At 45.5% G+C, this 57,671-nt stretch carries 52 protein-coding genes (1 of these 52 running past the window's edge); 22 read left to right on the forward strand and 30 right to left on the reverse strand.

Features of this window, described 5'->3' with window-relative positions; translation table 11 throughout:
- Positions 1–62 precede the first annotated feature (62 nt).
- The 3 genes from QUA27_RS18870 to QUA27_RS18880 form a co-directional block, all read right to left on the reverse strand.
- Complete coding sequence (locus QUA27_RS18870) at positions 63–353, reverse strand: helix-turn-helix domain-containing protein (protein WP_510175266.1); 291 nt, start codon at positions 351–353, stop codon at positions 63–65.
- A gap of 315 nt (positions 354–668) precedes the next feature.
- Complete coding sequence (locus tag QUA27_RS18875; RefSeq protein WP_333069766.1) at positions 669–1,145, reverse strand: transposase; 477 nt, start codon at positions 1,143–1,145, stop codon at positions 669–671.
- Positions 1,146–1,351: 206 nt separating this feature from the next.
- The gene (locus tag QUA27_RS18880; RefSeq protein ID WP_333069688.1) at positions 1,352–1,612 is read right to left on the reverse strand and encodes a helix-turn-helix domain-containing protein; all 261 of its coding nucleotides are present in this window, start codon (positions 1,610–1,612) and stop codon (positions 1,352–1,354) included.
- A 54-nt stretch (positions 1,613–1,666) separates the two neighbouring features.
- On the opposite strand from QUA27_RS18880, the gene QUA27_RS18885 reads away from it, so the two are divergent.
- Positions 1,667–2,008: a hypothetical protein gene (locus tag QUA27_RS18885; RefSeq protein ID WP_333069690.1), complete on the forward strand. Its 342-nt coding sequence runs from the start codon at positions 1,667–1,669 to the stop codon at positions 2,006–2,008.
- Between the two features lie 71 nt (positions 2,009–2,079).
- Here the strand turns inward: QUA27_RS18885 and QUA27_RS18890 are convergent, their stop codons facing one another.
- Positions 2,080–2,322 carry a hypothetical protein gene (locus tag QUA27_RS18890; protein WP_333069691.1) on the reverse strand — a complete coding sequence of 81 codons (243 nt, stop codon included), beginning with the start codon at positions 2,320–2,322 and terminating at the stop codon, positions 2,080–2,082.
- Between the two features lie 286 nt (positions 2,323–2,608).
- On the reverse strand, positions 2,609–3,310 hold the full coding sequence (locus QUA27_RS18895) for an esterase/lipase family protein (protein ID WP_333069692.1): 702 nt from the start codon (positions 3,308–3,310) through the stop codon (positions 2,609–2,611).
- A 152-nt stretch (positions 3,311–3,462) separates the two neighbouring features.
- Between QUA27_RS18895 and QUA27_RS18900 the strand changes: the two genes are divergently transcribed.
- Together QUA27_RS18900 and QUA27_RS18905 are read left to right on the forward strand one after the other, a co-directional pair.
- A complete protein-coding gene (locus tag QUA27_RS18900; protein WP_333069693.1) occupies positions 3,463–3,942 on the forward strand; it encodes an NUDIX domain-containing protein in 480 nt (159 codons plus the stop codon).
- Between the two features lie 531 nt (positions 3,943–4,473).
- Positions 4,474–6,210 (forward strand): hypothetical protein, encoded by a 1,737-nt coding sequence (locus QUA27_RS18905; protein ID WP_333069694.1) that lies wholly within the window; start codon positions 4,474–4,476, stop codon positions 6,208–6,210.
- 240 nt (positions 6,211–6,450) lie between these two features.
- Here the strand turns inward: QUA27_RS18905 and QUA27_RS18910 are convergent, their stop codons facing one another.
- Together QUA27_RS18910 and QUA27_RS18915 are read right to left on the reverse strand one after the other, a co-directional pair.
- The gene (locus tag QUA27_RS18910) at positions 6,451–7,188 is read right to left on the reverse strand and encodes a class I SAM-dependent methyltransferase (protein ID WP_333069695.1); all 738 of its coding nucleotides are present in this window, start codon (positions 7,186–7,188) and stop codon (positions 6,451–6,453) included.
- Positions 7,189–7,195: 7 nt separating this feature from the next.
- The gene (locus QUA27_RS18915; RefSeq protein ID WP_333030091.1) at positions 7,196–7,393 is read right to left on the reverse strand and encodes a hypothetical protein; all 198 of its coding nucleotides are present in this window, start codon (positions 7,391–7,393) and stop codon (positions 7,196–7,198) included.
- 577 nt (positions 7,394–7,970) lie between these two features.
- Here QUA27_RS18915 and QUA27_RS18920 point away from each other — a divergent pair.
- On the forward strand, positions 7,971–10,514 hold the full coding sequence (locus QUA27_RS18920; protein WP_333069696.1) for a sugar phosphate nucleotidyltransferase: 2,544 nt from the start codon (positions 7,971–7,973) through the stop codon (positions 10,512–10,514).
- Positions 10,515–10,609: 95 nt separating this feature from the next.
- Here QUA27_RS18920 and QUA27_RS18925 read toward each other — a convergent pair whose 3' ends face one another.
- The gene (locus QUA27_RS18925; RefSeq protein WP_333069697.1) at positions 10,610–10,765 is read right to left on the reverse strand and encodes a hypothetical protein; all 156 of its coding nucleotides are present in this window, start codon (positions 10,763–10,765) and stop codon (positions 10,610–10,612) included.
- Between QUA27_RS18925 and QUA27_RS18930 the strand changes: the two genes are divergently transcribed.
- Positions 10,752–11,309 (forward strand): single-stranded DNA-binding protein, encoded by a 558-nt coding sequence (locus QUA27_RS18930; protein ID WP_333069698.1) that lies wholly within the window; start codon positions 10,752–10,754, stop codon positions 11,307–11,309. The two genes, QUA27_RS18925 and QUA27_RS18930, sit on opposite strands and share 14 nt — an antisense overlap.
- Positions 11,310–11,458: 149 nt before the next feature.
- Here QUA27_RS18930 and QUA27_RS18935 read toward each other — a convergent pair whose 3' ends face one another.
- Together QUA27_RS18935 and lipB are read right to left on the reverse strand one after the other, a co-directional pair.
- A complete protein-coding gene (locus QUA27_RS18935) occupies positions 11,459–11,806 on the reverse strand; it encodes a hypothetical protein (RefSeq protein ID WP_333069699.1) in 348 nt (115 codons plus the stop codon).
- A 416-nt stretch (positions 11,807–12,222) separates the two neighbouring features.
- Positions 12,223–12,900 carry a lipoyl(octanoyl) transferase LipB gene (gene lipB, locus QUA27_RS18940; protein WP_333069700.1) on the reverse strand — a complete coding sequence of 226 codons (678 nt, stop codon included), beginning with the start codon at positions 12,898–12,900 and terminating at the stop codon, positions 12,223–12,225.
- Positions 12,901–13,051: 151 nt separating this feature from the next.
- Here lipB and hpf point away from each other — a divergent pair, with 151 nt between their 5' ends.
- Entirely contained in the window at positions 13,052–13,705 is a 654-nt protein-coding gene (gene hpf / locus QUA27_RS18945) for a ribosome hibernation-promoting factor, HPF/YfiA family (protein ID WP_333069701.1), read from the forward strand.
- A gap of 175 nt (positions 13,706–13,880) precedes the next feature.
- Positions 13,881–14,312, forward strand: a complete 432-nt coding sequence (locus QUA27_RS18950) for a Uma2 family endonuclease (RefSeq protein WP_333069702.1) — start codon at positions 13,881–13,883, stop codon at positions 14,310–14,312.
- Here the strand turns inward: QUA27_RS18950 and QUA27_RS18955 are convergent.
- Positions 14,238–15,086 carry an IS630 family transposase gene (locus tag QUA27_RS18955; RefSeq protein WP_333069703.1) on the reverse strand — a complete coding sequence of 283 codons (849 nt, stop codon included), beginning with the start codon at positions 15,084–15,086 and terminating at the stop codon, positions 14,238–14,240. The two genes, QUA27_RS18950 and QUA27_RS18955, sit on opposite strands and share 75 nt — an antisense overlap.
- 98 nt (positions 15,087–15,184) lie before the next feature.
- On the opposite strand from QUA27_RS18955, the gene QUA27_RS18960 reads away from it, so the two are divergent.
- Positions 15,185–15,472, forward strand: coding sequence for a PDDEXK family nuclease (locus QUA27_RS18960; RefSeq protein ID WP_333069705.1), 288 nt, complete (start codon positions 15,185–15,187; stop codon positions 15,470–15,472).
- Positions 15,473–15,594: 122 nt separating this feature from the next.
- Here QUA27_RS18960 and QUA27_RS18965 read toward each other — a convergent pair whose 3' ends face one another.
- The 3 genes from QUA27_RS18965 to QUA27_RS18975 form a co-directional block, all read right to left on the reverse strand.
- A complete protein-coding gene (locus tag QUA27_RS18965) occupies positions 15,595–16,053 on the reverse strand; it encodes a peroxiredoxin (RefSeq protein WP_333069707.1) in 459 nt (152 codons plus the stop codon).
- A gap of 289 nt (positions 16,054–16,342) precedes the next feature.
- A complete protein-coding gene (locus tag QUA27_RS18970) occupies positions 16,343–17,239 on the reverse strand; it encodes a metal ABC transporter permease (protein WP_333069708.1) in 897 nt (298 codons plus the stop codon).
- Positions 17,240–17,379: 140 nt separating this feature from the next.
- A complete protein-coding gene (locus QUA27_RS18975; RefSeq protein ID WP_333069710.1) occupies positions 17,380–18,189 on the reverse strand; it encodes a metal ABC transporter ATP-binding protein in 810 nt (269 codons plus the stop codon).
- A gap of 102 nt (positions 18,190–18,291) precedes the next feature.
- Between QUA27_RS18975 and QUA27_RS18980 the strand changes: the two genes are divergently transcribed.
- The gene (locus QUA27_RS18980; protein ID WP_445251526.1) at positions 18,292–19,527 is read left to right on the forward strand and encodes a metal ABC transporter substrate-binding protein; all 1,236 of its coding nucleotides are present in this window, start codon (positions 18,292–18,294) and stop codon (positions 19,525–19,527) included.
- 187 nt (positions 19,528–19,714) lie between these two features.
- On the opposite strand, the gene QUA27_RS18985 is transcribed toward QUA27_RS18980, so the two are convergent.
- The 3 genes from QUA27_RS18985 to QUA27_RS18995 are packed head-to-tail and all read right to left on the reverse strand — an operon-like array spanning position 19,715 to position 26,685.
- Positions 19,715–23,374, reverse strand: a complete 3,660-nt coding sequence (locus tag QUA27_RS18985; RefSeq protein ID WP_333069711.1) for a helicase-related protein — start codon at positions 23,372–23,374, stop codon at positions 19,715–19,717.
- Positions 23,364–26,402: a hypothetical protein gene (locus QUA27_RS18990; RefSeq protein WP_333069712.1), complete on the reverse strand. Its 3,039-nt coding sequence runs from the start codon at positions 26,400–26,402 to the stop codon at positions 23,364–23,366. Before QUA27_RS18990 ends, QUA27_RS18985 begins: the two co-directional genes overlap by 11 nt.
- 13 nt (positions 26,403–26,415) lie before the next feature.
- Positions 26,416–26,685: a YciI family protein gene (locus QUA27_RS18995; protein ID WP_333069713.1), complete on the reverse strand. Its 270-nt coding sequence runs from the start codon at positions 26,683–26,685 to the stop codon at positions 26,416–26,418.
- Positions 26,686–26,846: 161 nt separating this feature from the next.
- On the opposite strand from QUA27_RS18995, the gene QUA27_RS19000 reads away from it, so the two are divergent.
- A complete protein-coding gene (locus tag QUA27_RS19000) occupies positions 26,847–27,413 on the forward strand; it encodes a Uma2 family endonuclease (protein WP_333069715.1) in 567 nt (188 codons plus the stop codon).
- Between the two features lie 155 nt (positions 27,414–27,568).
- Here the strand turns inward: QUA27_RS19000 and pheT are convergent, their stop codons facing one another.
- Entirely contained in the window at positions 27,569–30,013 is a 2,445-nt protein-coding gene (pheT, locus tag QUA27_RS19005; RefSeq protein WP_333069717.1) for a phenylalanine--tRNA ligase subunit beta, read from the reverse strand.
- Positions 30,014–30,547: 534 nt separating this feature from the next.
- On the opposite strand from pheT, the gene QUA27_RS19010 reads away from it, so the two are divergent.
- From QUA27_RS19010 to QUA27_RS19025, 4 genes are all read left to right on the forward strand, one after another.
- On the forward strand, positions 30,548–32,179 hold the full coding sequence (locus tag QUA27_RS19010; protein WP_333069719.1) for a serine/threonine-protein kinase: 1,632 nt from the start codon (positions 30,548–30,550) through the stop codon (positions 32,177–32,179).
- Between the two features lie 183 nt (positions 32,180–32,362).
- Entirely contained in the window at positions 32,363–35,533 is a 3,171-nt protein-coding gene (locus QUA27_RS19015) for a sensor histidine kinase (RefSeq protein WP_333069721.1), read from the forward strand.
- A 34-nt stretch (positions 35,534–35,567) separates the two neighbouring features.
- A complete protein-coding gene (locus tag QUA27_RS19020) occupies positions 35,568–37,376 on the forward strand; it encodes a PAS domain-containing sensor histidine kinase (RefSeq protein ID WP_333069722.1) in 1,809 nt (602 codons plus the stop codon).
- 318 nt (positions 37,377–37,694) lie between these two features.
- On the forward strand, positions 37,695–38,192 hold the full coding sequence (locus QUA27_RS19025; protein ID WP_333069724.1) for a hypothetical protein: 498 nt from the start codon (positions 37,695–37,697) through the stop codon (positions 38,190–38,192).
- A 95-nt stretch (positions 38,193–38,287) separates the two neighbouring features.
- Here the strand turns inward: QUA27_RS19025 and QUA27_RS19030 are convergent, their stop codons facing one another.
- Positions 38,288–38,779 (reverse strand): WbuC family cupin fold metalloprotein, encoded by a 492-nt coding sequence (locus tag QUA27_RS19030; RefSeq protein ID WP_333063677.1) that lies wholly within the window; start codon positions 38,777–38,779, stop codon positions 38,288–38,290.
- A 76-nt stretch (positions 38,780–38,855) separates the two neighbouring features.
- Between QUA27_RS19030 and QUA27_RS19035 the strand changes: the two genes are divergently transcribed.
- Positions 38,856–40,079: a tetratricopeptide repeat protein gene (locus QUA27_RS19035; RefSeq protein ID WP_333069725.1), complete on the forward strand. Its 1,224-nt coding sequence runs from the start codon at positions 38,856–38,858 to the stop codon at positions 40,077–40,079.
- 131 nt (positions 40,080–40,210) lie between these two features.
- On the opposite strand, the gene QUA27_RS19040 is transcribed toward QUA27_RS19035, so the two are convergent.
- Positions 40,211–41,083, reverse strand: coding sequence for an S-methyl-5'-thioadenosine phosphorylase (locus QUA27_RS19040; RefSeq protein WP_333069726.1), 873 nt, complete (start codon positions 41,081–41,083; stop codon positions 40,211–40,213).
- A gap of 209 nt (positions 41,084–41,292) precedes the next feature.
- On the opposite strand from QUA27_RS19040, the gene QUA27_RS19045 reads away from it, so the two are divergent.
- Positions 41,293–41,499 (forward strand): hypothetical protein, encoded by a 207-nt coding sequence (locus tag QUA27_RS19045; protein ID WP_333069727.1) that lies wholly within the window; start codon positions 41,293–41,295, stop codon positions 41,497–41,499.
- 2 nt (positions 41,500–41,501) lie between these two features.
- Positions 41,502–41,639: a hypothetical protein gene (locus tag QUA27_RS19050; protein ID WP_333069728.1), complete on the forward strand. Its 138-nt coding sequence runs from the start codon at positions 41,502–41,504 to the stop codon at positions 41,637–41,639.
- 3 nt (positions 41,640–41,642) lie between these two features.
- On the opposite strand, the gene QUA27_RS19055 is transcribed toward QUA27_RS19050, so the two are convergent.
- The 5 genes from QUA27_RS19055 to QUA27_RS19075 form a co-directional block, all read right to left on the reverse strand.
- Entirely contained in the window at positions 41,643–42,482 is an 840-nt protein-coding gene (locus QUA27_RS19055; protein WP_333069730.1) for a Tab2/Atab2 family RNA-binding protein, read from the reverse strand.
- Between the two features lie 384 nt (positions 42,483–42,866).
- Positions 42,867–44,072, reverse strand: a complete 1,206-nt coding sequence (locus QUA27_RS19060; protein WP_333069731.1) for an adenylate/guanylate cyclase domain-containing protein — start codon at positions 44,070–44,072, stop codon at positions 42,867–42,869.
- Between the two features lie 21 nt (positions 44,073–44,093).
- Positions 44,094–44,636: a carboxymuconolactone decarboxylase family protein gene (locus QUA27_RS19065; protein WP_333069732.1), complete on the reverse strand. Its 543-nt coding sequence runs from the start codon at positions 44,634–44,636 to the stop codon at positions 44,094–44,096.
- Positions 44,637–44,714: 78 nt separating this feature from the next.
- Positions 44,715–44,942, reverse strand: coding sequence for a hypothetical protein (locus tag QUA27_RS19070; protein WP_333069733.1), 228 nt, complete (start codon positions 44,940–44,942; stop codon positions 44,715–44,717).
- 62 nt (positions 44,943–45,004) lie between these two features.
- Positions 45,005–45,205, reverse strand: a complete 201-nt coding sequence (locus QUA27_RS19075) for a hypothetical protein (RefSeq protein ID WP_333069735.1) — start codon at positions 45,203–45,205, stop codon at positions 45,005–45,007.
- 16 nt (positions 45,206–45,221) lie between these two features.
- Here QUA27_RS19075 and QUA27_RS19080 point away from each other — a divergent pair, with 16 nt between their 5' ends.
- Entirely contained in the window at positions 45,222–46,490 is a 1,269-nt protein-coding gene (locus tag QUA27_RS19080) for a valine--pyruvate transaminase (RefSeq protein WP_333069736.1), read from the forward strand.
- 225 nt (positions 46,491–46,715) lie between these two features.
- Here QUA27_RS19080 and QUA27_RS19085 read toward each other — a convergent pair whose 3' ends face one another.
- The 5 genes from QUA27_RS19085 to QUA27_RS19105 form a co-directional block, all read right to left on the reverse strand.
- Positions 46,716–48,887 (reverse strand): caspase family protein, encoded by a 2,172-nt coding sequence (locus QUA27_RS19085; protein ID WP_333069737.1) that lies wholly within the window; start codon positions 48,885–48,887, stop codon positions 46,716–46,718.
- 207 nt (positions 48,888–49,094) lie between these two features.
- On the reverse strand, positions 49,095–50,276 hold the full coding sequence (gene sat / locus QUA27_RS19090) for a sulfate adenylyltransferase (RefSeq protein WP_333069738.1): 1,182 nt from the start codon (positions 50,274–50,276) through the stop codon (positions 49,095–49,097).
- Positions 50,277–50,439: 163 nt separating this feature from the next.
- Positions 50,440–51,510, reverse strand: coding sequence for a DUF6745 domain-containing protein (locus QUA27_RS19095; RefSeq protein ID WP_333069740.1), 1,071 nt, complete (start codon positions 51,508–51,510; stop codon positions 50,440–50,442).
- Between the two features lie 125 nt (positions 51,511–51,635).
- Positions 51,636–52,235 (reverse strand): hypothetical protein, encoded by a 600-nt coding sequence (locus QUA27_RS19100; RefSeq protein ID WP_333069741.1) that lies wholly within the window; start codon positions 52,233–52,235, stop codon positions 51,636–51,638.
- 283 nt (positions 52,236–52,518) lie between these two features.
- The gene (locus QUA27_RS19105) at positions 52,519–53,991 is read right to left on the reverse strand and encodes a site-2 protease family protein (RefSeq protein WP_333069742.1); all 1,473 of its coding nucleotides are present in this window, start codon (positions 53,989–53,991) and stop codon (positions 52,519–52,521) included.
- Between the two features lie 33 nt (positions 53,992–54,024).
- On the opposite strand from QUA27_RS19105, the gene QUA27_RS19110 reads away from it, so the two are divergent.
- From QUA27_RS19110 to QUA27_RS19125, 4 genes are all read left to right on the forward strand, one after another.
- Positions 54,025–54,699, forward strand: a complete 675-nt coding sequence (locus QUA27_RS19110) for an MBL fold metallo-hydrolase (protein WP_333069743.1) — start codon at positions 54,025–54,027, stop codon at positions 54,697–54,699.
- A 142-nt stretch (positions 54,700–54,841) separates the two neighbouring features.
- On the forward strand, positions 54,842–55,402 hold the full coding sequence (locus QUA27_RS19115) for a sugar O-acetyltransferase (protein WP_333069744.1): 561 nt from the start codon (positions 54,842–54,844) through the stop codon (positions 55,400–55,402).
- Positions 55,403–55,591: 189 nt separating this feature from the next.
- Complete coding sequence (locus tag QUA27_RS19120; protein ID WP_333064027.1) at positions 55,592–56,056, forward strand: hypothetical protein; 465 nt, start codon at positions 55,592–55,594, stop codon at positions 56,054–56,056.
- A 746-nt stretch (positions 56,057–56,802) separates the two neighbouring features.
- Positions 56,803–57,671 carry the beginning of a cache domain-containing protein gene (locus QUA27_RS19125; RefSeq protein WP_333069746.1) on the forward strand. The gene runs 1,492 nt beyond the window's last position, so only the first 869 of its 2,361 coding nucleotides appear in the window; it begins with the start codon at positions 56,803–56,805; its stop codon lies off the right edge, out of view.

Below are 57,671 nucleotides of genomic sequence, written 5' to 3' on the forward strand. Positions count from 1 at the left end.
ACGCTTATTTGGTCAATCCTAAGCACTTTAAAAACTGGTTTACAAGCTGCTGTTACTGTACTTCATAAACCTGGAATACGCTGTATTTGCACACAGTCTTGTTGTGGTGCAAAATTTTTGGAAAATATGGAAATTTGCAACCTCTCCATTGTGGAGCGAAAATTTGTTTTACTGACATCTTCCCCTAACTCCTCTGAAAGTATCTGCCATAATTCCGATCCGATTTCCCTGATGCGACTTTCAGAACAGTTAAAATCTTTAGCTATTTCTTTGTATGTCTCGCGTTGTAGAGTTCCCCGCAGTACCGCTTCCTGTAAATCGTCAAGGTGCTGACCTGTTTTCGAGAAAACTATGCGATCGGCCGGGGAGGGTTAACACTTCTTTAAGATTCCTCTGGCTAGCAAGATGTGAGAATTTTGTATATTAAAGCACTTTTTAACAAAATTGTACAAAATAAATTTAAACAGAGTAAAAATTTTGCAAGTTGTGAAGAAAATTGAACTTTTTTTTATAAAAACTATCCTGATTCTAAGAACCATAGGAGAAACATTAAAAAGTAAATTGAGGGATTAAACGCTTGTCGTTTACGTTTAACCCCTGTAATAGTGTATTAAATCGCATATTGAGTATTAGGGTATGGTGTAAAGATACAGCGTATTCCAGGTTTATTAAGTACAGTAGCAGCAGCTTGTAAACCAGTTTTTAAAGTGCTTAGGATTGACCAAATCAAGGGCCGTAGCCAGCAAGATGTCAACCATCTTGGTGGTGGTTGGTGAGTACTGACGTAAAAAAGATTTGAGTTGTGACCACCATAATTCTATAGGATTGAAATCGGGAGAATAGGGTGATAAGTTCAGCAAACTAGCACCAGCGGCTTGTATCAATGGTTCAATAGTCCCCAACTTGTGAGCAGGTAGATTATCCATAACAACTACTGCACCCTCCCATAAGTTGGGGACTAAAAAATGTTCAATAAAGACTTCAAAAGCTCTACCATCCATTGACCCATTGAGCGTCATTAATCCTACTACTTTTTTTAAGCTAATTGCTCCGACAACTGTGACTTTGGCGCCCCGATAAAATGGTTTTAAATCGTAGACTCTACTACCACATATTGAACGTGCATGGGTTCGTGTTAACCTAATAAAATGCCCATTTCATCCAAAAAAACGAGGTTGTCGGGGTCAATATTTTTCACTTTTTCCCAATATTCACACCTCAGAATTTGCACTCTTTCAGTGGCAGACTGACTACTGCGTATGGTCTTTTTTTTCGAGTTAAATTTTGTTTTTGTAATTCACGACACATCATGCTAGGGCTGACAGCTTCCTTGTAGTTCATAAGCCAATATTCACTTGGGTTCGGACAACGTGCTATCCGGATATTTTTCTACCATCTGGGTCAATTCAGTTGTGCGCGAGTTTAACACACTTTTAAGACTTCCACCTTGTTTTCTGGGTTGAACATGACCAATGGTTTGTTTTTGTTTTAAGATTTTTTGAACAAACCCTTTACTCACATCAAATCTGGCGGCTACTTTTCTAATCGAGGTATCACCTTGTCCATAAATTTTAACTATTTTCTCACGCAACTCGATCGAATAAGGTTTCATTTTTTTCGCTTATGTACTAAATACAGTGTATCATATATACATGGAATATGCTGTATGAACGGGCTGATTAAGTTCTTAGATCATAATGGGATGCGTCCTATTATTGCTTTGGTTGTGATTATTGGTGCTCTAGCGATCACTCTCAAGAGTGATAAAATTTGTGTAGTGCAAGTAGAATACCCCCCAGTTACTTCAAGACCTGCTGGAACTCAACCCCAAATGGTTTTTAGAGACAATCCTGTTTGCTCAAAGTATTTTGAAATAGCAGCATTGGTACTGGGTGGACTTCTGGGATTAACCGCATCAGGTAAATCGAGCATATATCAACCGGAAGATGAGGCAGCAAGAGAACAGCAAACAAAATTGGAGAAGAACAAATCACCGAGGCAGGATTGATTTATGAGCTGGTAGGTTGGATTGATGCAATGAAATCTAACCTCTTTTTCCACTCACAAACTTACCCAGTCCTACCATTCCAATGCGATGATTGCCCTAATAGCGATCGCCCTATCACGCATAAAGAGCGATCGCCCCTCACACGAAATACCAAACAATCCGATGATTGTACGGATAGCGATGTCTGAGTAAAAAAGAGCGATCGCCCCTCGCACCACATACCAAACACTGCGATGATTGTAGAGAGTGCGATCGCACATAATCATCATCCCTAATTTGCGATCGACCTCCAGCATCAATTCTCCACAAAGCATCCGCCTGAAATTCGTTATCTGCGTCCAAGCGCACAGTAGCATTGTCGCCCAATTCCACCCCAGCGAACGTATAATTTGATTGTGTTGTTAGCCGTGACTTCTGAATCTTACTGATAAGGCCACATAAAATATTTTTTCAATCTATTAAGTTAGGCATAAAAATTCCAGTAAACATAGCATCGCGGGGGCGAGTTTTGCCGCACTAAACTCGCTCCTAATATCAAATTATAACTAAATCCTTCCCTTAAACCTTCTGCTTCTTCCTTCGCGTCTTCGCGGTTCGTTTCTAACGCAAATATTCAATCCAAGCCTGCAAAACCTCCGGCGAACCGTACCACTTCCCCGGAGAACGAGGCGAATGCCAAACTCCCTCCAACACCAGATTTTCCGCCCCGTCCAAAACAGCAGCTTCCACCGGCGTAATTCCATCTCCCCAAGTTTCGCCCTTCCCGACAGTCAACTCGTAACTTTTATAAGCCAGCCAAGTTCCAAAACCGCGCTTGCCAAAAACAGCCTTCCCAGCAGCGCACACGTAGCGCACCTGCGGGTGAAAAGCCCCCGGATAATGAATTTTGACAAAATCTAGATTTTTGCGCGTCCAGCGCTCTTGAGAGACGTGCGGCGTGCCTAAAGTGATTAAAGTATTCACACAGGGGTGAGCTTCCCACAAACCCGCGTCCTCAAGCACGTCGCCGTGAATCGTGTAAGGCTTTTCGCCCAAATAGATGCGAGAAATCCAGCCGCCGGCGGAATGACCGACGAGATTGATCTGGGGAACGCCGTATTGCTGTAACATTTGTTTGACTGTGCGATCGAGCTGTCGCAAAATTGGCACCATCGACCGCCCGCCAAAAGTTGGCAACCAATCTCCCTTGCCCAAAGGAACTGTTACTGTTGGGAAACCTCGATCGACCAGAGACTTTTCTAATTCGCGATAGTCGGAAGCAGCAGCAAAATATCCTGGTAAAATCACGGTTGGTAATGGCATTGTCAATTTGAGATTTTAAATTTTAGATTTTAGATTTTGCGGCCGGAGTGCTACGATCTGTTTTTCAAGTTCAAAGACGCTTGCTAAAGCATCCTTTGGATTGCTAACATCTGCCGCTCGTTAAACCTTTTGCTTAGGGAATATCTACTTCTATGGCTCGCGAGCCGATTCAAACATGGTATTTTACCCTAGTTGTCGTTCACTTAGAAGACCGTTTTCTACTGGTACAAGAGCGCAAGTACGAGCAGCAGTGGTATCTCCCAGCAGGGCGAGTTGAAAAAGGGGAGACTTTGCTCGAAGCTGCTATGCGTAATACCCTTGAGGAAGCGGGCATTTCCATCATCATTGAGGGAATTCTCCGGGTAGAGCACACAGTGATGCCTAAGGGTAATGTGCGCCTCCGAGTCATTTTTGTGGCTCGTCCACAAGATAAGACGGCGCCCAAGAGTAAGCCAGATGAGCATACTTTGTGCGCTGGCTGGTATTCTCTCAAGGAATTAGACCAGTTGTCGTTGCGGGGAGAGGAAGTTCGAGAAATGTTTCAATATATGGCAAGCGGCGCTCCAATTTATCCCATCGACTTGCTCACCATTGAGGGAGCTCCTTTTAAAAATTACCGCTATCGCTGGTGAATCTGTCGATTTTAGATTTTAGACTTCGGCGTGAGTGCGATCGCCCTTACGATTGTAGATTTACTTGCAGCGCAGTGAATCAGGGAGCAGGAACTTTAATTTACAATTTTTAGAATCGACCCTGACGCTAGTGTCGCGGGCTTGTACTCATTTTGGGGCGGGGCCACCGAGGGGCTGCGGGCTGGGCTGACAGCCAATAGATCAGTTTTTTGATGGCGTAACCGAATTGGAAACGCCGATCCATTGAAGTTGTCGATCGTGTTTAATAAATTTGGTTGAGTTTCGGGCCCATGAATTTTCATCAAGGTCGATCGGGCAACTTCGAGGGCGATCGTGCTAAAATTATACCTTTGAATTCCCAGCCTCTCCTCATTAAAACGAATTCACACTTAATCACAACCACAACAATATAAATTACCAATCTCCCAATCACTCAATCCCCCAATCTCCCAATCCCCCAATCTAAAATCTAACAATCTCCCAATCCCCCAATCTAAAATCTAAAATCTAAATCTAAAATCTAAAATTTAAATGACTGACTCTTCCTCCCTAGCCAACACCCTTTCCGAACCGCTGCGCCAGCCTTATTGGTGGGCAGCCCTAGCTTCTGTCAGCCTTCACGGAGTGCTCGGAGTAAGTGCCCCGACGCTCTCAAACATAATTTATGGTGGAAATTCTTCAAAAAATATTCCCGGTTCTGTCGGCTTAGTAGAACTAACTCCCGCAGAAGCCGGTCGCCTGCCACAAACCATACCACCGCGCGCGTCAAATAAGCCGTTTACGCCATTTTCGATCGCACCAGTTCCCCTTCGACCCACGCCAAAGTTAGCCCCGCCCTTGCCCCCCCCACCTGACACCATCAACTTGCCCGCCATGCCGCCGGGAATGCCCCCTCCTGGATTCTTTTCCCCTCTGCCTTATTCCCCTCTCCCCCCCTTAACTGCCCCAACAGCCCCGCCACCTCCCAAAAATCCATCCCCAACAGTCAGAACCCCCTCCCAGCCAACAACACCCACTATCATCCCACCCGTACCTCCCAGCGGTTTTCTTTTCCCGCCCTTACCTGGTAATTTCGATCGCAATATCCCGCCGCCACCCTCGCTGCCAGAAGCGCCCCAGCTTCCCGGCGGCGGCTCGGAAGATGAAGCAGAGACGCTCAAAAAGATCATAGCCAGTAGAGGCGGACTCCCACTATTTCCAGACGGAGCTCCAGTCTTTACCCCGGAATTCCCCATTGGCAGGAATGTGGGACCCGATGGAGTACCAAAATTGACTCAAAAAGATCCCAATAAAAGGAATCTCATCGCAGAAACTCCCGAAGAAAGAATCAGGAGACAACAATTTGAAGATGGACAGCGACAGCTAGGACAGTCTGGCCAACCAGCTTCAAACTTACCCAGCGACAGAGAGACACAGCTTGCCGCTGCAAATACCTATGTTGCTTTGTTTGAGAAATTCAAAAAGGCTTATCCTGACTTGGAAATGACGGGTCCGACTCCTGTGAATGTCCCTTATCCCGTAACAGCTTGCTCGCAAAAACTCCAAGGAACAGCAGTTTTTGGAGCAGTTGTCAGCCCTCAAGGTTTGCTCAGGGCAGAGCCTCAGTCGATCGTCCCCACTGGTTACGGTATTCTCGATAATGCGGCTAAAATTGCGATTATTAGCCCTTCTCTAACATTTTCAGCAGCCAGCACGCACAAGCTTTACCAACTGGCTGTCGAGTTTAAGTACGACGAAAAAGTTTGCAGTGGCATTCCTGTCACCCCAACCAGGCCCAACCCACCAGGCCAGCAGCAGCCAGCGCCCGCCCCGACAGCGCCCAGCAGACCAACAGGCCAGCAGCCCTCCCCAGCGCCTACAGAAGTGAAGCCGCAGTTTGAGAAGCCGCCGGCCCCCTCCACCAAACCGCAGCCAGGGGCCAAACCGTCGCCGTCGGCACCCAAGCCTGCAGCTCAACCGTCGCCCTCGCCTGAACCAAAACCAGCCGCGGAACAGTCACCTTCTCCTGAACCGCAACCCGCCGAAGAGTCCCCGCAGCCGCAAGTGTCGCCATCTCCTGCCGCCGAAGAGTCCCCGCAGCCGCAAGTGTCGCCATCGCCTGCCGCCGAAGAGTCCCCGCAGCCGGAAGCTGCACCATCTCCGGCCCCGGAAGTGTCGCCCTCACCTGAAGCAGCGCCATCTCCTGCCGCCGAAGTGTCGCCATCTCCGGCCCCGGAAGTGTCGCCGTCGCCTGAAGCGGCGCCATCTCCTGCAACTACCGAAAATTAATTGGGCATCAGTAAGAGGCAATCGGGAATAGGTAATATCCAATCTGCTTGCTTCACTATTGTGAGTTAGTAGTTAGTAGGGTGAATTAGCTTGAATATTTGTTGCTTCTCAAACTAAGTTCTACTTGCTGACGCACCCTACTTTATCCACTAATAATTAAGTTTTTTTTCGTCTACCCTACCAGACTTTGGACGATGGAATTTTTGACGAGAAAGCTAATTACCTATTCCCCTTAACCACTCAATTGTATTGAACTTTATACATTTGAAATAAGTCGCCGCTTTGCTTTTTTATTATCTTAGCGCCCGCAGCTTTAATCATTTTTTCCCAATCTTCTATTGTCTCTAAAAATACTTCGCCGGCTCGATAAGTTTCCAAAATTGCCCAATCTTCTGCTAAAGGAGCATCGGGGTTGAGGACATCAAAAACAAAATGACCGCCCGGTTTTAGTACCCGCTTTACTTCTCCCATGACAATACTCCAATAGTCTATGGGATAGTAACAGCTAAAGCCTGTAGCAAGGCATAAATCGAACAGAGCCTCCTCGTAATTTAACTGGTGAGCGGGAGCCCATTCTACCCCTTTGAACAGCTTAGAATTGAGCTGAGGGCCGCGAGCGTTTAAGGCGTCTCGCGCGGCGCTGCTGATTTCTTGACCGTAAAAATATGCCTCCCAATCCCGCCAAGGGTAGATCAGAAAGCTGACTCCGCAGCCAATGTCTAAACAGCGCTGATTTTTTTGAGGTTTGGCAATTTTCCAGAAGGGAGAAACTGTTTTTGGTTGGAGAGTTCCTGCGACTGATTCCAGGAAAATCGGCATTGCTTCGACTTCTTCGGGTAAAGCGAAAGCTTCTCCTCGGTATTCGCGATCGAACCGAGAAGCGACTTGCGACAGTAAAACTTGCCAGCTATCTGATTTTCCTTTAGCAAACCAAGTTTGCTCCTGACCCGCTACTGGGCGATCGGACTTTTTAGACATTCTTGAATTACCTTTTAGAAGCTTTGAGAGCTTTTGTAAAGTTTTGGCGGTAAGGCTTATTAAAAATTAACGCCGGCCAGAGCAGCGACAGCTTCAGGCGATTTGCAAAACTTCTGTCGAAGTTAGTGCGATCGAAACCATTCCAAAATTTCCAAATACCGCCACCGTAAGCGATCAGCAATGCCAAGCTAATTAATGTACTCATTTAAAAAACCCCTAAGCAATGGATAGGATTTTGGGCCAGCTAGTCAAAGCGTTACCCTTAATCTATCATTTATCAGATGCCAAAGCGCACCGATAGTTGTAGCAATTCCACCTTCAGAAAGAGACTTAAAAATCCCCGTTGGCCACAAACTTAAAAATAACACCCCCGAAATAGCTTTCACCGAGTAAGCAAGAAGGGACTTCTGTCAAAAGTCGAGGATTCTGAGGACTTATACCATTTTAGATGGAAGAATTGAAGAATTAAAGCATTGGTAATGACTGATGACAGAAGGGTTTCGAGTACGGGCATACAGTTGCATTCTGTTTTTTAACTGGTATCACCCAACATCCCCTACAAATCCGAGTTCGACCGGGGGATTGGTGTGATGGCGGAAGTTCTAATTCGGTTGAAATCGGTTGCTGCTGGGGGACAGCGTAGCCAAACGGGATTGCCCAGATGTGTAACTACTCGAAGATATTTTACTAAGAACTGATTCCTGGTGGCCAACGAATTACAGCAGGCAAACTTTTTCTAGCGGACAATAGCGGTAGAGAGCTTTCTAAGCAAGGAGGATTTTATGCGTGCAGTGCTGATGGCTGGGGGGTCGGGAACGAGGCTCAGACCCCTGACGTGCGATTTGCCCAAACCGATGGTGCCGATTCTCAATCGCCCGATCGCAGAACACATTATTAATTTGCTAAAAAGGCATCAGATCACGGAAATTATTGCAACGCTGCACTACCTTCCCGATGTCATGCGGGAATATTTTACTGACGGGGCAGAGTTTGGCGTTCAAATGACTTACGCTGTGGAGGAAGACCAACCGCTGGGTACGGCTGGTTGCGTCAAAAATATTGCTGAACTGCTCGATCGCACTTTTCTGGTCATAAGCGGCGACAGCATTACAGACTTCGACTTAACGGCAGCGATCGAATTTCACCGCAGTCAGCAATCCAAAGCCACGTTAATTTTAACTCGCGTTCCCAATCCGATGGAATTCGGGGTCGTGATTACCGAGGAAAATTACCGCATCAGCCGTTTTCTGGAAAAGCCTTCTAGCAGCGAAATTTTCTCCGATACTGTCAATACCGGCACCTACATTTTAGAACCAGAGGTCTTGGATTACCTGCCCTTAAATCAGGAGTGCGACTTCTCGAAAGACTTGTTTCCCCTGCTGCTGGAAAAAAACCAGGCGATGTACGGCTACATCGCCGAAGGTTACTGGTGCGATGTCGGCCAGCTTGATGTTTACCGGGAAGCTCAGTACGACGCGCTGCGGGGAAAGGTCAAACTGAATTTGACCTACTATAACCAAGTTCGATCGGGACTTTGGGTAGGTCAGAATACTTTTATTGACGATAGCGCGATCATCGAAGTACCGGCGATGATCGGCAACAATTGCCGAATTGGAGCCCGAGTTAAAATCGATGCCGGTACAGTGATCGGAGATAACGTGACTGTCGGGGCGGACGCTAATCTCAAACGTCCTATCGTGTGGAACGGAGCAATTGTCGGTGAAGACGCTCATCTTAGGGCCTGCGTGATTTGCCGGAGCACCCGCGTAGACAGGCGCGCTCACGTCCTCGAAGGTGCTGTCGTCGGTTCAATGTCCATTGTGGGAGAAGAAGCGCAAGTGGGGCCAAGCGTGCGCGTCTGGCCGAGCAAAAATATTGAATCCGGTGCTCTGTTAAATCAAAATTTAATTTGGGGAGAACAAGCTAAGCGGAATTTGTTCGGTCAGCGGGGCGTTCAAGGACTGGCAAATGTGGATATTACCCCGGAATTTGCAGTGAAATTGGGCGCGGCTTATGGCTCGACTCTGAAACCTGGGACTTCGGTATCGGTTTCTCGCGACCAGCGGAGCATTTCGCGGATGGTTTCGAGGTCTTTGATTGCGGGTTTGATGTCGGTGGGAATTAATGTGCTCAATTTGGAATCGACGGCAATTCCGATCGCGCGCACGGTTTCCTCTACGCTGTCGATTGCTGGCGGCATTCACGTTCGCATTTCGCCCGATCGCTCCGACCACATTTTAATTGAATTCTTCGATATCAAAGGCATCAATATTACTAAAGGAGCTGAGAAAAAAATCGAGGGGGCTTATTTTAAGGAAGATTTGCGTCGAGCTCTAATTCCCGAAATTGGAGAGATGACGTACTTTAACCAAGCTCTCGAAGTTTACAACCGCATTTTTGAGCGGCAGATGAATGTTGAGGCAATACGCTACAGCAATTCTAAGGTGGTAATCGATTACGTTTACGCAGTTTCTGGAGCAATTTTACCCCAAATGCTTGCCAAGTTCGGCTGCGATGCGGTGGTCCTCAATGCTAGTCTCAAGCAGACTTCTCTAAGCAACGGGGAACGGGAATATTTGCTTGACCAACTCGGCCGGGTGGTGAAAGCACTCAGCGCTAATTTTGGAGTGCAGGTATCGGCTAACGGCGAACAGCTCATTTTGGTAGATGAGTCTGGGATAGCGATTCGCGGGGAAATGCTGACGGCGTTGATGGTAAATTTGATGCTGACTTCTCATCCCAAAGGTACAGTAGTAGTGCCGGTGAATGCGTCTTCTGCAGTGGAGGCGATCGCCCGACGCTATCAAAGCAAGGTAATCCGCACAAAGGCGAACCCAACTGCTTTGATGGAAGCCGCTAACAGAAACCCGAATGTGGTGTTGGGCGGCAGCGGCCTTATGGGTTTTATTTTCCCGCAGTTGCATCCCGGATTTGACGGAATGTTCTGCATTGCTAAAGTGATAGAAATGATGACGATTCAGGAGCGATCGCTCGGACAGATCAAGGCGGAACTTCCCCGCATCACCCACCGCAGTTACAGCGTCCGCTGTCCTTGGACTATCAAGGGTTCGCTGATGCGACATTTAGTAGAAACTCATTCGCCCGATCGTTTAGAATTATTAGATGGAGTGAAGATTTTTAACTACAGCGACGACAATTGGGTATTAGTTTTACCCGATGCTAGTGAACCGACCGTTCATATCTTCGCCAACAGTGAGGATCGAGATTGGGTATCTGAAACGTTGAAGGAGTACCGCGCCCTCGTTCACGATTTTGTCAGTCAAGCCGAGGCGGCGGTTCTCCAAGATAAATTTGGTAACGTGTAATCCGTAATCGGGCATTGGCCAAACAGGGCATTGGGCATTGGCAATGGGGAATTGGTAATGCAAAAGTAAAAAAATAAAATGCGTTATTTTAAGTTTTACCTTTTTACTTGAAAGTTCATGCCCAATTCCCAATCCCGAATTCCCTGTTTGGCCAATTCCCAATTCCCGATGCCCAATTCCCGATGCCCTGTTTGGCCAATTCCCAATTCCCAATTCCCAATTACGCACAGATAACAGATGAATAGCTGCATTTTGATGGCGGAAATAATTCAACAACCGCAACTCCGTTATACTCCTGACAATCAACTTCAAATCGCTGAGATGTTGGTACAGTTTCCCGGCCCAAAACCCGAAGATCCGCCCGAACATTTGAAAGTGATAGGATGGGGAAATTTTGCTCAAGAAATTCACGAGAAATATCACGAGGGCGATCGCGTGATTATTGAGGGACGGCTGAGCATGAATACGATCGAAAGAGATGGTATTAAAGAAAAGCGCGCTGAACTGACAGCTCAAAGGATTTACAGTGTCGGCGCCGATGCAATGAGTTCGGCTCCCCCAACTAGAAGTGCCCCCGAACCCGCTCAAATTCGCGACACCGCCCCGGCTAATGTGCCGAGCAATGTAGTGCCTTTAGGATCGCGGAACCGCAGCTCTAACAGCGCTCCAGGCGGCGCTAACCGCACGTCTAGTTCGGATTGGAACTCGCATCAATCTTCAAATTCTGAGTCCGATCGCCCGTCGGGATCTTCTAACGAGCCGGAAAATCCCGATTACGATCCGATTCCGTTTTAAAAAGTAGAGTGCGTCACTTTACAACTGAACTGTTCGATCGAAAGTGACGCACCTTAATTTAAGAGCGATCGCACTTTAGGAAAAAAAGGCGATCCTCTTCGAGGGCTGCGCTAACAAATTTGGCCCAACTACGAGCTAAATTGCAAATTTTACAGCTCGATCGTCACAATTTTTTTCTTGCTTTTTTCGTCGCGCAGCACGACTGTATTGTAGGGTGATGTATCCGTCCCCAGCGGAATTGGCAGCTTAAAGCTGCTGCTCTTATGCTTAAGTTCGCCTAAATCAATGCTTTTCGTTATATTGCCATCTGTTGCCAGATAAGCGGTAAGTTCGCCTTTATAATCTTCAATCAAAAAGTCTCTGAAGAAAAGGACTTCCCCACCCTCGGTATCATCGATAGCAAGGATGACCGTACCCCTAAACGTTGCGCCTTTTTGTTCTTCATCAACCGTCGCCATTTTAATTTCCGAGGGGTCTTGACCGGACATATCTGCCATAAATTTTTTCTCCTAAGCGCAATTATTAACAAGAATCTTACCTCACCCTAGGGGCGAGCGCAAAACTCTTAGGACGTATTTCTGCATCGGTCTTGCTTATCTCTAAGGTCAGAGAAGCCCGCGATCGCGCATGAGATAACCAATTCTCTCAATTCTTGATTCAGTAAGTACAGACCGTTAAAATTATCTCTATAATATCCCCAAGTCTCGCAAACACCGCCGCGTTAATTCGATTCAATATTTAGCATATTTAGTCTGAAGTTTTTAAGTGATTGGGTGGAGAATTAAGCCAAATGTTTTTGATAATTTAAGAGCGATCGCACTTGGCTTAATAAAGGGCGATCGCCCTTAAAGATTATTCTTTCCAGTAACGGGTTAAAATCCGCATTACTTCACCTGCGATCGGGGGACGCACCCTACACATTCGAGCGCACAATTTCCACTGCAAAAACGCGAGCAAACTCAGCGACAAGGATCGATCGCACTCGATCGACCTCAATTCCTGGGATAAACTGTTCTAAACTCCCAACGGGTCGATCGGGAATCCCGCAAGGTACAATTTGCCCAAAACCTGCGAGATCCGGACAAACATTTAAAGCAAAACCGTGCATCGTAATCCAGCGGCTGACTTTAATGCCGATCGCACCTACCTTGCACCCATCCACCCAAACCCCAGTCATACCGGGAACCCGCGAACCCTTCAACCCCAAAACTTCCACCCCCCCCAGCAGCACTTCCTCCAACTGTCGCAAATACCAGTGCAAATCAGGCTGGTGGCGCCGCAAATTTAAAATCGGATACCCCACCAATTGGCCCGGACAATGGTAAGTCACCTCACCACCCCGTTCAACTCGGTGCAATTCCGGCTGAGTTTCGCTGTCAAATTTCAGAAATTCCAACTTCGCGCCCTGTCCCAAAGTATACACCGGCGGATGTTCCACCAAAATCAGCACATCTGGCAAATCTGGGTTTTCCCGGCGCTCTTGCACGAGTTTTTGCTGGATTTCCCAAGCTTGGGAGTAGGGCACTTGTCCCCAATCGAAGAGCAAGCAGGGTTGTGCATTTAACTGTTGAGGGATGAGAGGAGAAATCATGAAAAAAATCAAGAGTGTATTTACGGAATATTGGCGCAGCTTAAATCAAGAATTGTCAACATATAATAAAAGATTTGGAAGATAAGTGTTTTCCAGAATACATAGTGCTACTGTATAAAATATACCCAAGTAAAAGAAGGGAGGGAGCTCTATGAAGCTTGTTATCCAGGGTAAAAATATAGAAATCACCGATGCGATTCGCGAGTACGTCAATCAAAAGGTTGAAAAGGCAGTTAGCCATTTTCAAACTTTGACTACAGAAGTGGACATACATCTATCGGTGGCTCGTAACCCCAGGATCAATCCTAAGCAGACTGCTGAGGTGACAATTTATGCTAACGGCAGCGTGATTCGGGCTGAGGAAAGCACGGAAAGCCTGTATGCCAGCATCGATTTGGTTGCCGACAAGATAGCTCGTCAACTGCGGAAATTCAAGGAAAAACGCCACGACAACAAGACCCACAGTAGTGTTAAAACGGTTACGGCAGTTGAAGAACATCCTGTAGTAGCGGATCTGATTGGCGATCGAACTCCCGAACTTCCTGCTGAGGTGGTACGGACTAAGTATTTTGCCATGCCTCCAATGACTGTGCAAGAAGCTTTGGAACAATTGCAGATTATCGATCACGATTTCTATATGTTCCGTAATGCGGAAACAGGCGAAATTAATGTGCTCTACGAACGGAAGAGTCACAGCGGCTATGGAGTTATCCAACCCCGCCACAGCAACGGTAACGGTAATAGCAAAAATGGCAAAAATGCCGAAAGCGCTACATCTGAAAAATCGAGTGTTGCGAAAAGCTAGATAATTGCTGACTGCTAATTGTTAATGGCTGCAAGCCGTTAGCAAAAAAGGACTAAAGTCCTTACTACGAACCACGAGTTTTTAGTAAGGACTTTAGTCCTTTCTTGTTTTTTTTAGATAATGATTCGTAGTCAGGACGTTGCTGATATTGCCTATAGAAAATGGATGAAAAATTATGCTATTGGAGTTAAGACAATTGAAGATTCAGCCGGGTCAGCAATTACTGGTTGAGGATGTGAACTGGCAACAATTTGAAAGTATTTTGGCGGAATTAGGAGAACGTCGTGCTTCCCGACTTTCTTATAGTAACGGACGGTTAGAAATTATGGTTCCTCTGCCCGAACATGAAAAAGCCAAGGAAATTATTGGCGACATGGTAAAAACTTTTTTGGAAACACGACAAATAGCATTTGAGTCGTTGGGTTCGACAACGTTGAAAAATGAACGCATGAGTCAGGCTGTCGAACCGGATACCTGTTTTTACATTCAAAATCAAGCAGCGGTTATAGTTATTTCAAATAAAAATGAGACACTAAGTGGCGCAATAAGCGCGAATAATCTCATCAAGAGATGTGGCAGAATGCGAATACATTATAGCTCTCTTTAATGCACTAAAATCATGCTCAATATCATTTAAGTCAGGAGAGTATTTTGGTAAAAAAAGTATCTGATGGCCTGCTTCCTCCACCAGGAGTCTAATTGCTGTCTTACGATGAATCGGTGCATTATCCATGATTAATATTGATGGTATTGTTAAAGATGGCAATAAATATAAAGCTAACCACCCTTCAAAACTTTCTGCATTAAAGCGGACTGTAAAGACCATAGGTGCAATCAAGTCCTTGTTTCCTTTTCTTCTTCCTGCTACTAAGTTTTCTCTTTTTCCGCGTTTTCCTTGTCTATCCCCATACACTTTTTTCCCTTTTTTTGACCACGCATAAACACAAGCATGAAACTCTTCAAACCCTGACTCATCAATAAATACAAGGCTTTTACTCCCCTGAATCTTAATTAAATTTCGAGCGTGTTTGGTAGTATTGTATTCTTTCTTCTCTATTCCTTTCTCTATAACGAAATTCTTTTTTTTTCTCGTAATTTTCATTTTCTTTAAGGCATAGCATATGGCACTCGCTCTCACCCCGAATTTCCTTGCTCTTTCTATTAATCTTGCTTCGGGATTTTCTTCTACATCTTTTCTGAGCGCTTCGGAGTCTATCTTTCGCTCACGGTGTTCTACCTTAGTGGCTCGAAGGTCTTCCCTCCCTAGCCATCTGTATATTGTTGCTCTTCCTACTTTAAACAGGGCGGCGGCCTTAGTTATACCCCCTCCATTTTCCACATAATCCACTACTCTTTTTCTTAAATCTAGACTGTATGCCATTTTTCCGCTCCGAGTTAACAATTTTTCTTGATTTTACATCATCTTGCATTTGTCTCAGATTTATTTGAAATGACTATATCGGTAAAAATCGCCTCGATATGAGTGTTGATCCGCCCCCAGACTTAGCTATAGAAATTGATCTCACCTCTCGCACGCAGTTGGATAATTATCAAATTCTACGAGTGCCGGAACTTTGGCGATACGCACGGCGAGGGCTACAAATCAACGTCTTGCAAGCCGAACAATATATTGAGTCTGATGTGAGTCCCACTTTCCCCAATATCCCGATTATCGAACTGGTGAATCAGTACACTCAGCAGAGTCAAGTTGCTGGCAGAACCCGCGCTATTCAAGCTTTTAAAATTTTGGTAGGGGAAAATCTCTAGTCTCATAACTTTCTTCCTCACTAAAAACCGTTAGTTCGCAGTCAGGAATTTAGTGTTTTCTTGTTTTTGAGACAAGGAGGACTTTCGTCCTCACTACCAACAATATATTTAAGCAAATCCCTCTAACTTTTGATGGTTTCTAAAGTTTTGAGTGCTTCTGCAACGTGTGCTTTGAAGTCTAACATCGAGTCAAAAATATGCTTGACAACGCCTTCTTTGTCAATGACATAAGTTACTCTACCGGGCATAATCCACAGGGTAGCTGGAACGCCGTACAATTGCCGAACTTTATTCCCCGTATCACTCAACAAAGTAAAAGGTAACTGATATTTGGCAGAAAAATTCTGGTGAGACTGCTGCGAATCTTCGCTAATTCCTATGACTTCTGCACCTGCGTCTTTGAAGACTTCGTAGCTATCTCGAAAGGCGCAAGCTTGGGTTGTGCATCCGGGTGTGTCGTCTTTGGGGTAAAAGTAAACTATGACGTTTTTTTTACCTTTAAAATCTTTGAGGCTGACTGATGTGCCAGTTTGAGAGGGTAAGGTAAAATCGGGTGCGGTGTCTCCTACTTTGACTGTCATGTTTTTTAACTGAGTAGCTCTGTTTGGGTGAAATTTTAACTTTTGTTATTGTACTGTCTTTTGTGACGAATAGTTGGCAGTTGCGATCGCCCGGTTCGGTATCATCCCATGCTTGCTTTCTCGCACTTAAACAAAAAACCCTTTTGACAACATCGGGATGCTGCAGGCGATTCGCAGTTAGGTGGATTAATTGGAGAAGCTTTTGTGAACCGCAGATGCACGGGGATTAACGCAGATTGTTATTGAAAATTGGAGGGGCGGGGCTAAATCGTTAACACAAAGTTAATTGTTATCGGCCTTTAGTTAAATTTTTTAATTCCCGCCAGATTGGAGGAATTTGGCCGGAGTGTGTGCGTGGCTGAGTGAGGATTCCTTGAGTGGGACTGAACAGCAATGATAGCACAAAGAATCCCGATGCAACTAAAACTATTGCGGGGCCAGAGGGTAAGTTATAGAAGTAGCTGAGATACATTCCGCTAATGCTGGAAATAACTCCGATTATTGCGCCTAAAATCATTACTTGGTGCAGGCGAGTTACTAGGAGATATGCGGTACTTGCAGGTGTAATTAAGAGGGACAAAACAAGCACTACGCCAACGGCTTTGAGGCTGGCAACTATTGTGAGGGCGATGAGTACCATCAGTCCAAAGTTGAGCAGGTTTACTGGCAAACCGGTGGCTTGCGCTCCTAATGGATCGAATGTGTAAAATAGCAGTTCTTTGTAAAAGACTACTACAACTAATAAGACTACGGCGACAATGACGGCTGTGTCGATCGCATCTTCGACAGTGACGCCCAGGATGTTGCCGAAAAGAAAGTGATTGAGGTCGATTTTGTTGTCTTTTTGGACGATCGTAATTAAGGTGATGCCGAGGGCGAAGAAGGCTGAAAATACGATGCCCATTGCCGCGTCTTCTTTGATTGTCGATCGAGTTTTGATCCAAGCTATGATTACTGTACTCAAAACTCCGGCAATGAACGCGCCGATAAAGATGTTTGCTCCCAGGATAAATGCGATCGCCAATCCGGGCAAAACCGAGTGGCTGATGGCGTCTCCGAGCAAGGCCAGCCGCTGTACCATTAGGTAGCTGCCGACGATCGCGCAGACGATGCCGACGAGAATGGCAATTATGAGCGATCGCTGCATGAATCCGTACTGCAACGGCTCAATTAAGGTTTGTATCATAAAATTATAAAATCACAGTTAACTAATGACTAACAACCAAAGCAACCGGGTTTAATGGGATATCGATCGTTGCCAAACCCAATATTACCCAAGAAACTGGCTTCAAAACCGTAACTCGTAGATTAATGACTGTTACCTAATTAAGCGGCTTGTCCGGCAAAAAACATTACTTGTCCGCCGTAGGCGCGGTAAAGATTTTCTTGGGTTAACACTTCTTGGCGGGAACCAGCGGCAATCAATTCTGTATTTAGCAAAATTAAATCGTCAAAATTGGTGATTGATTCGCCTAAGTCGTGGTTGACTACTAAGACTATTTTTCCGGCATTTGCTAGCTGGTGAAAAATGTCAAAAATGATATTTTGAGTTTTTTGGTCAACGCCGACAAACGGCTCGTCAAAGCAGAAAATAGCGGCTTCTTGGGCTAATGCTCTCGCTAGAAATACTCGCTGTTGCTGTCCGCCGGAAAGTTGTCCGATCGGTCTGTCTTTGTAAGCACTCATGCCTACTCTTTCTAAGGCATCGGCAGCGGTGTGGCGACTAGCTGCCGAAAAGCGGCGAAACCATCCGGCTTTTCTGACTCTTCCCATCATCACGACATCCCAAACGGTGGCGGGATAGTTCCAGTCAATTTGCGATCGCTGGGGTACGTAGGCTACTGTTTCGAGTCGATCGGCGATCGCTTCTCCGCCCCAGGTAACAGTGCCGCGAGTTGCGGGAATTAAGCCCAACATTGCTTTGATCAGCGTGCTTTTGCCGGCACCGTTGGGCCCAATAATACCCGTCAGCCTTCCCGGTTTGACGGAAAGACTGATATCTTTGAGTGCCTCTACCGTGCGGTAGTTTACTGCTAAGTGCTTAACAGTGATAATTTCAGTGTCGGTAGCGCTGTCTTTGAGGTGGCAAACCATTTTAGACCAAGGATTCTCGTTGGGGAAGGCGGCGGTATTCATTGCGGTGACTCTATCTCCTTTTTATTAAGTTTACTGTAAAAATGAAAAGAATATGAAATCATCGGTAAATAGGAATAATCGGGAACGCACCAGAGGTAGATAATGCGACAGTCCAAGCTGGAAACCCCTCAAACCATAGGTTTTGTGGCGAAAATCTCAAGTAGATTAAAACTTATATCTTCCACCATGCTCAACGATCGCGATCTGGGCGGGCTATTCGCCCATCCCACCAGAATATGGAATCATAGTGAAACAGGAATCTTGCCTGTGGTGGAGAAGAGTGCAAAATGTGAGTTAAAACCAACGACAATTGTGAAGCAATCCTATCAAGGGGAGTTTAGCGATGAGTCGGGGATTGAAACCGCCCGCCCTGGATTGAACAAATCCAAGGTATTTTGGATTAAAAGTATTGCCTGCGGCATTTTGACTGTGGGTTTATTTAGTTGCGCTCAAACTCAGGGCGATCGCCTCTCTCCAGAGGCAGATGCTAAACCCAAGGTAGTTGCTACCAGCACAATTATTGAGGATTTGACAGATCGAGTAGCGGGTGGCGAAGTTCAGCTAACAGGAATTTTGCAGCCGGGAACCGATCCTCACGTTTACGAACCGGTGCCAAAAGATTCTCAAGCTTTAGAACAAGCTAACTTAATTTTGTATAACGGTTACAATTTGGAACCGGGATTAATTAGAATGATGAATGCCGCCGGAATTAAGGCGCGGAAATTAGCAGTGGGGGAAGTTGTCAAGCCTTTGCTACTGAATAAAGAAGGCAATACAGTACCCGATCCGCACGTTTGGGGAAATGTGGAAAATGTAGTTCAAATGGTGGAAGCAATTCGGGATGCGCTAATCGAACTGTCGCCGGAAGATCGGGAGAAGTTTACGCAGAATGCTGTGAAACTTACTGAAGAGTTAAAACGTTTGGATAGTTGGATCGAACAAGAGATTAAAACTATCCCTGAAAATAAGCGCGAATTAGTAACAACTCACGATGCTTTTCAATATTACAGCCGCGCCTACGGATTGGGAAGTGCGGGAAGTTTGATCGGGATTAGTACGGAGGAACAGCCGAGCGCTCAAACGGTGCAAAAGTTAGTAGAATCGGTGAAAGCTGCGGGAGTTCCTGCTATTTTTGCCGAGACTACAATTAACCCGCAACTGATTAGAACAGTGGCGGAGGAAGCGGGGGTGAAATTGGCGGCGCAGCAACTTTATTCGGATTCGATCGGGGCGGCCGGAAGCGAGGGCGATTCTTATGTGAAAATGATGTCGGCTAATACTCGCGCCATCGTCGAAGCTTTGGGGGGGGAATACACGCCGTTTGAAAGTAGCAAGTAGCAAGTAGGGTGCGTCGGAAGAGTTTTATTTGCTCTGCGGGGAGACAGCTAGCTGACGCAGCCTACAAGTTTCAGTAGGCTTGCATTGCATAAGTCTTTGATTGATACATAAACCGCAGATGCAAGGGAGATAAACACAGATTAACGCAGATTATTGAAGGAATTGAAAGCTTGGGAATGCAAGGGGTCTAGTTTACCTGCTTCGACAAAATTAAATTTAGCACGTTCAATTCGTTGGAACTTAAAAGATATTTATCTGTAAAAATCTTTTCTCGGCTTTGTTCTAAACTGTAGCTTCTAAACACGATAAACGGGAATTCGTGATACTTGTGCCCGATCGGCATTACACTATCTACAGGGTAGAGCGATCGCACATAAGCCGACAAAATATCCCGAAACCTCCTGTCTTCCGGTTCATCCAGCTTACTGTCAGCAAAATACTCCTGCATTTCCTCCCCGCTGACAAAAGCAAACAGCGGTATGGCATAATAGCGATCGAACTGCTGACTTTGCTCTTCAAAATACTGAGTTTTCTCCACATCGCTGTTGAGAAATTGCAATAACTCGATCGCACCTCCTCTTATAGCCGATATTACATTCTCCGGGGACAAATCGCTATCCCTAATTAGACGCATTTTTTTCAGCAACTTCTTTTCTAGACATTCCTTGATTTCCCGATGCAGCGACATCTGGTATGTTTCTACCAAAGTGCGATCGGCTAGAGGTACGATCAACAAACTACCGCAAACATGACCGAGTTCTAAATTATCATAGCTCAACAAACCATCAAGAGGGTTGCACTTTTCCAAAAATTTACGATTAAAATCGTCCCGCATTTCCAGGTAAGAATCGCCCCTTTGACGGGACTTGTCATCATTTGTCAAAACAAACTCCCCACGACCCAAAAGCTGTTCCAGGCTCATATAAACCTCCTTAAACAACATATTTCCTCGCTGGCTTTCGCTCTTTAACGTCTTAATTAGAGAAGCCATTTTGCTACCAAACGTATCCCCCACTGCGGAAACCGACTTTCCGCCAATCGGAATCATCAAAAACTTTTCCCTACCTAAATAACCGTATCCTGAAATTCGCGTCATCACCGCAGTCTTCAGAATTAGCAGTAAATTCAACAAACTCAACTTGCTTTCTTGTAAAGAAAGTTCCGCATCATCAGCGTAATAAACTGCGGTATCAGATAGGTAAAAAACTAATTCTTTGTCTTCACCATCCAGGGTTTTACCGTTGTCATATTCTCCGCATCCCCGATAAATCACCTGTATGACTTCCATCAAATTTTTCTCAATTTGGAAGCGGGGAATATCCACTAAAATATGCTTAGTTTTCGGGAAAGAAAGTCCACGACTTCCCGATGCAGTCATAAAGATTACTTTAGCTGTATTTTTGTATTCCTGTATTTTTTCTTTCTCGTCTTCCGAGATATTCGCGTGAATTTCCAGATAATCCGTAAAAGGCTCAAACTTTTCGCGACTATCTTTAATCTTTTTAATTAATTCGGCCAATCTTTGCTTATTTTGAATATATACTATAATTTGTTCGACACCGGGGATGGCTAATCGCTGATTGATATCCTCAATTATTTCAGATTGTACCCGCTTTACTAAATTACTATTCTGTTTTAAAGGCGCATTTTCACTGTATTTAACAGTTTCGACAAATACCTTATAAGTTATCTCTAAACTGCGCGCTGGGTAGGAATTCGCATTAATCACCTTTGCAGCTAGATTGTTAAATTTAAAAGGAATAACTTGTAAAGGTTGAATTTCTTCCGAATCTTTCGCTAACTTTTTAAAATAGATTTTGTCCGGTTCCGGTGACGTGTTATCAAGATGTTGTTTAATCACATCGCAGTCCACAATCGAAGCATCTGCGACAATAATTTTAGTATTAAAGCCGTGTTCTCGCTTGTGCAACTCATGTTTTTTGACAATCTTGGCAATTCCGGCTAAAAACTCAACGCCACCATCATCTCCCGTAATTTCATCTATCATAATGAAAATATGTTTGATGCGACTGGATATTTCTTGCATCTTAGCGGGAATGACCCGTTTGTCCCGTTTATTGTAAGTATCTTGAAATATTTTTTCTAAATGCTCTAGGGTATTTTGTCGGTTTTCTTTCATCTTCACCGATTGAATAGAAACGGTAGCTACGATATTACTAGATACCTGACCATTGATCAGCGCGTATATACCTTCGCAAATGCTCTTGAGCTCTCCATTTCCTTTGGGATTAACGGGTTTGATTACTGTTTCTCCCTTTTTTTCAAGTTCTGATTGATGATATTCCGTCCTCCGAATTTCTGAATCATCCTTGAGGAAGCGAACAGTTTTTTTTGTCAAATCTTCGCGATATTTATTCGATGCGTACTTAACGGTACAGTGTCCTGAATTGCTTTTGATGATATCGGCGTTAGTGTTGATACAAAATAATCGATCGTTGCACAGCAAACCCGTATTTTTATCTTGGAATTTTTCGATAATATCCAAGTTTACTTGCTTGCGGGGACTGGCGTACAGGAATAAGAAACCGTCGTCGATATGGGTGTGGAGGAAATTGGCGATCGCAGTTGTTTTCCCAATCCCTGGATTCCCCGTCAAAAAGATATAAGTTTCATCAGATTGCAGTGCTTTGACAATCAATTCAGCGTGAGCATTTCGCAGGTCTAATCCGCGAGAAATTTGCAAGTCATCTGCCAGTTTATCTGATATAATATCTATTGAATTAACAAAATCGTCTATCCGTTCTGTATGAGGTACAGGTTCAGTGACATTTTTTCCAATTCCTAACAGAGAATCAACAAACTTTCTGCCTTCTTTAAAACTGCGAGCTGCGTTGAGTTGAATAACATTTAAAACTTCGGTGCGAGCCTCGCTAATCTCTTTACCTTTCGCTTCATTCTGGTAAATTTGGGCACAAGTTGCTAACAACTTGATTTTGTCCTTGCGTAGGGAAATAGCGCTAATATTGCGATCGCCATAACCCACCACATTAAACAAAACCTCAGCCTCACTCGAAATTATACCTGTTTGTTGCAAAAATCCATAGAAGCTGTGAGCGTAGCTACCCGCCTGAATCAACTTAGCGCTTTCCTTATCCTTATACTTAAAAGCTGTAAAATAGCGTTTTAAATCCTCCGAGAAATCAACACCTAAAGTGCTGGTATCCATCCGCAGATTAGAAAACACACTTTTCGATCGCAAATAGCTAATTTCTCTCATCAAATATTTTCGTATAACCTCTATTTCATTGATATCCTCCGGTTTTGGAGCTAGCGTCGGAGAAAACACAGACAAATCAACGCAGAGAATTCTAAAATCATTTCCATACTGTAACAGCATCAGCGTATCAGCCTGCAAAAACTCCCCCTTTTTCGAGTAGCGGCGGATGTACGAGTTAATCTCATCATCTGATAAACTAAGTTGGGCAGTTTTTAACTGAGACAATAGCTCTTTAAACACTTCTTTATCACCCTTGTTATAGGTTCTGATACTGTTAGCATCACTAAAACTGCACTGACAATACACAATTTTCAACCGCTGCAAATTCCAGCCAGTAGAGTTGACGTACTCCCGAAAAAAATTCAACCCACCCAAAAAGCCTTTTTGGACAAAGAACAAACTCCATTTTTCAACTATTTCAGCATCTAAACTAGCCAGCAGATTGGCTTCCCTGACGATTTCCGCCGTCATCTTTGGCAATTGGAGCCTCTGCAAATCCAGACGATAGGAATCACCAAAATTGTGAGCTAAATTTTCCCGCTGAATATATGCGAGAATCCCGATATTGAAGCCTACCTCAAATAGCCGTCCCAAATCTTCACCAATCATTATTTTGTACCTCACCGACATTTAATACTTCTCTTACCTTATTCAAAAATGCCAGCGAGTTAAACTCAGCATTCCCGCCCGGATGACTAAACACAGATAAAGCACCAACGGATTCATCACCGATAATCTGCTCGTAGGGGTCAAGTTTAAAACTCAGGTCTTTTTTGCGAGCTTCATAACGATAAAAGTGAAAGATTGTTAAATAATGTAGCAAAGTGTCTTTAATTGCACCGTCGTAAATCAACCCTTGGTGAAGGTCTTGATCGTCCAGAATTCCGTCGTATATATGCAACAGGGTCGAGTAGGAGATCACACCGTTATAAAAGTTTTTCTCCTCCTTTACCTTAAGTCCGTTAAACAAGTTAAAAAACATCACAGCTTGTTGACTGGTATCTGCAAACAAGCTCGAAAGCTCCATAGCATCCTGAATGTAAAAAGGTTTTCCCTTATCGCCTAGGAAACTGCGGACATAGTATTTATCAAAAAACATCGGATAAATTTTGATATCTCGTCGCTCTCCCTTCAAAGTTCGGAGCAATTTTTTTGACATAAAAGACAATTCCTCGTCTTCCTCAGTCTTGGTAATATGCAGCGTACTCATGTAAGGTGCTTGCGAAATATATGCGAAATTTCGATATCCTTGCTGATAAAGCTGACTCATTGCATCTTCAAGGATTAACGGCTCCGTATAAAGGCGGCTGACACTGTAATTCTCAGAAAAAGTTTTCAGCACCTTGACTTGAATTGCATCATCTTCGAGGCGATTAATGCCGATAGCTTCTCCGATTAAACTAGCTGTTCTTTGGAAGCGGTTTTTATTACTTTTTTTAGCATCACTGTCGCGACTGGAAACAACAATAATTGCTAAATTATCCAATTCTGGAGATAACTTCACATTACTAAATTTAAACTTTTTCGGCAGAATTGAATACATTGAACTCAAACCGTTATGAACTTTGTAACTATTTGGATCTTCTTTAATACGAAATCCCTGAGAAGTTGAGCGTTGTTTTTCACTCAAAATGTGAGATAATGTTTTGGAAAGGTTAGCCATAAATTTTTCAGACGGCGAAGGGTGTTTTTCGTCACCTTCATGCAGCCTCACCATCGGAATAAATAAGTTTTTTGTAGTATTTTCGAGTAAAACTCTCAGGCAGATATAAGACAGCAGCAACATCGTAAATTTATACACAAAAGCCGCCGCAGGTGGTAAACCTTTATCCCCGGTGTCTAGTCGTCTGTCGTCATAAGGAAACAAAACTAATTTTGTTAAAAAATGCTGGCTGTAGATTTTTCTAGAACGATCGGCTTTAGGTGCGGAAAGCATCGGTAAAATATCGACACCTTTGATATTGTATTCCATGCTGAAATTTTGGCGTTCATCAGTAGGAAAATAGCGGACATCTTCGATAGTAATATTTATCGGTAGCTGACAGATTGCTGTTTCATCAACACTAGGCTGTTCGACGACAATATAATGGAGTGTCTGCTTGTAATTTAGATGCAGAACTTCATTAAAAAAATTACCATTATCCAAAATATTGTCAATGTCTTCTACCAGACCTATTTTAAGGTTTACGTGTCGCGTTTCTGCGCGGCTTGGCAAAATTGTCTGGCGTTCCAGAAACCCTTTCAGCATTCTTTTAAGATGGTTAATTTTATGTTTAACATTAACCTCCTTAAACCGGGTGACAAAATTTCGGAAAAGTCTTTTTTTTATTTCCTCATTATCCCGACTTAATACATCTCTCATTAGTTGATCAAAAGCCGGAATAGGATTAAATTCAAGTTCCAATTCTGGGTTGTAATTTTTCGAGTCTGGACTGTGTGGAGAGCCAAATACACAGTGATACAAAAATGCTATTTTTAACACTTTGCGGACGAAGGTTTCGGTATTAGCATCTTCGGTAAGTTCTGCTTTGTGTTCTTCACTATCTGGATTTAGCAGATTCAGATGATATTCAAATACGTCCTTTCCACCGCGGGCTTGAACTGGGTTGTCCAATTTTAGTTTGAGACCAAAGATAAATTTACGTTCGTTCCGATGATTGTCCGTGCTTTCTCCCAAGTAACCTTCTACAAGGGGAATAATTGGCAGTGCATCTAAAAATTCCGCTCGCCCAAAAATCTCTCTGTAATTAACTCGAACACCAGCATAATTGGCAGCGTAATCGCCATCTGATTTATTATTGTCGTTGATGTAATTTTCTATCAATCTGAGACGACGAATCAAATCTTTTAAATAGATGATTCCTACAGTATCTGTGCTGCTAGCGCTGATGTGTTCCAGCAGATACTCCAAATAAGTAATCTTAGCTTCTTTGTTGATTTTTCCTAGGGTTTCTTTGTCTACCAGTCGGATCAATTTATGAAAATCAGAGTATTCATTATTAACCATCTCATCAAGACGATGGTTAAGTTCTTGCCTATCGTCGCTATTCTCGGCATTTTCCCTAATGTAGTTTTCTAAGCCCTCCTTTAGCTGTTGTTGAAAAATATCGGTATTTCGCACAGTAATAGTCAATTTATGCAGTTTTAAAATCCCAGGACTCCCAGAAACCCTGCGTTCCAAAGTTAGCTTTTCTTTTTCTAAAGAAGTGTGGCGAGTACCAAAATCGTATTTGAGACCTAACTTTTTGCCGTCTCCCTGAAAAGAGGATGAATCTAAAGGAGTGATTAAGCTAGCGACAAACTTTTCAATTGAAGTATTTTGTGGGAGCAATTTAGATGCTAAGTGCTGCCGCAAACACTCTTTAATCTGCCTGACTCGATCGCCAAAAAGCTCCTCAACTTCCGGCGGAAAATTAACAGTAGCAGCATCTGCTTGACGTTCAAAGGAACCCAAGGGTGTCCGCACTTCTAATTTTGCAACATCAGCAGCAATGGCATCAATATCGACGATCAGACGGCGGCGGTCATCTGATATATTAAACGGGTTTTTAGATTGCAAAACCTCTAAAATCTTGGCCAGCAAATCGCCATAGTCAACTGGAACTAAATCGCTGTCATCCAATCTTAAGATGTTCACCCTGTTAACCCCTTCAAAAAGCTTGAATCCACTCTTTCACGTCGTACTCAGTCCAAACCCCATTTACCCAATAAGGATCGGATTCCACCAATTGTCGCACCTGCGCCTCATCTTCAGCTTCGTAAATTGCAAAAACTTTTGTTAAATCTTTCGTTGGCCCGATCGTAATTAACACTCCCGATTCTTTTTGTTTGGCAAGTCCGGCTAAGTGCGCGTCTCGAAAGGGAGCGCGTTTTTCTAGAACGTCTCCGCAGTAACTTCCCCACATCACATACTTGGTCACGGTTTTGAACCTTGGATAAATTTGTTTTAAAATAATTGTACAATAATAGTAGCAGGATTTGACGACTTTTTTTAGGATAAAATTGATTAACCGCAGAGGGCGCAGAGGTCGCTGAGGAATAGAGGGGAAGAGAGAGGTTTGTTATAGAGAAGAAGGTTACTATGACTTTATTAGATATTCGGCTGCTGACTGTTTATGAATATGACCGAATGACGGAAATTGGTATTTTTGACGAAGATGAACGGGTGGAATTACTAGCAGGACAGATAGTAAAGAGGGCAGCAAAGGGAACAGCTCACGGTGCGGCGATTGCGCGCACGAAGGTATTACTGGATAACCGTTTAGCAGAACAGATTTTGGTGCGGCTTCAAGACCCGGTTCGGATGAATAATTACTCGCAACCTGAACCGGATATTTCTGTAGTTATACCAGATCCACTTTACTATGAAGACCACCATCCAATTCCTTCAGAAATTTATCTGATTATTGAAGTTGCGGATACTACGCTGAGAACGGATTGCGGGATTAAAGCGAAAATTTATGCTGAGTCGGGAATTACTGATTATTGGGTTTTGGATGTGAATAATCGGCAACTCCACGTTTTTAGAGAACCGAGTCAGGATGGTTATCAAAGTCGGGTGATTCTTGCGGATGGTGATAGTATTTCTCTTTTGCGGTTTCCTGATTGTTCTTTTTTTGTGCGGGAGATGTTGCGGCCTTTAAATTAATGCTTTTTTCAATGAATTTAGGACTCGCCTGGCCGCAGAAACCGGGTTTCTATGAATATATTGGTTTGTGGCGGGCAATCTTGGAAGAAACCCGGTTTCTCAGTCTTTGCGTGTAAGTCGAGAGAGGGCGGGCACTTTTAGCACCGCCCCTACGATTAGCTTCTGAGGCTGACTCCGAATTTCTCTACTAAAACATCGCGGACTTTTTGTTGGGCTGGTTCGACATCGGTTTCGCTTAATGTTCGATCGCCCGCGCGGTAAACTAACCGAAAAGCCAAACTCCGCTGTCCCGCCGGCACGTTGTCGCCCCGATATTCGTCGAACAGTTCCACGGAATCCAGCAAACTACCCGCCGCCTTTTTCATCGCACTCTGCATCTCAACAACCGGAACTTCAACTGGTGCGAAAAATGCAATGTCTCTGTCAGAAGCGGGGAAACTCGAATAACCCGCGAATTTGCGAGTTAAGTTGTTCGATCGCCCTAATTCACCCAACAGCACCGCTAAATCTAATTGAAACACGTAAACCTGCTCAGGCAAATCCTTTTCTTGCTGCAATTGCGGGTGCAACTGTCCGAAAACTCCTAAATGTTTCCCGTTTAACGATAACGCAGCGGTGCGGCCAGGATGCAAGCGCGTATTAGAGGAATCGCTTTGATATTCCACCGCCAAACCCAACCCCTGAAACGCGCTTTCCAAGATACCTTTTGCCTCAAACCAACTCAAAGGTCGATCGCGCCCTCCCTGCTGCCATTTCCACACAGTCGGATCGCCGCCAATAATCCCCGCAACTGCATCGGCTTCCTTCATTGCATCCCCATCTTTCCAAAAAATGCGGCCGACTTCAAAACCGTTTAGTGCGCCATTTCCCTGTTCCAAATTGTACTGGAAAGCATCAATCAAACCCGACAGCATTTCTGTCCGCAAAGCCGAATACTCCACAAACAGCGGATTCGCCAGCACCACCTGATTGTCTCCCTCAGTTTTCACCAAAGAATAGTGCATCAACTCCGTCAAACCTGCCGCCCGAAAAGCCGATCGCACATTCCGAATTGCGGCGTATTCCGGCGACAGATAACCAGGTTCCGTTTTGCTAGGCAAAGTATCGCAGAAATTGTCATAACCGTGGAGTCTGGCCACTTCTTCAATTAAGTCAATTTCTCTTTCTAAATCTCGGTAGCGGTAAGGAGGCACAGTCACATTCCAAACCCGTTCTTTTTCCGTCGAAATAACTTCGCATCCCAAGGCTGTGAGAATATTTGTCACCTCTTCCGGTTCCAGATATTTAGAACCGCCAGTTTCTCCTCTTTTCAACTGCCCCAAAACCAGATTTACTCGGTCTAAACGCAATTCGAGCGATCGGCTAAAACTCAAATCCTCGCCGGAACTCGCCGTTTTCTGCACCGTCGCAGTGCCTCCAGCCAACTCCAAAATTAGGGCGACAGCGCGGTTGCAAGCCGTCGCCAAGGCGGCCTGATTCACCCCCCGTTCGTAGCGGATCGATGCCTCGCTACGCAAGCCTTGAGCGCGCGCAGAACGGCGAATCGTTGCCTGGTCAAAAATCGCCGCTTCTAAGACTAAATTTTGCGTTCCTTCGTGAACTTCCGTGTCTTCGCCACCCATTACTCCAGCTAAGGCAACAGGTTTGTCGCTAGCAGTAATTAACAGATTTTGAGCTTGCAAATTGCGGTTTTGTCCGTCCAAAGTTTTGAAGGATTCCCCTGTTTTGGCAAAGCGGACGCCGATGCTGATATCTTGAGTACCAGTGAAAGATTGCAGGCGATCGCGATCGAAAGCGTGCAGCGGCTGGCCCCATTCCAATAAAATGTAATTAGTTACGTCAACCACATTATTAATCGGCCGCACTCCCGCCGCCTGCAACCGCTGCTGCAACCAAGCTGGAGAAGCAGCAATTTTCACACCTTCAATTGCCGTGCCGATGTAAATTGGGCATCCTTGCGGTTCCGATATTTCTACTGCCAAACCAAGACTTTCTTTCCCCTCAATCGCCACACCATTCGCTGCGGGAATTCTCAAACTCGCCCCAGTCAGCGCCGCCACTTCCCGCGCCACGCCCACCATGCTCAAAGCGTCAGCACGGTTGGCAGTTGCTGTCAAGTCTAAAATCACATCGTCTAAACCCAAAAGCGGGCGAATATCGCTGCCCAATTCGGGATTTTCTAACTCGAAAATGTGAATCCCGGCTGACTCTTTAGATAGTCCCAATTCCGCCAGGGAGCAAATCATTCCTTCGGAAGGAACGCCTCGCAATTTAGCAGGTTTAATCTTTAAATCAATAGTCGATAAATAAGTGCCGACAACAGCGACAGGCACGTAAATGTCTGCCCTAGCGTTCGGTGCGCCGCAAACAATATTCAAAGCTTCTGAGGAACCCACATCCACTTGACAAACTCTCAATTTGTCTGCATTCGGATGCTGTTCGCAGGCAATGATTTTGCCCAAAACTACGCCGCTTGCCCACGGGCGGCGGTCTTCGATTTCTTCAACTTCAAAGCCTGCCATTGTCAGAGTTTCGGCTAATTCTTCCGGCGATATTGCCACATCCACCAATTCCTGCAGCCACTTTAGAGAAATACGCATAATTTAGATCAGTAGTTAGTTGTCAGTGCTCTGTAGTTATTAGTCATTAGTCGGCGCCGACGGGCTACGACTTTTGAGTCCCAGAATTTATTCGGGAAAGCTTTTCATAGCATACTAATTTAAATTTGTCAAGACTGTTAGGGTACACATCAGCAAAAACGAGGGATCGGCCCAAAGGTAGATGTCTACTGGGGGATGAGTAGCATTCTCATTCAGAGAATGAGGTATGCTAGATACATCTAACAACGCAAAAAGCACTTAAGTTTAGAAAGACTTTACACAAAAAAGCACAACTTTAGCAAGTCTTTAAACTATCTTCAAGGATAATCAACCGAAAAAACTCAAACCAGCGAGATAATCAAAATAGGGAAAAGATATCTGCATAAAAGACTTAGGTGCAATTCCAATTCGCAATCGAAGGCACGGCTTGCCGAAAACTGATAGATTAGTATGTCTACCAGAAGCAGGAACAGGCTATTTGTGCAGTCGAGCGACGCTGACAAGATCAGAACAACATAGGCAAACTCAATCAATATGAGCTACTGCGTAAATCCGGGCTGTCCCCATCCTCAAAACCCTGCTGACTCTATTCTTCAGTGTCAGACTTGCGGTGCACGGTTATTGCTGCGCGCTCGCTACCGAGTCATTGAACCGTTAGGACAAGGAGGTTTTGGAGCTACATTTCTGGCAAAAGACATCTCATTGCCCGGTCAACCGAGTTGTGTAGTCAAACAACTGCGACCCAGTAGTTCGTCGCCGCGAGTTTTAGAAATGGCGCGGGAATTATTTAAGCGAGAGGCAAAAACCCTCGGCCAACTGGGCGACCACCCGCAAGTACCGAGGCTGCTAGACTATTTTGAAACGGAACAGCAATTTTACTTAGTTCAAGAGTATGTTAAAGGCTCGACTTTGAAACAAGAAGTCAAGCACTCAGGCCGTTTCAACGAATCTGATGTTAAAAATTTTCTATTAGAAATTCTGCCAGTAGTGCAATATATCCACAGCCAAGGAGTAATTCACCGAGACATCAAACCCGCAAATATTATTCGCCGAATTCAAGACGGTCACTTAGTTCTGATTGACTTCGGAGCGGTAAAAGACCAAGTTAGCCAAACAATATTATTAGACCCCGCCGACCAAAGCGCCAACACGAAATTTTCAGTCGGCACATTTAGTTTTGCCCCCCCGGAACAAATGGCGCTGCGGCCGATATTTGCCAGCGACATCTACGCAGTGGGTATGACTTGCTTGTACTTGCTGACAGGAAAATCGCCCAAGGATTTAGATTTTGATGGAGTAACCGGCGAAATTGTTTGGCAGCCCCACGTTCAGGTGAGTCCAAATTTTGCGCGGATTCTCGAAAAAATGCTGAAGCCGATGGTTGGGCATCGCTTCCAATCGGCAGCAGATGTCCTCAGAGCTCTCTCGGGCCAATTTGAAGACCCAAGTCTGATGGATGGCTTGGCAACTCAATTCAACGCCTCTTCTCGTACAGTTGAAGAACCTACAATATTTAATGACGAGGGTTCTTCGTGGTCACGGCCTGAGAGCAAAATTAATCAAGATTTACGATCGAACCACACCCGCGCTGGTAGAACTTCCTTCAGCCAATCCGGGAACACGGGGATGCAGCCCAGAGTTTCCCGAACTCTAGCTGAGTCCGGCAGAACTTTCGGAACGGTTGGACCTTTTAGCGACAATTTAGCAGGGTCAAAGCTATCGAAAGTTGCTCCTAAGTGGGACACCAACAGCGTGCGAGCGGCATATTTTAAAGGCAAGCGTGATTTTGCTGACTGCGAACTGTCGGGTTTGCAACTGCAAAAAGCGCAGTTAGCGGGGGGGAATTTTTATCAGGCTAGATTGGTGAAAGCAAATTTGCAAGCAGCGGATTTGTCGGGGGCAAATTTGGGTCACGCGAGGTTAATTCAGGCGAATTTGCGAGATGCTAATTTGACTGAGGCTTATTGCAGCACTGCCAATTTTGAAGGGGCGGATTTCCGAGGTGCTGACTTGACGGGGGCTTATTTGACTAAGGCGAATTTGCGGGGAGCAAATTTGTGCGGGGCGAATCTTACGAACGCTACAGTTTCTGAGGAACAACTGGCAATGGCAAAGACCAATTGGCTTACTGTTAAGCCGGATGGCAAGCGGAGTTTTGGATTTTAATAGAAGGAAGAAGGAAGAAGGAAGAAGGAAGAAGGAAAAATGCTCCTACTCTCCCACTCTCCCAGTCGTCCACTCTCCCCACTTCCCACTCCCCCAGTCAGGTGAGTCGTCAGGAGGAAGCCCGATCGCCCCAAAGCCGCCTAAATTAAAAACTAGGAATGGAGGATTCGATCGCACCTAAACATGAAACTGCTCAACCCCCGCACTCGAACGCTTCTGTACACCGGCATCCTGGCGCTGGCCTACTTTGTTACCGGAAAACTCGCAGCGTCGATGCTGGGACTGGTGAAAGCCGAACCCTCCCCCGTGTGGCCGCCCGCCGGTATTGCTCTAGCGGCACTGCTACTGCAAGGGCGACGGATGTGGCCGGGAATAGTCCTCGGTTCAGTGCTGTTAAACTCTACCGGCGGTATACCGTCGGCTGTCATTGTCACATCGGCCTTTAGCGTTACCCTGCAAGCGCTGGCTGGAGAGGCTTTGCTGACTTGGAGCGGATTTTCTACCAAACTAGATCGATTGCGAGATGTTCTGGCTTTAGTGGCGGGCGCTGTCATCGGGTCTACTTTGGTCGGTTCTATCCTGGGCAACTTGGGAACGTGCATTTTTGGTTGGGATCAGTGGAGCAATTTCTCTCGCAACTGGTGGACTACGTGGCTCGGAGACGGCATGGGAATTTTGATTGTGACGCCCGTTCTGCTGACTTTGAACCACGCCGTTAATAGTTTTAAATCTCCACTAAAACTGAGATGTTTCATTATTCTCAATTACTTGTTTAGGAACAGGCAAGATGCCTGTTCCACAAGAGATGAATTTGATTGTGGAACAGGCATCTTGCCTGTTGTTGAAAATGGTGTAAAAGGTAAGATTAAACCGGGAAATATTTCAAGTTTAAAATCATTTTTTAACTGGAATTACGAATCAGAATTTACAAATTATTCAAGCCGATTTTCTGCAAGTGAAAACCGCTATAATCTTCTATTTTTAATTATTAATTATTCAGAAATAGCGCTCTGGCTGACTCTCTTGCTGAGCGTGAGCTGGCTGTTTTTTTGCTCTAAAATACAAGCAGCGATCGCTCAGTATCCGCTGGAGTATCTGCCTTTTCCTCTGATAGTTTGGGCAGCCCTGCGGTTTCAACCGGCGGGAGCGATTTTTGCTTATTCGATCGTGTCTTACATCGCGATTTGGGGAGCGGTGCAGGGAGGCGGCCCGTTTTTGGCTAAAAGCGATAATCTCAAACAGGCGGTTTTATTTTTACAAGCTTTTACCGGTACGATCGCCCTTGTGGCTCTGATGTTGGCCGCCGCCGTAGCAGAACGCCAGCAAGCGCTGGTGGAGGTGCGCCGCACGGCCGCCATGCTGCGCGATCGCGAAGCTAGTTTAGCCAACGCTCAGCGCATCGCTCAGTTGGGAAATTGGGATTTAAATTGCGCCGCCTTCACAGCAACTGACAACTGCCAAGAATCCGCAGAAGATCGTAGATCCCATATCGAATTGCGGTGGTCAAACGAACTTTACCGCCTCTTGGGTTTTGCTCCGGGAACTGTCAAACCGACACCAGAAGTTTTTTTGCAGGCCGTACATCCAGAAGACCGAGAATTGGTGGCGCGATCGCAGCGCCAAGCTATGTTTGAGCGCACACCCTATTGCATTAACTACCGAATTGTACTCGCAGACGGTTCCGAACGCACTGTCTGCGAACAGTCGGCCATTCAGTCAGGGGCCATCGCCGCCACAGTCCAAGACGTTACCGAACGCCACCGCGCGGAAACTGCTTTGCGGGCGTCCTCCGATCGCGATCGCTTGCTCTCAGAAATCGCCCTGCGAATTCGCAACTCCCTCGACCTCGAAGAAATTCTCAATACTACTGTTGCCGAAGTCCGGCAATTTTTCAAGGCAGACCGCGCTTTCATCGGTATTGTGGACGCGGACGGGATAAATCTTCCTAACCCGGTATACGGTAAGGTTGTGGCCGAGTCTGTGAGTGCCCAATACCGTTCTCTTTTGGGGTGGGTACTCGCTGACGAGAATCACCTCGAAAACCAGAAAACTTTTTATGCTAACAACCGCGTCCGAACTATCTCCGATACTGCTAGCGTTCAACTCAGCCTTCCAATTGCCCAATTGTACAGCGACTATCAAATTCGCGCGACGTTAAATGTGCCGATCGTCCTGGGGGATGAATTGTTCGGGATCTTGGCCGTCAACCAGTGCTCCGGGCCCCGCCAGTGGCAGGAATTTGAAATAGATTTGTTGGAAAAACTCGCTACCCAAGTGGCGATCGCTCTCCAGCAAGCCCAACTTTTGCAGCAGGTAAAAGCTCTCAATGCCAACTTGGAATCTCAAGTGGAGGAACGCACCCGCCAACTACAGCAAAAAATGCACGAGTTGCAAGAAAGCAACCGCCTGAAAGACTTATTTTTGCACGCAGTTTCTCACAATCTCCGCACTCCTGTTATGGGAATGTTAATACTGCTGAAAAATTTGCTCAACAAATCGGCATCTGATTCTCTACAAGATGTTCCGGTTTCTCGATCGATCTTGCAGCGGATCGTTCAAGCCAGCGAACACCAGTTGACTATGGTTAATTCCCTGCTAGACGCTCACGCTAGCGAGGTTAAAGGTATTGTTCTCAATACTGTACCGCTGGATTTGCCGTCTTTAGCTTCAGCCATTGTGGCCGATTTAGAACCGATACTAGCAAAAAATCAAGCAACTTTAACTCAGGAAATACCAGTGGATTTGCCACAAGTCAAGGCCGATCGCCAACACTTGCAGCGGGTTCTAGAAAATCTGTTGACTAATGCTATTAAACACAATCCTCCGGGAGTCAATATAACTTTTAAAGCCGAGGTAATTGCCGTTGAAACAGCGCTAAGTTATGAAGAAAATTTCCAGGCTTTAAGATCGCCCAATAATCCGCTTGCCCGCTGTATCGCTAACGGGATATCTCCTGCGGGCGATCGTCCTAGGATAGGCGAGACCACCCAGAAAAATCAGGAAATCCTGGCCAAATTTAACCTCGACGGCAGTTGCAAAATGGCCCGCTATCAGGGTCAAATTGGCAATATCGGCAGCAAATTGCCCGCAGTGACCGTAAAAATGGTTCGCTGTACTGTAACAGATAATGGAGTGGGAATCAGCGCCAAACAGCGGGAATCTCTGTTTGAACTTTACGTTCAAGACCCTAATAGCCGACAATTAACAGGGTTGGGTTTGGGATTGTACCTCTCCAAGCAAATTATCAAAGCTCACGGCGGCGAAATTGGCGTCGAAAGCACTCCCGGCGGTGGTTCGACTTTCTGGTTTTCGCTACCTGCTGTCAACTCGGACGATCGATCTTTGTCAATATAAAATCTAAAATCTAAAATCTAAAATCTAAAATGCTATGAACTATTTGGGCAATGCAAAATCCGTTCAGGCGTTAACGGTTTACGAGGTGTGGCGCGATCGCTTCCTCCGCGATCGGCTGCGCCCTGCTGTCGGAATTGCCATCTTTTTTGCCTTCACAATAACGGTTTATTTTCTGGGCGAAAGATTGTTCGCTCGCCAGGAGTTTGAAAGTGTTTATTTGTACACGAGCGCTGCTGTAGAATTGGGTTTGTTGACCTGTTTTGTGTTGCAAAAAACCTCCTTCGGACAGCGCTATCCCGGTTTGCTATTTTTGGGTTTTTCGTGGTCGCTGACGGTAATTGTACAGCTTGGGTTAGCTGTCGCACAAGCCGGAGAATTACCAATTTTTACCTGGAGTTTAGCGTTTCTGATCCAAGCTACGCTGATGCCCGTCCGCTGGCGCCTCCACCTGATTTCTCAACTCGGCGTTTTGTGCTGCCACGTCGGGATAAATTTGGTTTTAAATCTAAGTTTTGCTAAGTATACTCCTTTTAAGTTGACCGGGTTGTACTTATATCTGTTTTGGTTTTGTTTGATTTGCGATTTGTCGGTTTATTGGTACGAATGTCTGCAACGGAAAGAGTTTAGTACGAGGCGTGAGTTGGAATCTGCTTACCAGCAGTTGGAGGCAGCGGAGGCGAAGTACCGCAGCATTTTTGAGAATGCCGACGAGGGAATTTTTCAAAGCACTCCCGATGGGCGTTATATTACTGCAAATCCAGCTTTGGCGCGAATTTACGGCTGCGATTCCCCGGAAGAAGTGACGACCAAGTTTACTGATATTGAGCGGCAGTTGTACGTCGATCCGGCTCGCAGAAATGAGTTTTTGCGATCGATCGAGGAAAGCGGCACAGTATCGGATTTTGAATCTAAAATTTACCGCTCAGATGGCAGTATAGTCTGGATTTCTGAGAAGGCGCGGGCGGTACGAGACAGCAGCGGCGCCGTGCTTTATTATGAGGGTTTAATTGAGGATATCACGCAGCGCAAACAGGCACAAGAATCGCTGCGGATGTTTATCCACGCTCTTTCTCACGACTTGCGAAACCCGGTGGCGGGAATGTTAATGGTGCTGAAAAATTGGCAGACGAAAACCGGGGATTCGATCGCAATTCCCCGTTCTATTTTGGAGCGGATGATTCAAGGTAGCGAGCAGCAATTGCGCTTGATCAATTCGCTGTTGGAAGTTCACGCCGGAGAATTGCGCGGTTTGGTTTTGCACTGCGAATCGGTTGATTTGAGGGCGGTAGTTGAAGCTGCTGCGACAGATTTGGAGCCTTTAATGAATGAGGGTAAAGCTACTTTTAAAATTTTGGTACCTGATAATTTGCCAGCGGTGAATGCTGACAAAACTCAGTTGTGGCGTGTGTTCTCTAATTTAATTGCTAATGCTTTAAAACACAATCTGCCAGGATTGAATTTAACAATTTCGGCTCAAGTAATCAATGGGGGAAAATTAATTATAAATCAAAGCACAGCAAAACAAGACATCCACAAATTACCGATTGCCAATCCACAATCCCCCATTACCAATCCCCAATCCCCAATTCTCAATTCCGGAAGTAGAATGATTTACTGTACCGTTGAAGATGACGGGGTGGGAATATTGCCGGAACAGTGCGAACATCTTTTTGACCTTTACGTTAGGGGCGATCGATCCCGACACTCCGTCGGTTTGGGTTTGGGTCTATATCTTTGTCGGCAAATTATTGGTGCTCACGGCGGCCAAATAGGGGTAATTAGCACTCCCGGTGCAGGGGCAAGTTTTTGGTTTACTTTGCCGCTGGCTGAGAATTTCCGGTGATTTTTTTGTATTTTTAATTACATTTTATCTAGCAATCGTGCCAGATATTTAGAACGTTATTAATTGCTGAAACCCTTGCGAAGTATGCTTCTTCCTTCTTCCTTCCTTCGGCTTTTATTTTGTTGTGCCGTCGCAGGTGTTTTTTGAGTGGTTCAAGCCAAATCTGTCGATCGGACTATTTCGATCAGACTATTGATATTAATTTAAAACCATGGTATAGTTTGCAAAAGTTTTTAAAGGAAAAATAAATTTCCGATCTTCATATTTTCTTTAGAAACATCATTTAATCTAGAAAATCTCTAAAACTAGATAAAAAATATGCAATTTATGTTTATCGAGCAAAGCTCAGAAAATACAGCTAAAGACGATGCAGCTAAGTACGACTCAGCTAAATATAACGAGCGGTCGTTCTCAACTTTAATGCGGGCGCTCCGTCTTTCCCAAGGTTACTTTTCTTTCGTTTTAGTCAACTGTAACTCGCTAACTTTACGGCAGCAAATAGTCGATCGCCTGCAAGTAAATTGTCCCGTGAAACCGCATCAACTGTTTTTGCCCAAATCGGCGACAACTCTCTACAGGACAATTGCAGCAGAAATAGACGGCGAAAAGCCTCCTGCTTTAATGCTCCTCGGTTTGGAATCAGTGGAGGCGATCGATCGATTGCTCGTTTCTACCAACCTACTATGCAGTGAATTCAGCAAAACATTTTCGTTTCCCCTCGTCTTTTGGGTGACTGATGAGCTCCTGAGAAAAATCATTCGCACCGCCCCCGATTTATACAATCGGATGACGACAATTAGATTCATCAGTAATTAGTAATCAGCCCATCGATTTTAGATTTTAGATTTTAGATTTTAGATTTTAGATTTTTAACAGTCAACAGTCAACATTTAACAGTCAACAGTCATTACTCAAGTGTTAAATTCCGCTTCCCAAATCAGGACTAATTCTCGCGCCGCCGCAGTTCCTTCAGCAGGAAAACCTGCCAAAAAGTCTTTATCCGCCCCCACGTCGTAAGGCCCTTCCTTAAACTCCAAAATCACAGTATCCTGTGTCAAAGCTACTAACGTGTGAATAGTACCCTCTGGCAGTTCGACAGCGCGAGTCGGGCCGGCCGCGCTGACTCGCAAGGAGCGCAGGATTTGACCGTTTTCGTTCAAAATAACAATACCGACTTCGCCTTGAATCACCACAAAAAACTCAAAACCGTTAACTGCAGGCGGGCGCAGGTGTTGGTGAGGGCGGACGTAAGTGCCCGGTTGCAGCACGTTGACAAACCGCTGCACTTTTTCAGACAAATCGTGGAAATTGTAGTTTTGTCGCTGGCGGGGACTGCGCCGGGAGGAAGCGGCAACTTCGTCTAGCAATTCTTGCGTCAGCAATTTGATCGGAGGGGACTGCACAACAGATATCCTGTATTTAATAGTTTATGAACAAATGGGCTAGTCTGGGATCATCGTTATCAGCATCTCTTGACACATGAAAATCGCAACTCAGGTGCGTATCACTAAGGCAATGCGTTTGTCAAGTATCTTTAGAAAAAGTATTAGCCCGATCGCCCTTTCAACTATTCTAGTCTGCGCCAGTAGCGTTTCTGCCTCGGAACCGAGGCCGGCACTGTTGGTTCAGCAGCAATTCTCACAGCAGCCACTTAAAGAAGAAATTCGCGATCGAGTTCAAGAAGAAGTTGACATTGCTTTTGGGCGCACCGCGGTACTGCTGAACGGGCTGATATTTGCCCTAACTTTGTTTCCGACAGCAGCCGGAGTCGGGGTTTGGTTTCTGTTGAGCAAATTGTCCAAGCAGACAACAATTGCCCGCCAAGAAATTGAAAGTCTCCATTACGATACAATCTCTCAATTAAAATTATTAATTTCGGACGCTGAAAGTATCTTAGGCGAAATTCAACACAAAAGTCACGCGGCGGATGCAGAAACAGACTTGTTATTTCCCGATGCCCAAATTCAAGAATTTGCTCCGGTTAACTACGGAAATTACCAACAGTTATTGACAGCCGCCGACTATGCTAAACAGGGAGATGCTTGTTTCTTTGAAAACCGTTATCAAGATGCGATCGCAGCTTACGATCAGGCCCTGCAAATTCAGCCGGATTTAGCCGATACTTGGAATAACCGAGGAGTAGTGCTGACGAGAATGCAGCGGTATCCAGAGGCGATCGCCTCTTACGAACAAGCTACTACAATTCGTCCGAATTATCCCGATGCTTGGAACAATCGAGGCGTGGTATTGTTGGAGTTGCAGAAGTACCAGGAGGCGATCGGCTGTTACGAACAAGCAATTCAAGCCAAACCCGATTACGCCGATGCTTGGAACAACCGAGGCGTTGCTTTTTCCAAAATGCAGGAGTACGAACAAGCAGTAATTTCTTACAATCAAGCCCTACAAATTAAAAATGATTATACTGACGCTTGGAACAATCGAGGCGTTGCACTCTCCAAATTGCAAAAATACGAAGCTGCGATCGCTTCCTACGACAATGCTGCTAAAATCCGGCCTGATTTTTACAGAATTTGGTATAATAAAGCCCGATGTTATGCCCTACAAGGTAAAATTGAATTAGCAATTGAAAATTTAAAGCGCGCCCTCAATCTCAATCCGAATGTGTGTAAAGAGTTGGCAAAAAGTGAAGCTGATTTGGAGAAGATTCGCGAACACGACGCATTCAAGCAGTTGATAAATTAATCCTTCAGAAATAATCGTCAACTATAGGATAACGAATAGGTCGTAAGATTAAATGAACCGCGAAGACGCTAAGGACGCGAAGGAAGAGAGGCTGTTTTTCCTTCGCGCTCTTTGCGTCTTCGCGGTTCGTTTTACAAATACTTTTTCAATAGCAAACCCATTTTGTCCTTAGTTGCTGCCGGCACTTGATCCAGCCGAGTCAGAATAGCATATTTCAAAGCTGAATGCGACTCTGAAACGGGGGGATTTTCTGTTAACCTCCGTACTGTTTCTTGAATGGCTTTTTGGGCATTTGCTGCATTGCGGTGCAAGTTGGCAACTACCATTTCTACAGTTACGCTGTCGTGATCCTCATGCCAGCAGTCGTAGTCTGTGACTAATGCTAAAGTTGCGTAGGCAATTTCTGCTTCTCTGGCTAATTTTGCTTCGGGCAAATTTGTCATGCCGATGACTGTCGCCCCCCAACTGCGGTAAAGGTGGGATTCTGCTTTTGTAGAAAATGCGGGGCCTTCCATGCAGACGTAAGTGCCGCCCCGGTGGAGGGTAACGTCGGGCAGGTTCAACGATTCGATCGCACTTGCCAATACTTTAGCCAATTCGCCGCAAACCGGATCGCCAAATGTGATGTGAGCAACAATTCCTTCCCCAAAAAAGGTAGAAACTCGATTTTTTGTACGATCGATAAATTGATCGGGCACTACCATATCTAAAGGTTTCGCCTCAGCTTTAAGAGAACCAACCGCCGACGCTGAGATTAAATACTCAACTCCCAAACTCTTCATTGCATAAATATTTGCGCGATACGGCACTTCTGAGGGCAAAAAAGTGTGGTTGCGGCCGTGTCTAGCCAGAAATGCTACTGGCGTACCGTCCAATGTTCCCACAATTGCGGCATCCGATGGCGCTCCAAAAGGTGTATCAATTTTCACCTCTTCAATATCCTTGAGGGCCTCCATTTTATACAAACCGCTGCCGCCGATAATTCCGATTTTTGCTTGTGCCATTTTTACCCTCTGCTGGAGTTTTACCACAGTGATTCTATCGGGCCATCGTTAAGTTGGGGTAAAGATAATTGAAGATTTGGTGACAACAGTCACCCTACATACACTATTTTGTCACTAAATATATGTGATCTTAATCACAAAATGCCTTCACAAAATCTTTAAAAATAAAGGTACATAGTTCTGTTACTTATTTTTAGCGTGTTAAGACCATGACAGTCAGCTCTGCTAACCTCCCCAAAATCTCGATCGAGGCGATCGTCCAGCGCATCTTTGCTTTTCGTCAAATTACCCCCCTTGACAGACGGCTGCTGAAATCAGCCATGCTAGCCCAGAAAGGTCTTAACGAAAAAGACCAGTGTCACATCAACCGAGTTTGTCAGGGCATCCAAAACGGATTGATTTTAGTTGTAGAATAAATTTGCAGCACAATCTCTTGCTAACTCAAGAAGCTGTTTTAAAATTTGTGTTTGAGTCTGTTGTATATGCTGGAATTGAGTTGGGGCCGAGTTTTACTATTTTTCGGGGCGCGATCGACCTCAGAAATAATATTATTTAGATATTATCGATCAAAATTCAACAGCCAAAAGCCTGTATAAGTCATGCCACTATCATCGGGCTGGACTAACAAAAAATGTAATCCTTTACTTAATTGCTTGCGCTGTTGGTAAATTTGGGCCGCCGCTTTCACCTCACTATCTTCAAAAGTAGCCACAACCCACCTATCTACTAACCCAGCTTCTAATATCAATCCGTCTGGTTCTCCAGCAATATAATTCAAAGCGAAAGGTTTGGCATCCTGAAGCCATCTAGCCAACCGCATAGACTGGCGCCCGCCGTCAATCACAACTCCCGGTACGGGTACTGTTGATGCCAAGCCCAAATTCAGCGGTAACAGCAATTCTGGCATTTCCAAAATTGGCAGGGGACGCCCTTGGAAAGCATCTTCAATGTCGCCGGCGGGTAGGGAAGCAAAACGCCAGCCATCGCCCCAGAGGTTTTCGGGTAAGGGTACGGGCGGCGGCGAGTCGAGGGCGATCGGACTGTAAGTTTCACCTGTATAATTAGGCATACTAGAATATTCTTTGGCGCGTTGTTGCAGCAGCAATTTCAGAGCCGCAGTGCGCCGAGTCGCTTCTACCTTGACACCCAAAACTTTGCCCGCAGCTTCGATTAAGCCCAGAGACTGAGGTCTAAATACTTGAATCAAGTCGGGCAAATTTTGGGTTTGAGCTTGCTGCTGCAACTGCGAAGCTAGCCAATTAGAATTTGCGTCCCCTTGGCGGCAAACAGCACTAAATTGAAAACTACCTTCCGAGTCGCAAATTAAGAGTCCCCAGAGTGGTTTACCAGTTTCGTCTTGGAGAGGACGGCGGTAAAAATCGGCTTGCCAAATACGCATAAATAATTAAAATATAAAATATACAACTCGATCATTTTAATATAGTTTGGCGCACTGCGATACAATACCCAACTATAAAAAAAGAACTTCGAGCGATATATTCTCAGTTCATAGTTGAGTTTTATTTGCATATCTAACACCAGTAAAAAAACTGCAACTGTAAGCCAGTGATCCAAACCGTCGTAAGCTGCTACGCATCTAAATTATATTTTTGGGCGGGCGGGACGCCCACCCACACGAATTTACTCGAATTTAATTGTCAAATTTAGATGCACCTCAGCTTAGTAATCAGTAATTCCAAATTCCCCATTCTAAAATCTAAAATCTAAAATAGAATAACGGCTCGCTTAGCCATCCTCCCTTAGCAATTAGCCATTCCCCAATTTATTTAAGATGGCGAACCAAATACATATCCAATTTGCCCTTATTTTTAGCATAAATTTTTCCTCGGTATTCGCATTCAAAAAAATCTCTAACTAATTCAAAGGTTGCATGAGAAATATTGATATTTCCAGGTACGCCGGAAGATTCCATCCGAGATGCAGTATTAACTGTATCTCCCCAGACATCATAGGAAAACTTTTTATTGCCAATTACCCCCGCAAGTATTGGGCCTGAATGAATGCCAATTCGGATATCCCAATAAGGGATATTTTGTTGAGCTTTCTGTATTTTTCGCAGAGCCATGAACTGTCGAATTTCTATCGCAGCAACTACAGCGTCAAAGGCGTGTGTTGGGCGAGGGGTAGGAATTCCCGCCGCGCACATATAGCTGTCGCCAATAGTTTTCAATTTTTCCATAGAGTATTTATCCATCACGCGATCGAAATAAGAAAAACAATAGTCTAGTTCGTCAACTAACTCTCGCGGCTTCATTTTTTCAGATAACTGAGTAAAGCCTTTAAAGTCAGTAAATAAAACCGATACGTTATCATAATAAAGTGGTTCCACTTTGCCGTTATTTTTGAGTTCCTCGGCAATTTCAACCGGAAGCACGTTCAACAGTAACTGGTCAGATTTGTGCTTTTCGGCATCGAGCTCGGAATACACCCTATTTATCTCTTTAAAACGTTCAGCATTGCGGATGGCTGAGGATAGTTGCAAAGCCAAAAGATAGCCAATCCGCAAGTCTTCTAGAGTATAAGCTCGCGGCTTGGTTGTGGCAAAATTAATTGTTCCTAAAACCTTACCTTCGCTTTCCAAAGGAATGATAATTTGCGAAGCGTAGGGGGACAAAATAGCAGTAGCACCGGCTTCTTGAATTAATTGAGGTTGACGTGTTTTGAAAGCCTTGTGAATAGGGCCGCCCTCTGGGAGGGCTGCAATATCTACAGGGATATGCGGGCCAAATAAGGTCGTGCAAGCCTTAGTGCTGTGCAGGCAAACGCTACAGTGTTCAAAGTCGAGCAGCCATTTGGCTTGCTTGCCTACTACCCGCAAAATCTGGTTGATATCTAGGGTGCGGTTAATAGCAGTAGCCACTTCGTTGACAGCGGAAATGCGGATGGAAAGCGCTTGAGCTTCTGCTAACAAACGGCGGGCTGTCAACAGAAGTTCTTCTCGATCTTGATCTTCTAGCCGATCGCCCATAATATGGGTATAAAATATAGATTACAAAGCATCTATTTCGAGGGCTATTGCATCAGTATATCGGTTGACAAAGCTAAACAAGTCTGCTGTAGCAATAATCTCAAATATTTCCGCATCATCAAGTCCTAAATCCCGCAGGTTTTGGTAATCAGATTCTGTCATTTCCAGGGGTTTTGTAGCAGCCATCAAGCCAAAAGTGATTATGGCTTTATCGCGTTTTGGCAAAGGGCAGTTGGCAAAGTCAGACACTAGGGTTCGCAGTAGTTCTTCGCTCATCCCCAAGGCTGACAATCCGTGCAGGTGAACTTGGAGAGCGTACTCGCTATTATTTGATTGGGAAATAGCGACACCGACCATTTCTTTAAGCGTGCGGGGTAAGTCTCCTTGCAGGATTGTTCCCCGAAATTTTTTCCAATTTGCTTCTAATAAATCAGGGTTAATTGCCATTGACTTGAACAGGTTGGGGACGATGCCAAACCCCAAGTCTGTCAAGATTTCTTCGTACACTGCTTTGGCTTTAGGATCGGTCAGTTGATCGTATTCTGTAAGTGGAAAGTGTGTCATTGTTTTGTTAAATTTTACAGCAGTTAATTTGGATTTTGATTGACAAATTGTTGATGTAACGCCACTCAAAGGGTGATGTTACGATCTATCTAGGCTTGAGTCGGATTGATGATGAAATGCACCGCTGTCAGCAAACCGCGAATCCTGATAATGAGCTAGCAACAAATCTGATGCTTGAGGCTGGATTAAATCAGCAATTATAGCATTAACCGGAGCCAATAAAATTCTGTTGCGATCGGGTTTTACGGCTAATTTTAGATTTTTCCAATGGTTGTTGTCAAGTATCGGCAATTCATCTGGCCCCACGGCGTGAAATCTTACAACAACTATTAAATTAGAGATTGCTGTTCTGTTCGCTAATTTTTAGGCTAAAAACACTGTTTGATCGATCGAACTCCACAAATCGCCACAATCTTATACTCCGGCGGGCGCACAGGGGAAAAAACAAAATGCTGTGCGATCGAGTTTATTGAATTAGTCAGACACTCGATCGACAACCCATGTCCCAGACCAGCTACGCTAACGCCTGCGACTGGAGTTATCATGGGTAAACTGTAAACTTCTATCATTGTCGCTGCATTTGCTATGAACCCTGCCCTGACTCAATTTGGCGCTCAGATGTCCCACCTCACGGGAGTTCGGGCAATTATGAAAGATATTATTGAAACTCTCAGAGCCGGCAGCGGGCAGGAGTTTATCAATTTGAGCGCGGGAAATCCGGTGATTTTGCCGGAAGTCGAGCAGTTGTGGCGCGACTGCACTGCGGAACTTTTGGCGAGCCCGGAATACGGCGAGGTTGTTTGTCGCTACGGTTCGAGTCAAGGTTATCAGCCGTTGATTGATGCGGTGCGGACGGATTTTAACCAGCGTTACGGACTGAGTTTGACGGATCGCAATATCCTTATTACTCCTGGAAGTCAATCGATCTATTTCTACGCAGCCAACGCTTTCGGCGGCTACACTACTAGCAAACAGCTTAAAAATATTGTTTTACCGCTGAGCCCAGACTACACGGGATACGGCGGCGTTAGCTTGATTCCCGAAGCGGTAGTCGCCTGCAAACCCACCCTCGATATTGATGCAGCCGCCCACAGGTTCAAATACCGCCCGGATTTCAGCCAACTGTCGATCGACCAAACCACCGGTTGCGTCATTTTTTCCCGTCCCTGCAACCCCACCGGCAACGTTCTCACCGACGACGAAGTTAAGAAAATTGCCGATTTAGCGGCTGCTTTCGACGTGCCGGTGTTCGTTGATTCCGCCTACGGCCCTCCGTTCCCGTCCTTGAATTTTACCGAAATGACGCCGATTTTTGGGGGCAATATCGTGCACTGTATGAGTTTGTCGAAAGCCGGATTACCGGGAGAAAGAATCGGAATTGCGATCGGCGATGAAAAACTCATTCAAGTATTAGAATGTTTTCAGACCAATATGTGCATTCATTCGCCGAGATACGGACAGGCGATCGCCACTCGTGCCATTGCTTCCGGCGCTCTTGCCGATATTTCCATCAACGTAATTCGCCCGTACTATCAAAGCAAATTTGCGATCGTAGAAAGCACTCTTGAACCAGCAATGCCAAAGGATTTGCCGTGGTTTTTGCACCGGGGCGAAGGAGCAATTTTCGCGTGGTTGTGGCTGAAAGATTTGCCAATGACTGATTGGGAACTGTATCAAGAGTTGAAGAAAGTTGGCGTAATAGTCGTGCCGGGAAGTTCTTTCTTCCCTGGTTTGCGGGAAGATTGGCAGCACAAACACGAGTGTTTACGCATTAGTTTGACTGCAACAAATGATGAGATTGAAACTGCCATGAAACGCTTGGCTCAAATGGTAGAAAAGCTTTATCAGTCTTGATTTATTATACCAAATCCGCCGAAATCCACCTCCTTTCTGATTCGGCGGTTGAAACCGCTCTGCAAGTGAAACTTTCGTCATAGATCATAGGGACAAGCGAGATAAATGGGGTATTTAAGCCCAATTTGATACGATTTCTCAGTCTTGCGTAGGTGGACTTCGTTGGTGTAGTTTGAGGTCAAAAGCGATGGAAATCGCGGACTACGATCGAGGAGTTTTTAACAATTACACCACCCGATAAACAAAACTCAGAGTTGCCCAAACATTCACATCCAAAGCCAAATCATCTGTTGATATCCCCACTTTCTGCACCCCCGGAATGCTAGCGGCGTGCAAATCTTCGAGTACCGCCCGCGCCACATTTAAAGGATTCAACAACACTCGAATTGGCAGGGCATCCCTCGTTTGCTGCATTTCGGCTTCTATTGCAGCCAGAGTTTGAGCGAAGGGACTCTCACTAAATATAAGGAAAGTTTCCGCAAGTCCGATCGGCCCAGATACCGCCCACCCGATCGCCCCAGCCGCCGGCACGGTCACATTCTCCCCAGGAGCGATCGCCCGCGACATTCCCCCCACAGCATCTTTGCCCTCAACGCCGAGCACGGACAGCCGTCCCGCGCTGTCCGTGCAAAACACCGCAAAGTAAACCGGGCGATCGCTGTCGTTATACAATCTGCACTGAATTCGGCTGCTTTTGCCCAAACTTAGTATATGAGCATTGGCTGATTTCTCGCTTTCCCCGGTCAGCGGTTCCAGGCGGTAAGACTTTTGTGCCCGCACCGGCTCCCGCTGTGCCACGGCCCGCGCTTGGGGTGCGGTAGTTGCCAGAACCGCCCGCACCTTCAGGCGCGAAGACCCCTCATTGACTGTCAGCCGCAGCAACTTCCCAGCCTGCAGCGCTTTCAACTGCGGAGTCAAGCGCTGCACCGCCACCTTGACTGCTTCTCCCCCATCGCCCTCAGTATCGGGAATCAGCATTTGAGCCAAAGAAAACAAACCGTAACGGCTTTGATACAAAGCAGGCTCGTGAGGCGAGACTGTTTCGGCTAAATTTGTTTCCGGGACTCTGCCAAACCGACAGTCAGCCGGTTGCTCGCTGCCTACGGCCGAAACTTGCGGCACAGTCGCAAAGGCGCTGGTAGCGTCCACCCGCTCGATGCGTTCCAAACCAGAGTCCAAAGCTACTGTCAAACCGATGTTTCGCGGCAATACCCGAATTTCTTCCCTCACCACTTCGCCGACTGTTAATTCGCCGAAAGTTCGATCGAACCCGTCTACAACTTGGGCTTTAGCAGAAAGGCCTGTGCGTCCCCGCAGCAAAAGCCTCGCGCCCTCGGAGGAATCCACAGCAAACACAGAACCCGCGCCGCACTCCAAAACCCCCGGCGACAACCCGCCCAGCCACAACTGCACAGTTTTGCCCCCCTCTTCCACCGCCGTCACAGTGCCGTCAGATGCAGGCGAATTCAAGATTAAATTTGAAAAATTCACCGCCGACGCGGTTGTTAAATCGTGATTGAGAATTTGCGGTTGCTGCGATAACCCCGTCATTTGCTCGACTGTACCCCCCGCCCGACTGAAACTGACGCTGAAGCTGCTAGCGGGAGTTGCCCACCACAAAGTTTGGGTGAGGGCGTAGGTAAACAAACCTGCGGTAAATCCGTTCCACTCTTGTTCGGCGGCGAGTTGGGAATTCGCACCCGCGGCAAGTATGGTGGCCGCAGGACGGAGATTTGTGCGTGAGCGCAGGTCTTGAGCGAACGTTAATTCTGCGAGGCGAGGCTCGCCGATGGTGGGGCGGGGGCGGGAGCGAATGCGAAAGTTGCCGTTTGTGGGAAAACCCCGATAGTGGTAGCTGGTGTCGAGGATGGCGATCGCATTTTCTGTGGCGAGCGATCGCATCAACAGCAACAGCGTTTCCTCTAAAATATCGTTCACCGCCCGGTTTGCTAACAACGGCAAAATATCATCCGCCGGCACCAAACTGTTTTGCATTATTCCCGGAGACTCGGCCAAACTGACTCGACTACCGCAGCCGCTAAAGTGAAAAACTACCACGTCACCGGGTTTTGCTTGTTCCCTCAAGTGAGTTACAAACGCCGTCTCGATATTCTCCCTCGTAGCTTTAGCGTCAGTCAAAGTCAAAATGTCCGACGGCACAAACCCAAACCGATATATCAGCAGTTCCCGCTGCAATTCCACATCCGTGACGCAGCCGTGCAGGGGCGAATCTGGATATTTGTCAACGCCAACCAACAAAGCCAATTTCCTGGCTGTCGGCTGCGCTAAGGCTTGGAGGTAGCGATCGCCCAACGGCAGCCACAAAGCCTCGCTGATGCCGATGGCGGCCAGCACCCGGCCAGCTTGCTGCAAAAATTCCCGCCGCTTGAGTCCCATTTTTAAATAGCTTTGAATTTTAAGTTTTGAATTTTAAGTTAAATTCCCCTCAATAATTTTAGGGGAATTAATTAGATTGTGAGTGTTTAGTTTTAAGGAAGTTTTTTAGTTTTAACTTTTGAGCTTTAAGTTGAAAATTTCCAATTTAAAACTCAAAACTCAAAATTATAAACTCTGCAGAAGGTCGCCCCCACCAATGTTCAAGATTTAAATCTCGTAATTGAAAATATTCATTGCCTTGGCTAATTCTGCTGCAACTTCCGGCCGGGAAAACTGTGGCGGCGGCAATTTACCAGCGCGCAGCATTTCCCGCACTTTGGTTCCCGACAAATGCACCCGTTGTTCGGGAGTGCTGGGACTTGTTTTAGTTGTAGCCATTTGTTCCGTCAGTGTGCAATAGAAAGCGTGCTCGAATTTCATCGGCACAATTCCCAATTCTCCCGGCTCAAATTCGTCAAAAATATATTGGGCATCGTAAGTGCCGTAATAATCGCCCACTCCAGCGTGATCGCGCCCCACGATAAAGTGAGTGCAGCCGTAGTTTTTGCGAATTAAAGCATGAAAAATTGCTTCTCGCGGCCCGGCGTAGCGCATCGCCGCCGGATTAATTGCCAAAATTACGCGATCTTTTGGATAGTATTTTTCTAGCAGAATTTCGTAGCAGCGCATCCGCACATCAGCCGGGATGTCGTCTTCTTTTGTCGTCCCGACTAGCGGGTGCAGAAACAAGCCGTCTACTGTTTCTAAGGCGCATTTTTGGATGTATTCGTGTGCGCGGTGGATGGGGTTTCGGGTTTGGAAACCGACTATGGTTTTCCATCCTTTTTCTGTGAACAGCATTCTCGATTTCGCCGGGTCAATTTGGTATTGGGGAAACCGGGGGTCTAGTCCGCGTTCCAGCAGCAAAACATCGCCTGCGAGGTTAACGGGCCCGGATTTGTCTAGTACCAGGACGCCCGGGTGTTTGATGTCGTCGGTTCGGTAGACGTTGAGGGCTTCTTCTTCTTTGCTGTAGTGGTATTTTTCTGCAAGTTCCAAGAGGCCGACAAATTCGCCCGCCGGCGAGTCGAGGCGCACTAAAGTGCCTTCTTTGAGGGAGTCGGCGACTGCTTGGGAGACCGAGAGGGTGATGGGAACCGACCACGGCAGGCCGTTGGAGAGGCGCATTTGTTTGACGACCGATCGATAATCAGCTTCGTTCATGAACCCTTTGAGGGGACTCAGGGCGCCGATGGCGATCATTTGCAGGTCAGAGATCGATCGATCCGAAAGCTGGACTCGCGGCAAGACTTCTGCTTTGTCGAAAAATTCTTGTCTTTGGTCTAGTGTGGCAATGCGGTTGACCAGGGTGCCGCCGTGAGGGGCAATGCGGTCTGAATGCTGGCTCATGTCGATTTGAAGTTGTGGGTTTTAGCTGCCAGAGTACATAGTATCAAGCGGTGGCTGCAATTCTACATTTTTTAATTGTTCTGGACTTGTGCAGAACGCTGGTTTTGTGGCGCTGTAATTCTTTCACTGTCAACTCGCCCACTCAACACTCTAAACTTTCCTATCAAGTTTGCACTTGAAATTCTTCGAGCTCTATTCCCCAATTTACCCAGCTAATCGCTTCTTTAGCGGATACGACTTTTGGAGGCACTCGCAAGGCATGAAGGTGTCCCGTACTCGGACAAGTCATCTTTAACAAATAAATTGGCTCTATGTCAATATTATTGTCAATTTTCAACAAAGTATATTCTTGCCAAGAATCCAATTCAGTTGCTTGCAATTCTTGACAAATTCTCGGATAGCCGATCGCCTGAATTAAAACTCGCCGCACTTCGGCATTCTGTTCTGTTAACAGCCATGAAGCTTGCCAAGACTGTGGCGGAACTTGACCCATTATTTCCGGCAGTCGGACGCCGCGATAAGAGTATAAAGTGAACTTGTCAGCAAATTCAACCGCTGGTTGACCTTCTGCATGGAGCAAATATTCACTATCAAAATGAAGTTGGAGCGGGCGATCGCACACAAAGCACATTTTCTCAAACGGGTAAATCCAGCCGCAGTTTTCCACTAAAAATTGAAAGGCTGAATATAAAGAGCGATCGTACTCCAAATTTAACACACTAATACAAAAATCCACCCAACTTCCGTGACAGGCTGACAGTTCGGAAACGATGCTGTTATTATGATAAGCGTGATCGATCGGGAATCTCTGAAATCTCCCGCCCAACTTCCTTGCTAATTTGACGTAAACTTCGTCTTTAACATGAAGGTGCAGTTGATTCATCAGTTGAGCGTACAACGGATTATAGAGTTTGCTGTAAATTTGATTTTCCAGTTCCCTGTCGAGTTGACTTCTTAATATATCGTACAATTCATTATGAATTTTGTTTCTGATTTCGCTGGCCATTCCCAGACCCGAATCGCGTATCCTTAGCGGTTCAATAGCTTGCAAAGCTATGTAAGGGCTGTCACAGAAAATAATTTCCGGTTCAGGACAGCCGATGATGTGGTAGGCGGTATTGATGGCCGCTGTCGCTTGCGGGCAATCCACTGGTTTTATCGAAAGTCCAATTTGTCGCCACTTCTCGCGATAAATCGGAATTAGCGCTATTTGTTTTGGAGTAATTGCGATCATTTGTAGAGCTAGATTATTTGATTTTCGGTCAAAATTTTTCGCTTTCGCATCCGGTAAAAAATATAATTAAGTTTGCCCAAATAACGGAATTTTCCCTACAAACCTATTTTATTACAGTTGTCAAATTATTGGTATAAATTAACGATTGTTTGCAACACACCTAAAATCATAGGAACATTATCGACACAATAAACATCAGCATCAATAATTAAATTATTTCCATCTAATTTAAGAAACCGCCAGACAACGCCAGTAGTTACGCATCCAAATACGGCAGGTATGGAATTGTGTTCGCGTTCGTTAAATAGCTGAGCCGCTACCATTTGTGCTGCACATTGTGGCAGACAAGATTCTATTTTTGGACCTTTCGTTTCTCTTAATGCAAAAACCGGAACTTTAATTTCAAAATCAAACGGCACGGAAGATAATAGAAAGTCGCATTCCCCATTCAATCCCTGCTCAACATCTACATCAAACGACCAACCAGAAAAAATAGAAAATTGTCTGTTGTTCCTTTCCCTAAATTCTAACAAAAGAGGAGAAATAATCCGTTCGGAACGTTCTTTTGCAGTTGTAACCGCAGTGTTAGAACTAATTTCGAGGGTTCTCCAAAGCCATTCGGAGGGTTCTACAGGAACAATCTTGGAACTCAAAATAGGACTGAGTGACGGTTCCAATCCAAATCGCTCTTTTAATTGTTGGAAAGTAAAGGATTTGTAAGGCATATTTTTCAGATAAGTCGCTGAAACTCTAGATTACTTCGAGATAGAAAGCGAGTTGACAGATGCTAAACTCGTTTGTATACAGGACTTACGCCTTAGAAACCCGGTTTCTGGGTAAATAGCGGTTTTGTAGAGAAGTATCTAGGAAGAAACAGGGTTTCTCACCCCCGTGCCGCAGTCCTAATATAGCAACCATTGGATAATTTGTGAACCTCTCTTTTCTTACTTATTCCTTCTTCATTTTCTCCTAGATAAATCAATCCTTCTTCCTTCTTCCCTCTTCCTTCTAAACATTTAACCACTCAAGCAGTACCCTGGGCGCAGGCAACAAAATCATTAACAAAAGCCCGATAGCCAACAACCCCAAAAAATCCCGGCGATTATCCAATTCGCTAACATCATTCAGCGCCGGTTCGTCGTTTAGTGGCGTCAAAAACAAAATAATCGCCCACAGCAGCAAACCCTGTTCCAAAAAAGAAAGCAGCAACATACAAAGTCTAGCAACTTGCCCGATCGCCATACTCGCTCGCTGGCCGAACATCGCGTGTACGATGTGCCCGCCGTCGAGTTGTCCCACCGGCATCAAATTAAACGCCGTCACGATCAAACCCAAATAACCCGCCACCGCTACCGGATGCAAATCGATCGCAGTTTCAGCATTCAACGCGCCGCCCAAGGTTAACTTGCTCAACAAAGTCATCAGCAGCGAAAAACTGGGTTTGAAAGAGTCAAAATTTAACATTCCAGACTTGTCAGACAGCGGTACAATAGTCGAATGATTCAAACCCCAAATTAATAATGGCACTGTCGCAACTAAACCCGCAAGGGGGCCGGCAATGCTAACATCAAATAAAGCTCGGCGGTTCGGAATTGGACTCCGTATTTGAATGAAGGCCCCAAAAGTTCCCAAGAAAAAAGGAATCGGGATAAAATAAGGCAAAGTCGTGCGAATTTTGTAGAATCGGGCAGCTAAATAGTGGCCGGATTCGTGAATTGCTAAAATTGTAATTAGAGCCAGTGAGTAAGACAAACCCTGGAGCAACATTGATGAGTTGGACTGCAAAGCTTGTTCAGTAACTCCGGCAATTCGCGCCCCGACAAGCGTAGTCGTAAACACCGTGATCAGCAGCAAAGCTAATGCAAAAAATGGCCGGGTTACAGATTCGGTTTTGACCGGAGTTTCCCCTGATTGGTGGCTGGGATTGGGAACTATAGCAAAAAAAGGTTGACCGCTCAAGCTGTTTTGAAATACTACTAAAAAGCGATCGCCAAAAAGCCTCTCCACATTCTCCCGAATGGCCTGATAAGCCGCCTCCGGGTTCGTCCGCAACTGTCCGCGACAAATTACAGCCTGCGGCCGAAATTCCAAATCTCGCAGAAAGTAAATTGACCAAGGAAAACAATCGCGCAAACTCGCTTCTTCCGCTGCATCTATCGGGCGCACGGGCGGTTTTGGCTTAACAGGTTCAGTCGCAGAGTCTGCTACCTGCTCAGCAGTTTCGGCGGTAATTTTCTTGCGCCCCAACTGTACCAAAAACCAATACAAAAAAGGGCAAACCAGAAAAGGTATAATTACCAACTCAGGCGGTACAGTTTTGCTGGTACCGTAAACTAAAATCCAACCACTCCAAATCAGCGCGGGCGCCATCATTACCAGCCACAGCAGCCATATCGGAGTCCGGGTGATGCGGCTGGTGCCGTTCTGCAACAAGTAGTACGATATCAGCCCCAATACGAACAACCATAGTAAAAAGAACATAATATTTATCCCATTCCCTTCTGAAATACTTCCTTGAAACAACAGAGTTTAGTCTCCAAACAACCCAGGCCCGTGCTCGACAATATCCTTGCTTTCCCGCCTAACCGGGAAACTCTGGGTGCAACAGCCTATTTCATTGTAGAAAACCAAACTAACATCCTGGTGGATTGTCCCGCTTGGGATGAGATTAACCAAACATTTTTGCGGGAACACGGCGGCGTGCGACTGCTGTTTCTCACTCACCGCGGCGCTATCGCCAAGGCGCGGGAGATTCAGGAAGCCACGGGGTGCGAGATCCTGATTCAAGAGCAGGAAGCTTATTTACTGCCGGGTTTGAAGGTAACGGTTTTTGAGCGAGAATTTGTTTTGAGCGATGGAATCAAAGCATTTTGGACTCCTGGCCATTCTCCTGGTTCCTCTTGCCTTTATCATAGTGGCAGCGGTGGAGTGCTGTTTTCGGGTAGGCATTTGCTCCCTAACCGAGAAGCCGCCCCAGTACCGCTGTGGACGCCAAAAACTTTTCACTGGCCCCGGCAAATTAACAGCGTGAAGTCAATTATCGATCGATTTTCGCCGGAAACTTTACAGTATATTTGTCCCGGTGCAAATACTGGTTTTTTGCGGGGAAAAGGATCGATCGATCGAGCTTTTGAGCAATTAGCCAATCTGGATTTAGCTGTTTGTTTGCAGTCAAAAGCTGAACCCTAATAAATGTCTGCTGCAACATCGAAAAATGATCGGACGCGCTAATTATAGCGGTAAGGTGCGCCCTGACGCACCCGACATTATTCTTCCGTCTGTTAAAGAGCGAGGAAAGTTTGTATAGTGGCGGTTACAACCGCCTATTCTTATGGAAAAAACCGAAAAACAAAAAATGCTCGCCGGCGAATTGTATTTAGCTGCTGATGAGCAATTAATTTTAGAGCGCCAACGAGCTCGCCGCCTCGCCAGAACTTACAATTCTACCCGCGAAGACGAACCAGACAAACGGTTAGAAATTCTCGCAGAATTGTTCGGTGCAGTTGGCCCCAAAGTTGAAATCGAGCCGCCTTTTTACTGCGACTTCGGCAGCAATATTTATGCGGGAAACGGATTGTACATGAATTTTGGCTGCGTGATTCTCGACTGCAATCGAGTTAACATCGGCGAAAATTTGCTGTGCGGCCCCAACGTGCAAATTTACACTGCTTTTCACCCCACAGATCCGGAAATCAGACTTTCTGGCCTCGATCTCGCCGCTGAAATTAATATTGGCAATAATGTTTGGATTGGCGGCGGCAGTATTATTTGCCCGGGAGTCACTATTGGCGACAATAGCACGATCGGCGCGGGCAGTGTTGTTGTCAAAGATATTCCCGCAAACGTCGTAGCGGCGGGGAATCATTGCCGAATCATCCGGCATCTACCTTAATGTGGTACGATCGACACACTCGTGCGATCTGCTCCTTGGAGCTTAACCCAAAAATTTTAGGTATTAGAACAGCCGGTTTGAGATTTTTTAGGTAAAATTCCCGAAAAAAACCGTGGAAAAAATCTAAAATCTCAAATCTAAAATCGCTGAATTTCTCGTTCCCGGTTTCCACACTACCAAGCTTTTCTTATGACGACTGCAACAGTTTATCCCAACGCTCCCGATCTCTGCACCGACGACTACATAGCAGTCGGTGTAGCTACCTGCTTCATTAAAGAAGAAGGCGAAGTTTTTGAAGTGCAAGTAATCGAAGCTATTCCCTCAGCAGCTTTAGAAGCAATTTTGAAGGGAATTCCCACATCTTATTTAATGATTTGCGGGACGACTTTGGGAGCAGTGCTCGACGGCGAAACACCCAAAATGTTACCCGAATTCCCGACATCAGCTCAGTTTAGCGAAGAATTTGCCTTTCGGGCGATCGCCGCTGCCCGCACTTACAAAATCCGCCCCCAAGCTCAACTTCACATTCCCTTGGGAACAGTTCGCAACGACTTTACTTATTCCTTAGAACGTAAAAGAGTGCTCAACTCCGAGCGCGTCATTCGCACTGAAGACAATGTGAAACAGCACGAACACACTCACAAGGTTCTTTAAACAAATCCCGCAACTGGGGCAATTTAACAGTGCCTCAGCCAGCGGATGCACCGAAAATAGTTTTGATTGTTGAGATGTAAATTAAAGATATAACAAGTTTTTCCTTCATTAATAATGAACAAAAAACTTTTAATATGTCGTTATTAAGCAATACTGCAGACGGTTTTTGATTACCAAGCATAGAATAAGGGTTTCAAGGCAATTCGGCAATCGAAGTATCAACGGAAAATCTAGGGTTTCAGATTACAAACTAAAAACAGCCTGGACTATTGATTAAGACAAACACCAAACATCTCAACCTAAAAAGTCTACTGCTCACATCACCTAAATAACATTAATTATTAACGACTGTAAAAAAGAATTAAGTAGTTAATAATTTTTTTTATTTTTCAAAAATGTGGTATGATATTATTCCTGTTTAACAAAGTAATATCAAATCGGGTAGCATCGGAATTAATATTACCCACCGCTTTCGAGACGGCACGGCGCCGTGTCCCTACAATTAATCTGGGTAGGGAAACGGCACGGCGCCGTGTCCTTTATATCATAAGGAGTGCAACCGGAAACGAGAGGAGCCGCTCGGCGGGAAAAAATTAAAAAATCCCCGCAATTATTGAATGCTAGTAGTTTAAGACTACTGGCAGGCGGGCGAGTAGATCGTAGGTGAGCTAAGAATTTCAATCTCACAAATTGGTCAAACCATGCGAAGCTTTGCGAGAGTAAAGTGGTGGAAATTAACTCGACTATTGCCAGCGAGATTAAAGGGCGAATACCATCTTGGGTACCAAACTGCGCTCTTAATTTTGGGGGGAACAGTTCTGGCAGCTAGCATCACTGGTTGTATTAGCTATCAAAGCGTTCACCGCTTGATTATCACCAAAAGCGAGCGAAATGCTTTCTTAGAAGTTAGGGATCGAGCCAACAAGATCGATCGCTGGCTCGGCACTAGAAAGGCTGAGATCGAAATCCTCGCCAACACTCCTCCCGTTCGTTCGATGAATTGGTCAGTGGCAGAGCCTTATTTAAAATCGGAAGTAAATCGACTGCAAGAATTTCAGCACTTCGCATTAATTGAGCCCAACGGTTCTTATTTCACCACAAAAGTCGGCAGAGCGTTGATTACTGTGAGCGACCGCCAACACTTCAAAAAGGCAATGGCTGGGGAAGTCTATGTTTCCGATCCTACCATTTCTCGCACGCTCAAAGGACAAAGTATTGTTCCCATTTCGGCTCCGGTGTGGTCAAATTCGGCAAATTCTATTGATAAAACAGCACAAAAGCCGATCGGAGTAATGAACGGCGTCATTAGCATCGACCGAATTGCCGAAGTAGTAGGAAAGCTGGAATATGGCGCAGGAACTTACGCTTTTGTTCTGAATTCTCAAGGAGTGCCGATTGTGCATCCCGACGCTGGATTAATCGGAAATATCGACAATTCGGCTCCCAGTCTTTTAGAGTCTGCAGAGGCTAATTTGGCAAATGTAGCCCGGGAGATGGTTTATCAAAAAACGGGCATTGTGCTGACTCAAATCAACGGCGCCAGAGTTTATGTTGCCTATCTTCCATTAGAACAAGCTGAATGGTCGCTAGCCCTCGTAATTCCCCGCGAAAATGT

This window comes from Microcoleus harperi Pol14_C6 (genome assembly GCF_036701295.1).
GTDB lineage: Bacteria > Cyanobacteriota > Cyanobacteriia > Cyanobacteriales > Microcoleaceae > Microcoleus.

Excerpts from the sequence above, each read along its gene's own strand:
- QUA27_RS18880 (WP_333069688.1), bottom strand. The coding sequence starts at position 1,612 with ATGAAACCTTATTCGATCGAGTTGCGTGAGAAAATAGTTAAAATTTAT.
- QUA27_RS18885 (WP_333069690.1), top strand. The coding sequence starts at position 1,667 with ATGAACGGGCTGATTAAGTTCTTAGATCATAATGGGATGCGTCCTATT.
- QUA27_RS18890 (WP_333069691.1), bottom strand. The coding sequence starts at position 2,322 with ATGCTTTGTGGAGAATTGATGCTGGAGGTCGATCGCAAATTAGGGATG.
- QUA27_RS18895 (WP_333069692.1), bottom strand. The coding sequence starts at position 3,310 with ATGCCATTACCAACCGTGATTTTACCAGGATATTTTGCTGCTGCTTCC.
- QUA27_RS18900 (WP_333069693.1), top strand. The coding sequence starts at position 3,463 with ATGGCTCGCGAGCCGATTCAAACATGGTATTTTACCCTAGTTGTCGTT.
- QUA27_RS18905 (WP_333069694.1), top strand. The coding sequence starts at position 4,474 with ATGACTGACTCTTCCTCCCTAGCCAACACCCTTTCCGAACCGCTGCGC.
- QUA27_RS18910 (WP_333069695.1), bottom strand. The coding sequence starts at position 7,188 with ATGTCTAAAAAGTCCGATCGCCCAGTAGCGGGTCAGGAGCAAACTTGG.
- QUA27_RS18915 (WP_333030091.1), bottom strand. The coding sequence starts at position 7,393 with ATGAGTACATTAATTAGCTTGGCATTGCTGATCGCTTACGGTGGCGGT.
- QUA27_RS18920 (WP_333069696.1), top strand. The coding sequence starts at position 7,971 with ATGCGTGCAGTGCTGATGGCTGGGGGGTCGGGAACGAGGCTCAGACCC.
- QUA27_RS18930 (WP_333069698.1), top strand. The coding sequence starts at position 10,752 with ATGAATAGCTGCATTTTGATGGCGGAAATAATTCAACAACCGCAACTC.
- QUA27_RS18925 (WP_333069697.1), bottom strand. The coding sequence starts at position 10,765 with ATGCAGCTATTCATCTGTTATCTGTGCGTAATTGGGAATTGGGAATTG.
- QUA27_RS18935 (WP_333069699.1), bottom strand. The coding sequence starts at position 11,806 with ATGGCAGATATGTCCGGTCAAGACCCCTCGGAAATTAAAATGGCGACG.
- lipB (WP_333069700.1), bottom strand. The coding sequence starts at position 12,900 with ATGATTTCTCCTCTCATCCCTCAACAGTTAAATGCACAACCCTGCTTG.
- hpf (WP_333069701.1), top strand. The coding sequence starts at position 13,052 with ATGAAGCTTGTTATCCAGGGTAAAAATATAGAAATCACCGATGCGATT.
- QUA27_RS18950 (WP_333069702.1), top strand. The coding sequence starts at position 13,881 with ATGCTATTGGAGTTAAGACAATTGAAGATTCAGCCGGGTCAGCAATTA.
- QUA27_RS18955 (WP_333069703.1), bottom strand. The coding sequence starts at position 15,086 with ATGGCATACAGTCTAGATTTAAGAAAAAGAGTAGTGGATTATGTGGAA.
- QUA27_RS18960 (WP_333069705.1), top strand. The coding sequence starts at position 15,185 with ATGAGTGTTGATCCGCCCCCAGACTTAGCTATAGAAATTGATCTCACC.
- QUA27_RS18965 (WP_333069707.1), bottom strand. The coding sequence starts at position 16,053 with ATGACAGTCAAAGTAGGAGACACCGCACCCGATTTTACCTTACCCTCT.
- QUA27_RS18970 (WP_333069708.1), bottom strand. The coding sequence starts at position 17,239 with ATGATACAAACCTTAATTGAGCCGTTGCAGTACGGATTCATGCAGCGA.
- QUA27_RS18975 (WP_333069710.1), bottom strand. The coding sequence starts at position 18,189 with ATGAATACCGCCGCCTTCCCCAACGAGAATCCTTGGTCTAAAATGGTT.
- QUA27_RS18980 (WP_445251526.1), top strand. The coding sequence starts at position 18,292 with ATGCGACAGTCCAAGCTGGAAACCCCTCAAACCATAGGTTTTGTGGCG.
- QUA27_RS18985 (WP_333069711.1), bottom strand. The coding sequence starts at position 23,374 with ATGATTGGTGAAGATTTGGGACGGCTATTTGAGGTAGGCTTCAATATC.
- QUA27_RS19000 (WP_333069715.1), top strand. The coding sequence starts at position 26,847 with ATGACTTTATTAGATATTCGGCTGCTGACTGTTTATGAATATGACCGA.
- pheT (WP_333069717.1), bottom strand. The coding sequence starts at position 30,013 with ATGCGTATTTCTCTAAAGTGGCTGCAGGAATTGGTGGATGTGGCAATA.
- QUA27_RS19010 (WP_333069719.1), top strand. The coding sequence starts at position 30,548 with ATGAGCTACTGCGTAAATCCGGGCTGTCCCCATCCTCAAAACCCTGCT.
- QUA27_RS19015 (WP_333069721.1), top strand. The coding sequence starts at position 32,363 with ATGAAACTGCTCAACCCCCGCACTCGAACGCTTCTGTACACCGGCATC.
- QUA27_RS19020 (WP_333069722.1), top strand. The coding sequence starts at position 35,568 with ATGAACTATTTGGGCAATGCAAAATCCGTTCAGGCGTTAACGGTTTAC.
- QUA27_RS19025 (WP_333069724.1), top strand. The coding sequence starts at position 37,695 with ATGCAATTTATGTTTATCGAGCAAAGCTCAGAAAATACAGCTAAAGAC.
- QUA27_RS19035 (WP_333069725.1), top strand. The coding sequence starts at position 38,856 with ATGAAAATCGCAACTCAGGTGCGTATCACTAAGGCAATGCGTTTGTCA.
- QUA27_RS19040 (WP_333069726.1), bottom strand. The coding sequence starts at position 41,083 with ATGGCACAAGCAAAAATCGGAATTATCGGCGGCAGCGGTTTGTATAAA.
- QUA27_RS19045 (WP_333069727.1), top strand. The coding sequence starts at position 41,293 with ATGACAGTCAGCTCTGCTAACCTCCCCAAAATCTCGATCGAGGCGATC.
- QUA27_RS19055 (WP_333069730.1), bottom strand. The coding sequence starts at position 42,482 with ATGCGTATTTGGCAAGCCGATTTTTACCGCCGTCCTCTCCAAGACGAA.
- QUA27_RS19060 (WP_333069731.1), bottom strand. The coding sequence starts at position 44,072 with ATGGGCGATCGGCTAGAAGATCAAGATCGAGAAGAACTTCTGTTGACA.
- QUA27_RS19065 (WP_333069732.1), bottom strand. The coding sequence starts at position 44,636 with ATGACACACTTTCCACTTACAGAATACGATCAACTGACCGATCCTAAA.
- QUA27_RS19075 (WP_333069735.1), bottom strand. The coding sequence starts at position 45,205 with ATGATAGAAGTTTACAGTTTACCCATGATAACTCCAGTCGCAGGCGTT.
- QUA27_RS19080 (WP_333069736.1), top strand. The coding sequence starts at position 45,222 with ATGAACCCTGCCCTGACTCAATTTGGCGCTCAGATGTCCCACCTCACG.
- QUA27_RS19085 (WP_333069737.1), bottom strand. The coding sequence starts at position 48,887 with ATGGGACTCAAGCGGCGGGAATTTTTGCAGCAAGCTGGCCGGGTGCTG.
- sat (WP_333069738.1), bottom strand. The coding sequence starts at position 50,276 with ATGAGCCAGCATTCAGACCGCATTGCCCCTCACGGCGGCACCCTGGTC.
- QUA27_RS19095 (WP_333069740.1), bottom strand. The coding sequence starts at position 51,510 with ATGATCGCAATTACTCCAAAACAAATAGCGCTAATTCCGATTTATCGC.
- QUA27_RS19100 (WP_333069741.1), bottom strand. The coding sequence starts at position 52,235 with ATGCCTTACAAATCCTTTACTTTCCAACAATTAAAAGAGCGATTTGGA.
- QUA27_RS19105 (WP_333069742.1), bottom strand. The coding sequence starts at position 53,991 with ATGTTCTTTTTACTATGGTTGTTCGTATTGGGGCTGATATCGTACTAC.
- QUA27_RS19115 (WP_333069744.1), top strand. The coding sequence starts at position 54,842 with ATGGAAAAAACCGAAAAACAAAAAATGCTCGCCGGCGAATTGTATTTA.
- QUA27_RS19120 (WP_333064027.1), top strand. The coding sequence starts at position 55,592 with ATGACGACTGCAACAGTTTATCCCAACGCTCCCGATCTCTGCACCGAC.